Source organism: Streptomyces sp. NPDC046379, from assembly GCF_055587785.1.
Genome location: NZ_JBVJFP010000007.1, coordinates 291,548 through 333,567, shown reverse-complemented (window position 1 = coordinate 333,567; position 42,020 = coordinate 291,548). Strand labels below are relative to the sequence as shown.

Below are 42,020 nucleotides of genomic sequence, written 5' to 3'. Positions count from 1 at the left end.
AGCGAGCGCTACATCGAGGGAACGTTCTTCCTGCGCGCCCGCGTCGAGGGCAACGACGTCGGCTACGGCTCCATCTGCGCCGCCGGCCCGCACGCCTGCACCCTGCACTGGGTGCGCAACGACGGCCCGGTCCGCTCCGGCGACCTGCTGCTGCTCGACGCCGGCGTGGAGACGCACACGTACTACACCGCCGACGTCACCCGCACCCTGCCGATCAACGGCCGCTACACCGAGCTGCAGAAGAAGATCTACGACGCGGTGTACGACGCCCAGGAGGCGGGCATCGCGGCGGTGCGGCCGGGTGCCAAGTACCGCGACTTCCACGACGCCGCACAGCGCGTGCTGGCCGAGCGGCTCGTCGAGTGGGGCCTGGCCGAGGGCCCGGTGGAGCGGGTGCTGGAGCTGGGTCTGCAGCGCCGCTGGACGCTGCACGGCACCGGTCACATGCTCGGCATGGACGTCCACGACTGCGCCGCCGCGCGCACCGAGACCTACGTCGACGGCACGCTGGAGCCCGGCATGGTCCTCACCGTGGAGCCGGGCCTGTACTTCCAGGCCGACGACCTGACGGTCCCCGAGGAGTACCGGGGCATCGGCGTCCGCATCGAGGACGACATCCTGGTCACCGAGGACGGCAACAAGAACCTGTCCTCCGCCCTGCCCCGCCGCTCGGACGAGGTGGAGGCATGGATGGCGGGCCTCAAGGGCTGAGTCGCACCCGGTACGCATCAACGAGGGCCTTCCCGGATGCCGGGAGGGCCCTCGTCGTATGCGCTAGACCGCCGTCAGCGGCGCGTCCTCGCGCCATTTGAGGATCTTGTCGAAGCTCACCACCGCGCCGCCGCGGCCCGGTTTGTTGCCGATGTGTACGTGGTCGGCCAGTTGCTCGATGAGGCACAGGCCGCGGCCGTGCTCCGCCTCGGCGGGGACGGGCTGGGGGCGGGGGCGGGGCCCGGCGGCGGGGAAGCCGGGGCCGGCGTCGGCGACCTCGATGCGGCACTTCTCGCCGTCCAGGTAGGCGGTCACCCGGAAGGCTTCCGAGGTGTGGTCGCGTGCGGCGCCGCCGCCGTGCTCCACGGCGTTCGCGCAGGCCTCGCTGAGGGCGACGGACAGGTCGTAGGAGATCTCGGGATCGACGCCCGCGGTCTCCATGGTGCCGAGCAGCAGGCGCCGGGCGAGCGGCACGCTGGCGGCATCACGCCGCAGATGGAGTGACCACCAGATGCTCATGCTCCAGCCTCCTGGCTGCGGCTCGACATACCGTTACGTATTGCCCTGAGTGGTGACCTGTAAGCGCGAAGTTGACGTGACACCGCCCATATGGCGGGTGTACCGGGGAGCCGATCGGTGTATGTGGGACGCCGCACCGCACAGGTGATCTTACGGTCGTACCTCATCTTGCGGACCTGGCGTACGGCGCCCCGGGGGCTGGTGCGATGATGAGGCCGCCATGTCTGCCCCTTATCCGCGCACCACGCGCGCCGGACGAGGACTCCGGATCCTGCGGGCCGCGGTGTTCGCCGCGGTCTGCGTCGTGCTGGCCGGGGCAGGCCACTCGCTCGCCTCCTGCGACGCCGTCCCGCTGTGGACGCTCGGCGCGGGATTCCTCGCGGCGGTCGCCGTCGCCGTGCCGCTCGCCGGGCGCACCCGCCCGCTGCCGGTGATCATCGCCCTGCTGGCCGGCGGGCAGACCGCGCTGCACACGCTGTTCGGGCTCGGGCAGCACGGCGCCGGCTCGTCCGACGCCGCGCTGGTCGCCCAGGCGGCCCGTCTGTGGTGCGGTCCCGGCACGCTCAGCCCGGCCCAGGCCGAACGGCTCCTCGCCGACGCCCGGATCGTGCCGCACGGGGCCGGCGCACACGGGTCCGATGCCGTGGCGGCGGGCCCCGTGGGGTCGCTGCTGCCGTCGCTGCCGATGCTGCTCGGGCACGTCCTCGCCGCGATGGTCGCGGGCTGGCTGCTGCGCCGGGGCGACCTGGCGCTGCTGCGTCTGGCCGAGCTGTCCGCGCAGGGCGTCTCCGAAGGCGCCCTCGTGCGGTCGCTGCGCGGGGCGCTGGCCCTGGTGCGGGCCCTGCGTGCCGGACTCCCCGGCGCTCCCGAGGCCGGCCCGGTCACCCCGCGCACCGCTCTGCTCCCACCGCTTCCCCCGCGCTCCGCGGGCCTGCACCACACGGTGATCCGCCGGGGTCCCCCGGCCCCCGCCTCCGCACTCGCGCTCGCCGCCTGACGCGGGGCGACCCACCGGTCCGGGATTCCGGACGGGACGAGGGACGCCTCCGCGCGGCACGCGTGTGCGCCGGTCCCGCCGCGTGCGCCCGGCCGTCGTCCCGCCGAGCGGAGCGACCGCCGTCCGCGCCGCGTATCCCTCACCGTCCGTGAAAACCTCTACGAAGCGGAGTGCTTCTGCCATGAAGGCTTCCCGTATCGCCGCCGCCGGTGCCGTCGCCGGCGCCGCCGTCCTCGCCGTGTCCTCCCCCTGCTTCGCGCACGTCAGCGTGCAGCCCGAAGGGGAGGCCGCGAAGGGCGGCTACGCGGTCGTCGGCTTCAAGGTCCCCAACGAGCGGGACAACGCCTCGACCACCAAGCTCGAGGTCACCTTCCCGTCGGACCACCCCCTGTCGTCCGTGCTGCCGCAGCCCGTCGAGGGCTGGGACATCAAGGTCACCAAGTCGCGCCTGGCCGAGCCGCTCGAGGTGCACGGCAAGAAGATCGACGAGGCCGTCACCAAGGTCACCTGGACCGCCAAGGGCGACGGCATCGAGCCGGGCTTCTACCAGAAGTTCCCGGTGTCCGTCGGCACGCTGCCCGAGGACACCGACCAGCTCGTCTTCAAGGCCCTGCAGACGTACTCCAACAAGGAGGTCGTCCGCTGGATCGAGGTGCCGCAGGAAGGCCAGGACGAGCCCGACAACCCGGCTCCGGTGCTGGCCCTGTCCGCGCCCGCCGACGACGGCCACGGGCACGGCGCCGCCGCTGACGACAAGGCGTCCGACGACGCGGAGCAGGCCTCCGCCGAGACCACCGCCGCGTCCGACGACTCCGGCGGCACCGACACCACCGCCCGCGTGCTGGGCGTCGTCGGCATCGTGGTCGGCGCCGCGGGCGTGGCGTACGGCGTGCTCGCCGGGCGCCGGCGCTCCGCCTGAGCCTCCCCTCTCCACGGCGCGCACCGGGCCCGGCCCCGCGGCCTCCCGGTGCGCGCCGCACACCCACCTCCAGGACCATCCCATGCGCAAGAAGACCCTCGCGGCGGCGGCTCTGCTCGCCGTCGTCCCGCTGACCCTCACCGCCTGCGGCGGCGACGACGGCACCGGCGGCTCGCCCGTCTCCGTGGTGTCCGAGGAGTCCGGCGGCCAGAAGGCGGCCACCGTCCTCGACAAGCCTTTCGAGAAGCCCGACCTCGTCCTCACCGACACCCAGGGCAAGCCGTACGACTTCCGCGAGCAGACCGCTGGGCAGCCCACGCTGATCTACTTCGGCTACACGCACTGCCCCGACGTCTGCCCGCTGACGATGAACAACCTCGCGGTGGCCAAGAAGCAGCTCCCGAAGGAGCAGCAGGACCAGCTGCGGATCGTCTTCGTCACCACCGACCCGGAGCGGGACACCCCGGCCGAGCTCGGCAAGTGGCTCAAGGGCATCGACTCCCAGGTCGTCGGTCTGACCGGTGACTTCGCCACCATCCAGGCCGGCGCCCGCACCCTCGGCATCTCCATCGACCCGCCGCGCAAGGACGACAACGGCAAGACCGTCTCCGACCACGGCACCCAGGTCATCGCCTTCTCCCCCAAGACGGACGGCGGTTACGTCCTCTACGGCGAGGACGCCACCGTCGAGGACTACACCCAGGACCTGCCCAGGATCATCAAGGGAGAGAACCCGTGAGGCGCCGCGCGGCCGCCGCCCTGGCTCTGGCCGGCGCGCTCGCCCTGACCGCGTGCGGCGGTTCGGACGACGGCTCGGCACGGCTGTCGGTCGGCGCCGCGTACATGCCGCAGCCGGTGTCGGACCTGGCGGCGGGCTTCCTCACGATCACCAACGACGGCGACGCCGCGGACCGGCTGACCTCGGTCAGCAGTGACGTCGCCGGCCAGGTCACCGTGCACGAGACCGTCGACGGGTCGATGCGGGAGGTCGAGTCCCTCGACATCCCGGCCCACGGCAGCCTCGTGCTGGAGAGCGGCGGCAACCATCTGATGTTCGAGCAGCTGAAGCGCAAGCCGAAGCAGGGTCAGAAGGTCTCCGTCGAGCTGCGTTTCGCCCACTCCGACCCCGTCACGGTCGAGCTCCCGGTGAAACCGGCCACCTACCGCCCGACGACCGGACACTGAGGGAGACACCCCTGTGACCCAGACCATCGCCCCCCGCGTACGGACCCTGGTGCTGCTGATCCTGGCCGTCGCCGGCGCGCTCCTCGCCGGGGCCGCTCCCGTCTCCGCGCACGCCGCGCTGACCGGCAGCGACCCCGCGCAGGGGGCGGTGGTCGACACCGCGCCCTCGCAGGTCTCGCTCACCTTCTCGGAGCCGATCGCGGTGGGCGACGACTCCGTGCGGGTGCTCGACCCCAAGGGCGAGCGGGTGGACAAGGGCGACCCGGCCAACCCCAGCGGCACCACGTACAGCGTGCGGCTGGTGAGCGGGCTGCCCGACGGCACCTACACGGTGGCCTACCAGGTGGTGTCCGCCGACAGCCACCCCGTCGCCGGCGCCTTCACCTTCTCCATCGGCGCCCCCTCGGAGACCACCGTCTCGGTTTCCGCGCAGGGCTCCGACGACGGCCTCGTGGGGTGGCTCTACGGCTTCGGCCGCTACGTCTCCTACGCGGGCTTCGTCGTCCTGGCGGGCGGCGCCGCCTTCGTCCTCGCCTGCTGGGCGCCGGGCGCCCGGGTGCGGGCGGTCCAGCGTCTGGTCGTCTCCGGCTGGCTCGCGCTCACCTCGGCCACCCTGGGCCTGCTGATGCTGCGCGGCTCGTACACCACCTCCGGCAAGGTCGGCGACGTCTTCGACCTGGAACTGCTCGGCGACGTGCTCCAGACCAAGACGGGCGCGGCCCTGGTGTCGCGGCTGCTGCTGCTCGCGGCGGCGGCGCTGTTCATCGCGGTGCTGTTCGGGGCGTACGCCCGCACGGCGGACGCCGTCGAGCCGGACCGCGACGCCGAGGACGACGGCGGGGGCGACGACGGGGGGCCGGACAAGCGGGACCTGACCTTCGGGCTGGCCCTCGGCGGGACGGTCGTCGCGGCCGGGCTGGCCGCGAGCTGGGCCATGTCCGAGCACGCCTCGCAGGGTCTCCAGGCGGGCGTGGCCATGCCGGTCGACGTCGTGCACCTGCTGGCGGTCGCCGCCTGGCTGGGCGGGCTGACCGCCCTCCTTGTCGCGCTCTACCGCGCGCCGGTGGAGACGCCGGTCGGGCGGGACGCCGTCCGGCGGTTCTCGCGCCTCGCCTTCGGCAGCGTGGTGACGCTGGCCGTCACCGGCGTCTACCAGAGCTGGCGGCAGCTCGGCTCCTGGTCCGCCTTCACCGACACCCGGTACGGACAGCTGCTCCTCGTCAAGATCGCGCTGGTGGCCGTGATGGTCGCCGTCGCCTTCCTGTCGCGCCGCTGGACGCAGCGGCTGGCCGACGCGCGGGTCTCCGAGGCGGCCGAGGAGGCGGAGAGGACCGAGGCGACCGAGCGGGCCGAAGAGGCCGTTCGAGCCGAGGAAGCCGTGCGGGCCAAGGAAGCCGTGCGAGCCGAGGCGACCCAGCGAGCCGAAGAGGGCGTGCGAGCCAAGGAGGCCGTGCGGGGCGAGGCGACCGAGCGGGCCAATGAGGCCGTGCGGGGCGAGGCGACCGAGCGGGCCAAGGAGGCAAAGCAGCCGGCCGGCACCGCCCCGGCCGAGGCGTCCGGGACTTCTGAGGTGTCCGAGGCGTCCATGGCGGTTGAGCCACCCAAGGCGTCCGGTGCGTCCGATGCGTTCGATGCGGAGAAGGCCGAGGCCGGACAGGACTCCGTGCGGGCCGCGCAGCTCGCCCGGCAGCGGGCCGCGGCGGAGGCCGCCCGGCAGAAGCGGCTGCGGGACGCCGACCCGAACCGCTTCGGACTGCGCCGCTCGGTGCTCGCCGAGGCGGGCGTCGCCGTCGTACTGCTGGCCGTGACCACCGTGCTGACGCAGACCGAGCCGGGGCGCACCGAGCAGGACGCGCGGGCGGCCACTGCCGCCTCGTCCACGGCCTCGGCGACCGGGCAGGGCAGTGGCGCGGTGAGCCTGACCATGCCGTTCGACACGGGCGGCAGGAGCGGTAAGGGTGTCGTCTCGATCGACCTTGACCCCGCCCAGGCCGGCGACAACGCCCTGCACGTCTACGTCGAGGGACCGGACGGCACGCCCGTCGACGTGCCCGAGGTGAAGATCGCGCTCACACTCGCCGCTCAGAACATCGGGCCGCTGCCCGTCGCACCCGATCACGTCACCACCGGACACTGGTCGGCGAGCCGGGTGCAGATCCCCATGGCGGGCGACTGGAAGGTCGAGGTGACCGTGCGGACCTCCGACATCGACCAGGTGACCGTCTCCAAGAACGCTCAGATCGGCTGAACCACCATGGCTGACACTTCCCTGTCGCAGACCGGCACCCCTGAGGAGCCCCGGGTCGAATCCGCCGCCTCCGGGACGGGCATCTCGCGGCGACGCCTGCTCGGCACGGCCGGCGCCACCGGGCTCGTACTCGGGGCGGCCGGCGGTGCCGTCGGGTACGCGTCGGCGCCCTCCGGCGCCACCCCGCTCACCTCGGTCGGCGCCACAGAGGTGCCGTTTCACGTGAAACACCAGCCGGGCATCACCGACCCGCTCCAGTCGCGCGGCCATCTCCTCACCTTCGACCTTGCGCCCGGCGCCGGGCGCAAGGAGGCGGCCGCACTGTTGCGCCGCTGGTCCGACACCGCCCGTCGGCTGATGGCCGGGGAGTTCGGCGCTGAGGGCGACAGCGACGTGGCCCGTGACGCCGGGCCCTCCTCGCTGACTCTGACCTTCGGTTTCGGGCACAGCTTCTTCGCGCGCACCGGGCTGGAGAAGCAGCGTCCGGCCGCCCTGGACCCGCTGCCCGCCTTCTCCTCCGACCGTCTCGACCGGACCCGCAGCGACGGGGACCTGTGGGTGCAGATCGGCGCCGACGACGCCCTCGTGGCCTTCCATGCCCTGCGCGCGGTGCAGAGGGACGCGGGCGCGGCGGCCCGGGTGCGCTGGCAGATGAACGGCTTCAACCGCTCGCCGGGTGCCACCGCCCGCCCGATGACCACCCGCAATCTCATGGGCCAGGTCGACGGCACCCGCAACCCGAAGCCCGCGGAGCCCGACTTCGACGAGCGGATCTTCGTGCCCGCGCAGGGCGAGCCCGCCTGGATGGCGAACGGCTCCTACGTGGTCGTCCGCCGGATCCGGATGCTGCTGGACGACTGGGAGAAGCTGTCCCTCAGGAAGCAGGAGGGCGTCATCGGGCGGCGCAAGGCGGACGGCGCCCCGCTCTCCGGGGGTGACGAGACGACCGAGATGGACCTGGAGAAGACCGACGCCGAGGGCAATCTGGTCGTCCCCGTCAACGCGCACGCGCGGATCACCCGGCCCGACCAGAACGGCGGGGCCGCGATGCTGCGTCGGCCGTTCTCGTACCACGACGGCATTGATGCGGACGGGACTCCGGACGCCGGCCTGCTGTTCGTCTGCTGGCAGGCGGACCCCCTGCGCGGCTTCGTGCCGGTGCAGCGCAAGCTCGACCGGGGCGACGCGCTGACGCCGTTCATCCGCCACGAGGCGAGCGGGCTGTTCGCGGTCCCGGGCGGGGCGGCGGAGGGCGAGTATGTGGGTCAGGCGCTGCTGGAGGGGTGAGAACCGCCCGGAGTCACCCTCCGGAGCTCTCTCGGGAGGGGCTGTCGGCGTGGGCCCATTAGGGTGAGGTCATGCCAGCGAGCTATGCGTATCTCGGCCCAGAGGGCACCTTCACCGAAGTCGCTCTGCGCACGCTTCCCGAGGCGGCCACGCGTGAGCTGGTCCCGTACGTGTCCGTGCAGTCCGCGCTCGACGCGGTGCGCGCCGGCGAGGCCGAGGCCGCTTTCGTCCCCATCGAGAACTCGGTGGAGGGCGGGATCACCACCACCCTCGACGAGCTGGTCGCGGGCACCCCGCTGATGATCTACCGCGAGGTGCTGCTGTCGATCACCTTCGCGCTGCTGGTCCGCCCGGGTACGAAGCTGTCGGACATCAAGACGGTGACCGCGCACCCGGCCGCGCAGCCGCAGGTGCGCAACTGGCTGCGCACCCACCTGCCCGACGCCCTCTGGGAGTCGGCCGCCTCGAACGCGGACGGCGCGCGGCTGGTCCAGGAGGGCCGGTACGACGCGGCCTTCGCCGGTGAGTTCGCGGCGGCCCGGTACGGGCTTGAGGCGCTGGAGACGGGCATCCACGACGCGGAGAACGCCCAGACCAGGTTCGTGCTGGTGGGCCGGCCCGCGCGTCCCGCGGCGCCGACCGGCGCGGACAAGACCTCGGTGGTGCTGTGGCAGCGCGACGACCACCCGGGCGGGCTGCGCGACCTGCTGGGCGAGTTCGCCACCCGGGGCATCAACCTGATGCTGCTCCAGTCGCGGCCGACCGGCGCCGGCATCGGCAACTACTGCTTCTGCATCGACGCCGAGGGGCACATCTCGGACCGCAGGATGGCGGAGGCGCTGATGGGGCTGAAGCGCATCTGCCTCCAGGTGCGCTATCTCGGTTCGTACCCGAGGGCGGACGTGCAGCCGGGCGAGGTGCGGCCGCCGTTCCCGGGGACCTCGGACGAGGAGTTCGTGGGGGCGGCGGACTGGGTGGCGCGCTGCCAGGACGGCCGGTTCTGACCGGTCCGCCGCCGGTCCTCCCTGCCGATTGTCGTTATCCACAGAAGTTATCCACAGGTCCTCTTCTCGACCTGGGGACAAGTCGACACCGAGGCGGCCTTCGGTCGACAAATCACCCTACGGGCCATGATCACGTTCATTGCGCCGCACCTCACCCTTCGTCCACCTTTTTGAAGGGATCAATCCTTTAGAGGGAGGCCTTTCCACTCGAAAGTGGCAGCGGAACGAGTTCGTGCGGTGAATGCCCGTCGTCGGCCGAGCGTTTCGGAGTGATCAATTCCGGCGTCCACAGATCTTCCCCACAACCTGTGGATAACTTTTCGTGCGGTGTGGACAGCTGTGGACAGCACGGCTCCAAGTCCCGTTCCGCACAGGGGTTTCCGGTCAACCCTGATCCCTGCGACCGACTCTTTCAAGCGGTCACGCACCTTTTATTGACCTTGAGGAACACAAGGGATATTTCTTAAGGAAAGGGACACGGAAGGCGTCACCGCAATAGTGAGTCGTGAGCCGTCACCCCGCACCGGTAGCCTTGACCGCGTGATTGACCTTCGCCTGCTCCGTGAGGACCCCGACCGTGTGCGCGCTTCGCAGCGCGCCCGTGGAGAGGACGTCGCGCTCGTCGACGCCCTCCTCTCCGCCGACGAACGGCGCAGGTCGTCCGGCGTCCGCTTCGACGAGCTGCGCGCCGAGCAGAAGTCGCTCGGCAAGCTCATCGGCCGGGCCACCGGCGACGAGAAGAGCGAGCTGCTCAAGAGGGCCGAGCAGCTCAAGGCCGACGTCAAGGCCGCCGACGCCGAGCGCGACGCCGCCGACACCGAGACCCAGGAGCTCCTGCTCAAGCTGAGCAACCTCGTCCACCCCGACGTGCCCGTCGGCGGCGAGGAGGACTTCGTCACGCTGGAGACCCACGGCACCGTCCGCGACTTCTCCGCCGAGGGCTTCGAGCCCAAGGACCACCTGGAGCTCGGCCAGCTCCTCGGCGCGATCGACGTCGAGCGCGGCGCCAAGGTCTCCGGCAGCCGCTTCTACTTCCTCACCGGTGTCGGCGCGCTGCTCGAGCTGGCCCTGGTGAACGCCGCGATGGCGCAGGCCACGGCGGCCGGCTTCACGCCGATGCTGACCCCGGCGCTGGTGCGCCCCCAGTCGATGGCGGGCACCGGCTTCCTCGGCCAGGCCGCGCAGGACGTCTACCACCTGGACAAGGACGACCTGTACCTGGTCGGCACGTCCGAGGTGGCCCTGGCCGCCTACCACATGGACGAGATCCTGGACGCCGGCAAGCTGCCGCTGCGCTACGCGGGCTTCTCGCCCTGCTTCCGCCGCGAGGCCGGCTCGCACGGCAAGGACACCCGGGGCATCTTCCGCGTCCACCAGTTCGACAAGGTGGAGATGTTCTCCTACGTCGCCCCGGAGGAGTCGCAGGAGGAGCACCGTCGGCTGCTGGAGTGGGAGAAGCAGTGGCTGACCTCGCTGGAGCTGCCGTTCCGCGTCATCGACGTCGCCTCGGGCGACCTGGGCTCCTCGGCCGCCCGTAAGTACGACTGCGAGGCGTGGATCCCGACCCAGGGCAAGTACCGCGAGCTGACCTCGACCTCGGACTGCACGGAGTACCAGTCGCGCCGCCTGCAGATCCGGGTGCGCGAGGACAAGAAGGTGCGCCCGCTGGCCACGCTCAACGGCACGCTGTGCGCCGTACCGCGCACCATCGTGGCGATCCTGGAGAACCACCAGCAGCCCGACGGCTCGGTCCGCGTGCCCGAGGTGCTGCGTCCCTACCTGGGCGGCCGGGAGATCCTGGAACCGGTCGCCAAGTGAGCGGCGCGTCGTCCACCTTCCCGTACCGGCTGGTCGCCACCGACCTGGACGGCACGCTGCTGCGTGACGACCACTCGGTGTCGGCACGCACCCGTGAGGCGCTCGTCGCGGCCACCGCGGCGGGTGCCGCGCACATCGTCGTCACCGGCCGCGCCGTGCCCTGGACCCGTCCGATACTCGAGGACCTCGGCTACCAGGGCCTCGCCGTCTGCGGCCAGGGCGCCCAGGTGTACGACGCCGGCGCGGGACGGCTGCTGACCTCCGTGACGCTGGACCGGCAGCTCGCCGGGGTGGCGCTCGCCAAGATCGAGGCGGAGGTCGGTCCGCTGCACCTGGCGGCGAGCCGGGACGGCCTGGACGGCGAGGTGCTGGTCGGGCCGGGTTATGACGTCGTCGGCAAGCTGCCCGCGACGCCGTTCACGGACGCCTCCGACCTCTGGGCCGCCCCGTTGAACAAGCTGTACATCCAGCATCCCGAGCTGACCTCGGACGAGCTGGCCGCGGCGGCCGAGCGCACCGCGGGCGGTTTCGTCACTGTCGTCATGGCGGGCGAGGGCATCGTCGAACTGCTGCCGCTGGGGCTGTCCAAGGCGACCGGTCTGTCGCTCGCCGCCCGTCGGCTCGGCGTGAAGGCGGCGGAGACGGTCGCCTTCGGCGACATGCCCAACGACATCCCGATGTTCGCTTGGTCCGGCCACGGCGTCGCCATGGCCAACGCCCACCGCGAGCTGCGGGCGGTCGCCGACGAGGTGACGACGTCCAACGAGGACGACGGTATCGCTGTGGTACTGGAACGCCTGCTGGGCTGACGCCCGGCGTCCCACGAATACAGGCCCGGCGTTCGGCGTTCGGCGTTCGGCGTTCGGCGTTCGGCGTTCGGCGTTCGGCGTTCGGCGTTCGGCGTTCGGCGTTCGGCGTTCGGCGTTCGGCGGAGGATGCACGGATCGAACGTGCGCGGGCTCTCACCCGACCACGGCTTGAGCCAAGCCGGTGCCTTACCACTCGGCCAATCCTCCGGGTGGGCGGCCCGCGTGCGGTGCGCGCGCTCGAAGCGGCCGCCCCGGGCGGTCCTCGGGGGGACTCGGCGGAGCAGTAGGGATTACTCCGGAGTCCGCCTCGGGCCGCCCTGACGGAAGCGGAACGTACTGCCGTGCATGGGCATGGTCCCGCTCCTCTCCCGGCTCTCGGCCGCCGGACGTTCCCGGCGGCGCGGACACCTCACTGTGCCTGGCCGGGCCCGGTCGGCGCCACCGAATAAATCACCGCAGGGCATGACGAAGGGCGGTGCCGCCGACACCGGCGGCACCGCCCTCGCGCACCTCGGGGCGTGTGCCCCTCACTCCTCGCCGGCGAGCGTCAGCGTGCGCAGCTTCTGGCCGGCGTACCAGGTGGCCAGCACCGTGACGGCGGCCAGCGCGACCGTCGCCGTGGTCAGGCCCACGTCCGAGGTGACCAGTTCACCGCCGGCCACCTTCTCCGCCACGGCGAGGGACCACTGCTGGACGCTGAGCGTGCGCGCGCCGGGCACCAGGGAGCCGAACAGCGCCTCCCAGATCAGCGCGTACACCAGGCCGAAGACGACCGCGTGCCGCGAGACCGTGCCGAGCAGCAGGAACAGCGCCGCGTAGGCGATGGAGGCGACCAGCGCCGCCACCGTGTAGGCGACGGCGACCTGCTGGCCGTTGCCGTTGAGGATGAAGCCGGCGATCAACGTCGGCACCGCGGAGAACACCATGGTGACGGCGACGGCGACGATCAGCTTGGTGTAGATGATCGTGGGCCGCTTGATCGGCTTGGACAGCAGGTACACCACGGAGCCGTCGTCGATCTCCGGGCCGATCGCGCCGGTGCCCGCGATGACGCCGATGATCGGCACCATCGTGGCGAGCGCGAGCCCGCCGAGGACGTCGGCGGCGGTCTGGTCGTCGGCGCCGGCGAGGGCGCGGACCGCCAGCGAGATGACGATCAGCAGCAGGGGCAGCGCGCCCAGGATGAGGGCCCGGCGACGGCCGAGCAGGGCCCGGTAGGTGAGCCGGGCGACTGTGGGGTCGTACATCAGGGCCTCCTACGCCGCGACCAGGTACGAGAACACGGACTCGAGGGACTCGTCGGACGGCGAGACCGTGAGCAGGCGGATGCCGTGCTCCCTCGCGACCTTCGGCAGCAGCGCGGTGAAGCGGCCGAAGTCGACGGCCTGGACGCGCAGGGCGCCCTCGGTGACGTCGACCTCGATGCCGGAGGTGGACGGGTCGGCGATCAGCGCGGCCGCGAGGGCACGGTCGTCGCTGGAGCGCACCAGGTAGCGGTGCGGGCGGTCCGTCATCAGACGGCGGATCCGGCGGAAGTCGCCGCTGGCCGCGTGCCGTCCGGCCACGACGACCTCGATGTGCCAGGCGAGCTGCTCGACCTCCTCCAGGATGTGCGAGGAGAACAGCACGGTGCGGCCCTCGTCGCCCATGCGCCGCAGCAGGTCCATCAGCTGCATGCGCTGGCGCGGGTCCATGCCGTTGAACGGCTCGTCGAGCAGCAGCAGCGACGGATCGTGGACCAGCGCCGACGCCATCTTCACGCGCTGCCGCATGCCCTTGGAGTAGGTGGCGATCTTCCGGTCCTGTGCGTACTCCATCTCCACCGTGGCGAGCGCCTTCTGGGCCGCCTTGGCGCCCAGGCCGTGCAGCTCGGCGTTGGCGAGGACGAACTCGCGTCCGGTGAGGAAGTCGTACATCGCCTCGCGCTCCGGGACGATGCCGATGTGGCGGTAGATCTTCTCGTTGCGCCACACCTGCTCGCCGTCGAGGGTGACGGTGCCGGTGGAGGGGGCGAGGAAGCCGCCCATCATGTTGATCAGGGTGGACTTGCCGGCGCCGTTGGGGCCGAGCAGGCCGGTGACGCCGGGGCCGATGGTCATCGTGACGTCGTTGACGGCGACCACGTTGCCGAACCAGCGGGAGACGTGGTCGATGCTGAGGGTTGTCACAGCCCCACCTTCTTGTAACGGCGCATCAGGAGAGCGTGGGAGCCGACGATCAGGCCCAGGGTGACCAGGACGAAGAGGATGCCCTCGGTCCGGTCGGGGCCGACCCCGCCGGGGAAGGCGGAGCTCGCGCCCAGGAAGGCGGACTGCACCCCGTCGATGAGGGTGATCGGCGAGAACAGGCCGATCAGGATGCCCGCGTCGCCGCTGCCCTGGACGTCGGCGATGGCCTGGAGGGTGGAGACGGCGCCGTAGGAGATGGTCAGGACGGCGATCACGGCGGCGATGCCGAAGCCGCGGCGCGGCGTGACCGACGCGATGACCAGGCCGATGCCGGCGAAGAGCAGTGAGAGCAGGGCCACGGACACCAGTCCCTGTGCGAATCCCTTGGTCTGGTCGGTGAAGTCGAGCTCGGCCAGCAGCGCCCCGACGTACAGCACCAGCAGGGGGGCGGCGGTGAGGATGAACAGCGCGGAGGCCAGCGCGGCGTACTTGGCGCGGACGTAGTCGCCGGTCTCGATGGGCCGCGAGAAGTACAGCGGCACGGTCTTGAAGCGCAGGTCGCGGGAGACCGACTGGGGCGCCTGCGAGGCGACGTACAGGCTGATGACGGCCTGCATGACGATCGCGTAGCGCGTGTAGTCGAGCGGCAGTTCCTTCGCCTTGGTGGCGACGGCGACGGCCACCATGATGGCGGCCGGCACGCACATCACGACGAACAGCAGCATCGGCAGCACCTTGGACTTGGCCGAGCGGCCGAGGCCGTAGGCGCCGCGCAGGGACTGCGAGTACAGCGACATCCTGGCGTACGAGCGGCCCAGGCGGGGGCCGTCGTAGGAGCGGTAGCCGATGTTGTGGATACGGGTGTCACCCGCCGGGGTGGCCAGTGCCTGCGGGGACTGCTCAGCCGCCATGGCCGACCGCCTCCTTCCGCTGTGCGTCGTCGTCGTTCGTGAAGACCTCGGCGATCTGGTGCCGCCGCTGTTCCATGCGCACCAGGCCGAGCCCGAGGTCGGCGATCACGTCGCGGACCAGGTCGTAGGTGTCCTCGCCCTGCGCGGTGAGCAGCAGGATGTGGCCGGCGCCCGGCAGTCCGCTGCCGTCCTGGACGGTCACCCCGCGCGCGTGGAGCGCCTCGCGCACCGCGCGGGTGCCGTCGGGGTGCTCGTCGGTGTCGGTGACCTCGATCGCGAGGGTCGTGGTGGTCTGCGTGAAGTCGCGGGTGGAGGAGGAGCGCAGCAGCTTGCCGCCGTCCACGACGACGACGTGGTCGCAGGTGCGCTCCAGCTCGCCCAGCAGGTGGGAGGTGACCAGGACCGAGATGCCGAAGTCCGTGTGGATGCGGCGGATGAGGCCGAGCATCTCGTCGCGGCCGACCGGGTCGAGGCCGTTGGTGGGCTCGTCCAGGAAGACCAGCTGCGGGTCGTGCACCAGGGCCTGCGCCAGCTTCACCCGCTGCTTCATGCCGGTGGAGTAGCCGCCGATGGGGCGGTAGCGCTCCTCGTACAGGCCGACGTGGCGCAGGGTGTCCGCGGTGCGCTCCCGGGCGGCGGTGGCCGGCAGGCCGGACATGCGCGCCATGTGGACGACGAACTCGGTGGCCGAGACGTCCGGGGGGAGGCAGTCGTGCTCGGGCATGTAGCCCACCCGTTCCCGGATGGCGGCGCCCTCGGTGGCGACGTCGAGTCCGAGCACTTCGGCGCGGCCCTCCGTGGCGGGAGACAGACCCAGCAGGATCTTGATCAACGTGGACTTGCCGGCCCCGTTGGCTCCGACGAGCCCGGTCACACCGGGCCCGACGTCCACGGAGAGCCGGTCAAGCGCGGTCACCCGGGGGAACCGCTTGCTCAGGCTTTCGGTCGCGATCACAGTCACATCCATGAAGGTAGTGACCCGTACCACTGCGGTCGTCAGCCCCCGGGGCCGTCTTGGGGTCCGTCTGGAGTCGTACGCGCCCGTAGGGGACGCCCTGCCTGAGAGTTATGCACAGCTGGGGGCGCACTGTTGACGGCTTGTCTCACAGCTGCGAGATTCGCCGCTGTGACGGGAATCGAGGGTGCGCGGCAGCGGTGGGTGCGGACGGGCGGGGTCGAGCTGTGCGTGGCCGAGCTGGGCGACCCGGAGCGGCCGGCGGTCGTCCTGGTGCACGGCTACCCGGACAGCAAGGAGGTGTGGTCGCGGATCGCGCCGCGCCTCGCCGAGCGGTTCCACGTGGTGGCCTACGACGTACGGGGGCACGGCGGGTCCACGGCGCCGCGTCCGCTGCGCGGCGGGTTCACGCTGGAGAAGCTGACGGACGACTTCCTGGCCGTGGCGGAGGCGGTCAGTCCGCACCGGCCGGTACATCTGGTGGGGCACGACTGGGGCTCGGTGCAGGGATGGGAGTTCGTCACGGTGCCCCGTGCGCGGGAGCGGATCCTGTCCTTCACCTCGGTCTCGGGCCCCTCGCTGGACCACTTCGGGCACTGGATCAAGAGCCGGGTGTCCCGCCCGACCCCACGCCGGGCGGGGCATCTGCTGGGCCAGGGCGTCCGGTCCTGGTACGTGTACGCGCTGCACACGCCCGTGCTGCCCGAGCTGGCCTGGCGCGGGCCGCTCGGCCGGTACTGGCCGCGGCTGCTGGAGCGCATGGAGCGGGTGCCCGGCGACGGCTACCCGACGGCGTCCCTGCCGTCGGACGCGGCGCACGGCGCCTGGCTCTACCGGGACAACGTGCGGTCCAGGCTGGGCGACCCGCGTCCCGACGCCTACGCGCACGTACCCGTGCAGCTCGTCACGCCGCTGGGGGACAGGTTCCTCTCGCCGCGGCTCCACGACGGCCTGGAGCAATGGGCGCCCCGGCTCACCCGGCGCACGCTGTCGTCGGGCCACTGGGTGCCGCGCAGCAGGCCGGACCAGCTGGCCACCTGGATCGCCGACTTCGTGACGTCCGTGGAGGACGGACGGCCCGAGGGGCGGGCCGGGGGCCGGTACGCCGACCGGTTCGGCGGGCGGCTGGTGCTGGTGACGGGCGCGGGCAGCGGCATCGGGCGGGCCACCGCGCTGGCGTTCGCCGAGGCGGGCGCGCGGGTGGTGGCGGTCGACCGGGACACCGGCGCGGCGCTCCGCACCGCCGGGGAGGCCCGGGCGCGGGGCGCGGCGGACGCCTGGGCGGAGACGGCCGACGTGGCCGACGAGCAGGCCGTGGAGAAGCTCGCCGAGCGGGTCACCGCCGCGCACGGGGTGGTGGACGTGCTGGTGAACAACGCGGGCGTCGGCCTGGGTGGCGCCTTCCTCGACACCACGACGGAGGACTGGAAGCGTGTCCTCGACGTCAACCTGTGGGGCGTGATCCACGGCTGTCTGTACTTCGGACGGCGGATGGCGGAGCGCGGGCAGGGCGGCCACATCGTCAACGTGGCGTCCGCGGCGGCGTTCCAGCCGTCGCGGGCGCTGCCCGCCTACGGGGCGTCGAAGGCGGCGGTGCTGATGCTCAGCGAGTCCCTGCGGGCCGAGCTGGCGGAGCGGGGGATCGGTGTGACGGCGGTGTGCCCGGGATTCGTCAACACGGGCATCACGTCCACCGCGCGCTTCGCGGGCACGGACGCGGCGGAGGAGCGGCGCAGGCGGCGGAAGGCGGCACGGCTGTACGGGCTGCGGAACTACCCGCCGGAGAAGGTCGCCGCCGCGGTGCTGCGTGCGGTGGTGCGCGACCAGGCGGTCGTGCCGGTCACCCCGGAGGCGCGGGCCGCGTACGCGCTGGCGCGGTGGCTGCCGGGGGCGGCGCGGAGGGTCGCGCGGGTGAAGCCGCCGGTCTGAGAGGGCCGGTTGTCCACAGAACCCCTCGTTCCGCTGTGGATAACCTCACTTATCTGTGGATCAAACCTTCGGATGTAAATCGATCGCGTGATGCGCGTCTCTCCCGGCAGTCTGAACAGATGGACGAAAGACGCACCGTGCGGGTGTCGAAGTACCTCGCGAAGCATCTGCGCCACCAGCCCGAGCGGATCGGGCTGACCCCCGACGCGGCCGGCTGGGTGGAGATCGACGCGCTGATCGACGCGGCGGCGGACCACGGCTTCCCGATCACCCGGGACGAACTGGACCATGTCGTCGCCGCCAACGACAAGCGGCGTTTCGCCGTCGAGGGCTCCCGGATCCGCGCCAGCCAGGGCCACACCATCCCCGTGGACCTTCAGTTGCCTACCGCCGTGCCCCCGGCCTGGCTCTACCACGGCACCGTCGCCCGGAACCTGGACGCGATCCGCTGCGAGGGCCTGCGGCCCATGGACCGGCACGCCGTGCATCTCTCCGCCGACCGCGAGACCGCCACCCGCGTCGGCGCCCGCCGGGGACGGCCGGTGGTGCTGTCGGTCGACGCGGGCGCCATGCACCGCGACGGCCATGTCTTCCACGTCAGCGCCAACGGCGTCTGGCTGACCGAGGCCGTTCCCAGCCGGTATCTGCGCTTCGGCGAGAGCCGGTAGGCCATGATCGACGGCATGGAGCATCTGCCCACCACCGAGGCCGCCGTCACCGCCCTCCGTGCCCTGGCCGAGCGGTACGGACGCGAGATAGAGGTCACCCACGACATCGGCGCCGACCAGACCTCGCGCCGCACCGCGGCCGGCGTCGGTGTGACCACCGACCCCGACGGCTCCCTGCCGCACGAGGCTCATGTCGAGTTCGGCGGCCTGCCCAGAGTGCGGGTGCGCCTGTTCCCGGAGGACGACGCGCTGATCGACGTCGAGGGCGTCGAATGCCCGGACATCCCCCGCGACGACGTGCCCGCCTTTCTGCGCTCGCTGTTCGACGGGCTGGCGTATGTGAAGGCGCGGCGGTTCCCGCCGGGCTACTTCCTCGTCGTGCCGCTGCCGGGGGACCGGACGCACAAGGAGTTCATCCCGATGGTCGTGCTCACTCCCTGGCTGAGCGCCCGAGTACGGTGACGGGCGAGCAGCGGGGGCCCGGGAGGCCTCACGTGTTTCACGTGAAACCGGACGCGCCGCTTAGGCTCGGGGCATGAGCCTGCGTCTGAGCACCGTGATCCTCCCGTACCGCCGCTGGCACGAAGGCAGCCGTTCCGCCTGGGTGCGGGCCGAGGAGCTGGGCTTCCACGCGGGCTACACCTACGACCACCTGTCCTGGCGGAGCTTCCGCGACGGCCCCTGGTTCGGCGCCGTCCCGACCCTGGCCGCCGCCGCGGGCGTGACCGAGCGCATGCGGCTCGGCACTCTGGTGACCTCGCCGAACTTCCGGCACCCGGTCACCCTGGCCAAGGAACTCATCTCCCTCGACGACATCTCGGGCGGCCGCGTCACCCTCGGCATCGGCGCGGGCGGCACCGGCTTCGACGCCACCGCCCTCGGCCAGGAGCCGTGGACCCCGCGCGAGCGCGCCGACCGCTTCGCCGAGTTCGTGCCCCTGCTGGACCGGCTGCTCACCGAGGACGCCGTGTCGTACGAGGGCGACTTCTACCAGGCGCACGAGGCGCGCAACATCCCCGGCTGCGTCCAACGGCCCCGGCTGCCCTTCGCCGTGGCGGCGACCGGCCCGCGGGGACTGCGGCTCGCGGCCCGGTACGGACAGGCGTGGGTGACCACCGGCGACCCGAAGCTGTACGAGGACGGCACACCCGAGCAGTCGGTTCAGGCCATTCGCGGTCAGGCCGAGAAGCTCGCCGGCGCCTGCGCCGAGATCGGCCGGGACGTGACCGAGCTGGACAAGATCCTGCTGACCGGGTTCACCCCCGACCGGGGCCGCCCGCTGGAGTCCCTGGACGCCTTCGTCGACTTCGCCGGCCGCCACGTCGAGCTGGGATTCAACGAGATCGTGGTGCACTGGCCCATCCCGGGCTCCGACTTCACGGCTGACCAGAAGGTCTTCGAACGGATCGCGATGGAGGCCCCGGCGCAGCTGCGGTGAACGAGAACGGGTGCCGCCCCTCCGATGCGGGACGAGAAGCCGCTGGTGACATCGGTAATCACTCAGATGTGCGGAGTCCCGCACGACCGTGCGGGCATATGCGGGACAATGAGCGGGTGACCTCAGCGATCCGAGAGCCCGAGACCCCGGCCGCCACCACCCCACCGCGGCTCATCGCCACCGACCTCGACGGCACCCTGCTCCGCGACGACAAGTCGGTGTCCCCACGGACCGTCGCCGCCCTGGCCGCCGCCGAGGAGGCCGGCATCGAGGTCTTCTTCGTCACCGGCCGCCCGGCCCGCTGGATGGACGTGGTCAGCGACCATGTGCACGGCCACGGCCTCGCCATCTGCGGCAACGGCGCCGCCGTCGTCGACCTGCACGGCGGCCCGGGCGCGCACCGCTTCGTCAAGGTGCGCGAGCTGCCCCGGAACAACGCCCTGGAGGCGGTGGGCCTGCTGCGCGACGCCGCCCCGGGCACGGTGTACGCCGTGGAGCAGACCTACGGCTTCTACCAGGAGCCCGCGTACCCGAAGCTGCACATGGAGGTCCCGGACGACCTGGCGCCCGCCGAGGACCTGCTGGCCGACGGCTCCCCCTCCACCGCCGAACCGGTGCTCAAGATCCTGGCGTTCCACCCCGAGATGGAGCCGGACGCGTTCCTCACCCTGGCCCGGCTCGCCGTCGGTGAGCGCGCCACCGTGACCCGCTCCAGCCCGAGTGCCCTGCTGGAGATCAGCGGGCCCGACGTCTCCAAGGCGAGCACCCTCGCGCTGTGCTGCGCCGAGCGGGGCATCTCGCACGAGGAGGTCGTCGCCTTCGGTGACATGCCGAACGACGTCGAGATGCTGACCTGGGCGGGCCGCTCGTACGCGATGGGCAACGCCCACCCGGACGTGCTGGCCGCCGCCTCGGGTCACACGGTCGCGAACAACGACGACGGTGTGGCCGTGGTGATCGAGCAGCTGCTGAACGGGCGGATCTGAGTCCTGCGGTTCACGGGGCGGGTCGGGCCGGCCGGGGCCGCCGCTCAGAGGGTCACCCCGCGTCCGGTGAGCCACGGCACCGGGTCCACCGACGACCCCATCTCCGGGGTCACGCGCACCTCGAAGTGCAGGTGCGGACCGGTGGAGTTGCCGCTGGTGCCGGACTGCCCGATCCACTGCCCGGGGGCCACCCGCTCCCCCTGGTCGACGGCGACGGCGGCCAGGTGCGCGTACTGGGTGTAGTAGCCGCCCGGGTGCTCGACCACGATCTCGATGCCGAACGCGCCGCCGCAGGAGACCTTCACCACGGTGCCGCTGCCCACGGACCGCACCGGCGTCCCGATCGGCACCGCGAAGTCCTGTCCGGTGTGCCGGTTCGCCCAGCGCGCGCCGCCGCTGCCGAAGGAGGCGGACAGCTCGTACGCCTCCACGGGCGCCACCCAGGGGGTGGTGTACTGCGCCGGCGGCTGGTCGAGACGTACGGCACCACGGCAGGCGCCCGCCGCCACCGAGGCGTCCGCCTCGCCCTGGAGCTGCCGGCGCGCCGTCTCGAGCTTGTCCTCGATGTCCCGCTGCAGCGCGGCGAGTTCCTCGTTCCGCTTCTCCAGCTTCTTCCAGGCCGCCGCCGCCTTCGCCTCGTCCCGGGCGAGCCGCGCCTCGGCCCGTTCACTGCGGCCGAGCGCCTGGTCCAGCGCGACCTCGGCGTGGTGCACCACACGCTGACCACGCATCAGCTGCTCCGGGTCGTCGGCGAGAAGCATGTGCGCGGTGAGCGGCAGCCCGCCGCCGTCCCGGTACTGGGAGCTGGCGATCCGGCCCAGGTCCTCACGGAGCACGGCGGCCTCCTGCCGCTCGTGGTCGAGCCGCTCCTCCAGCTGCTGCGCCAGCTCGCGCTGCTTCTCCGCCTCCTCGCGCCCGGCCTCGTACCGCTCGGTGGCCTTCGCCGCCTCCTCGTACAGCCGCGCCACCTCGGCGCTGACGGAGGGGGAGCCGTGGCCGGGGGCGTGGGATCCGTCGCCCTCGGCGGGCCGGGCGGCGAGCACGGCGAGCGCGCAGAACAGCACGGCGACGAGCAGCGGACGACGGCGGGTGAGACGCATGCCTGCGATCCTGTCCCCGCCCCGGGCCGGGCGGCGCGTTCGCGTCGTACACATGGGGGAGGACACGCCCCCGGACGGATGCTTCGGAGGCCGCCGGAAGCCCGGCGACACTGACGAGGCGTCAACGTGAGTTCGCTGCCGCGTCCTTCCGGAATCGAACTGGCGGTCAGGCACTCCCCGGATCGGGTGCCCGATGCTCATGTGGCTGCCGTGGCCCGCGTGACTCGATGATCCTTGTAGGGCGCAAGCAACGGGCTGCAGACCGGTGTCTTGCGCATGTCCCCCACGCGTTCCGGCGCGTGGAGCGTGCGTAGTCCCACGTACGCGATGCACCTTCACAGGAGGATCTGCCATGAACGTTCTGACCGAGCTGCTCGCCGGTGTCGTCCACCTCGTGGGCTGGCTCGTCTGACGTGCCGGAGGGGGCCGTCCCGACGCTGTGCCGGGGCGGCCCCCTCGTGTGTGCGCGGGCGTCGGCTAGGTGTTCTGTCTCGGGAGGTTGTGGACGGGTGAGCCAGGTCTCGGCTGAGGGATCTTGAACAGGTGAGGGCCTTCCGGTTCGGTGTGGATTGCGACGTCTACACCTGAGCGAAAGGCCCTCGTGCCCCACCGTAATGCACCCCTGACCGAGACCGGACGGCTGCGCCTGGCCCGCTGCGTGGTCGAGGACAACTGGCCCCTGCGCCGAGCTGCGGAACGCTTCCAGGTCTCGCCCACCACCGCCCGGCGCTGGGCCGACCGCTACCGGCAGTTCGGCGAAGCCGGCATGAGCGACCGCTCCTCCCGCCCGCGTACCAGCCCGCGCCGCACCCCGACCCGCACCGAGCGCCGGATCATCAAGGTCCGCGTCCTGCGCCGCTGGGGACCGGCCCGCATCGCACACCTGCTGCACCTGGTGCCCTCGACCGTGCACCGCGTGCTGACCCGCTTCGGCCTGGCCCGCCTCACCCACCTGGACCGGGCCACCGGCCGGGTCATACGCCGCTACGAACGTGACCGCCCCGGCGAACTGGTCCACGTGGACATCAAAAAGCTCGGCAACATCCCCGACGGCGGCGGACACAAGGTGCTGGGCCGCCAGGCCGGGCGCAGGACCCGCGCGGGCACCGGCTACAGCTACCTGCACACCGCCGTCGACGACCACTCCCGCCTCGCCTACAGCGAGATCCACACAGATGAGAAGAAGGAGACCGCCACCGGCTTCTGGACCCGTGCCCAGGCGTTCTTCACCCAGGCCGGCATCACCGTCGAGCGAGTCCTGACCGACAACGGCTCCTGCTACCGCTCACGCGACTGGCGCGACCTGCTCACCGCGGCCGGGATCGCCCACAAGCGCACCCGCCCCTACCGGCCGCAGACCAACGGCAAGGTCGAACGCTTCAACCGCACCCTCCTCGACGAATGGGCCTACGCCCGCCCCTACCGCTCGGAGACCGAACGACGCGAAGCGTTCCCCGGCTGGCTGCACACCTACAATCACCACCGCGGACACACCGCGCTGAAGGGCCAACCACCCGCCAGCCGCGTCCCCAACCTCACGAGGCAATACAACTAGGACACCGCGACCAGTGCCCCCGCCTCCTCCTCCCGCAGCGCCATGTCCCGCAACGGCCCGTCGACGGCACGCAGTTCCTCGTACGGTCCGCGCTGCGCCACCCGTCCCGCTTCCAGCACGATCACTTCGTCCACCGCCTCCAGCCCGGCCAGCCGGTGGGTGACGAGGACGGTGGTGCGGCCCTCGGTGGCGGCCAGCAGATCGGCCGTGAGCGCGTCCGCGGTCGTCAGGTCGAGGTGCTCGGCGGGCTCGTCCAGCACCAGCACGGGGAAGTCCGCCAGCAGGGCCCGCGCCAGGGCGAGCCGCTGCCGCTGCCCCCCGGACAGCCGCGCGCCGTGCTCGCCCACCAGCGTGTCCAGCCCGTCCGGCAGCCCGTCCACCCAGTCCAGCAACCGGGCCCGGCGGAGCGCGTCGCGCAGGTCGGCCTCGGTGGCGTCCTTCCGCGCCAGCAGCAGGTTCTCCCGGACGGAGCTGTTGAACAGGTGCGCGTCCTGCGCGCACAGCCCCACCATGCGCCGTACGTCGTCCCCGTCCAGGGCGCGGGCGTCCACACCCGCGAGCGTGTAGCTGCCGGCGCCGGGGTCCAGGAACCGCAGCAGCACCTGGGCGAGCGTCGTCTTCCCGGAGCCGGAGGGACCGACCACCGCGACGCGGCGGCCCCGCTCCAGCGTCAGGTCCAGCCCGGCGAGCGCGTCCCGGTCCTGCCCGGGGTGGCGGGCGGTGAGTCCCCTGAAGGTGAGCGGGAACGGTGAGACGGGCGCCTGTCGGGGCGTCTCCGGCTCACGTACGGGCGGCCGCGCGTCCAGCACCTCGTACACGCGCTCCGCGCTGTGGCGCACCCGCTGCCGGTACCGCACGGCGAGGGGCATGCCGAGGACCGCCTCGAACGCGGCCAGCGGGGTGAGGACCACCACGGCCAGGGCCACGCCGTCGAGCCGCCCGGAGGTCACGCCCTGCACGCCGACGAGCGCGGCGGCGGCCACGGTCAGCCCGGAGATCAGCGCGGTGAGCCCGTCGCCGAGACCGGTGACGGCGGCGGACCGCGACGCGATGCGGGTCAGCACCCCGTCGGCCCGCCGCGTCCCCTCGGACCGGGCGGGCAGCGCCCCGGCGACGGTCAGCTCGGCGGTGCCGCTGAGCAGGTCGGTCACCCGGGTGGCGAGGTCGCCGCGGGCCGGGGCCAGCCGGCGCTCGGTGCGCCGCGCCACAGCGACGGTGAGCAGCGGCACGACCGCGCCTGCCGCAAGAAGCCCGGCCGCGAGCACGGCACCGGCCTCGGGCAGCAGCCACGCGGTGAAGCCGACGGACAGGGCGGACACGGCGAGGGCGGCGCCGGCCGGGAGCAGCCAGCGCAGCCAGTAGTCCTGGAGCGCGTCCACGTCGGAGACCAGCCGGGTGAGCAGGTCGCCCCGGCGGGTGCCGCGCAGTCCGGCGGGCGCGAGGCGTTCCAGCCGCCGGTAGACCGCGACCCGGGTGTCAGCCAGCATGCGCAGCACGGCGTCGTGGGACACCAGCCGCTCGGCGTAGCGGAACACGGCCCGGCCGATGCCGAAGGCGCGCGTCGCGGTGACGGCCATCATCAGGTACAGCACCGGCGGTTGTTCCGAGGCGCGGGAGATGAGCCAGCCGGACGTGGCCATGAGGCCGACGGCGCTGCCCAGGGCGAGGGCGCCGAGGAGCATCGCGAGCGTGATCCTCCCCCGCCGGGCGCCCGACAGGGCACGGACCCGGGCGAGCACACCGCCGGGAGCCGGCCCGGCGGGCGCGTCGGTGACCGGCTCGGTCGTCCCGGAGCCCGCTTCGGGCGCCGCGCCGGACGTCGCGTGTGCCTCCGTCCGGCCCGAGGCCACGGCCGCCTCGTCGCGGCCCTCGGGCATCGGCAGCCGGACCACACGGTCGGCGACGGCGAGCAGCGCCGGCCGGTGCACCACGAGCAGCACCGTCCGGCCCTCCGTCAGGCGTCGTACCGCCGCCACGACCTCGGCCTCCGTGGCCCCGTCGAGGGCGGCCGTCGGCTCGTCGAGCAGGAGCACGGGCCGGTCCGCGAGGAACGCGCGGGCCAGCGCGAGCCGCTGCCGCTGCCCGGCCGAGAGCCCCGCACCGTCCTCACCGAGTACGGTGCCGGCGCCGTGGGGGAGGGCGTCCACGAAGTCCAGCGCGCCCGCGTCCCGCAACGCGCGCCGCACCGCCGCGTCGTCCGCGTCGGGGCGGGCGAGCCGGACGTTCTCCGCGATCGTCCCGGCGTACAGATGGGGCCGCTGCGGCACCCAGGCGACGCGGCAATGCCACTCGGCGAGGCCGAGTCCGGTGAGGTCGGCCCCGCCGACGCTCACCCGGCCCGCGTCGGGACGGACGAAACCCAGCGCCGCGCTGAGCAGAGTGGTTTTCCCGGACCCGCTGGGCCCGACCAGGGCGACCGTCTCACCGGGGGCGACGGTGAACGACACGTCCGTCACGGCGTCCGAGATCCGGCCGGGGTACCGGACGGTCACGTTCTGGAAGGCGAGGGCGCCCTGCGGCACCGTGCCCTTCCCCTCCGTGGGCACGGGCGTCTCGAGCACCGTGAAGATCTCCTCGGCCGCGCCGAGCCCTTCCGCGGCCGCGTGGTACTGCGTCCCCACCTGGCGCAGCGGCAGATACGCCTCCGGCGCCAGGATCAGGATGAGCAGACCCGTGTACAGGTCCAGCTCACCGTGGACCAGGCGCATGCCGATGGTCACGGCGACCAGCGCCACGGAGAGGGTGGCGAGCAGTTCCAGCGCGAACGAGGAGATGAAGGCGATCCGCAGCGTCCGCATGGTCGCGCGCCGGTACTCGGCGGTGATGGTGCGGATCGACTCGGCCTGCGCCTTGGCCCGCCCGAAGACCTTCAGCGTCGGCAGCCCGGCCACGACATCCAGGAAGTGCCCGGACAGCCTCGACAGCAGCAGCCACTGACGGTCCATCCGGTTCTGGGTGGCCCAGCCGATCAGCACCATGAAGACGGGGATGAGGGGCAGGGTGCCGACGATGATCGCCGCCGACACCCACTCCTCCGTGACGATGCGCGCCAGCACGGCGGCCGGGACGACCACCGCGAGACCCAGCTGGGGGAGATATCGCGAGAAGTAGCCGTCGAGGGCATCGACACCCCGGGTAGCCAGGGTGACCAGCGACCCGGTGTGCTGGCCGTCCAGCCAGCCCGGCCCGAGGGCCGTCGCCCGGTCCAGCAACCGCCCCCGCAGCTCCGACTTCACGGCGGCGCTCGCCCGGTGCGCGGCCAGCTCGGTCAGCCAGCCGACCAGGCCCCGGCCGGCCGCCGTCGCGACGAGCAGCAGCAGGGGCGTGCGCAGGTCACCGGCGGGCCGGCCGTCCTGGAAGGAGCCGACCACGATCTCGGCGATGAGCATGGCCTGGGCGACGACCAGCCCCGCGCCGACGGCCCCGAGGCCGACGACCGCTGCCAGGAAACCCCGGGTGGCACGCGCGTACCGGAGGAGGCGGGGGTCGATTGGTTTCACGTGAAACACACCCTCAGTGCACGAGGTCGGCGATGTGCTGGGTGCCGATCCGCTTGCGGAAGACCCAGTAGGTCCAGCCCTGGTAGAGCAGCACCAGCGGGGTGGCGACGACCGCCAGCCAGGTCATGATCTTCAGCGTGTACGGGCTGGACGAGGCATTGGTGACGGTCAGGCTCCACTCGGGGTCCAGGGTGGAGGGCATGACGTTCGGGAACAGCGTCAGGAAGAGCATGGCCACCGCGGCCACGATGGTGACGCCGGACAGGGTGAACGCCCATCCCTCGCGTCCCGCCTGATTGGCTCCCAGGGCGGCGACCAGGGAGGCGACCGCCACACCGAGCGCGACCAGGCTGGCCCCGTCACCGTTCTCGACCTGCGTCCACAGCAGGAAGACCAGCGCCAGCACGGCGGTGACCACACCCACCTGCAGAGCCAGCTTCCGCGCCCGCTCCCGGATGTCCCCGACCGTCTTGAGCGCCGTGAAGACCGTGCCGTGGAAGGTGAACAGGGTGAGCGTGACCAGACCGCCCAGCAGGGCGTACGGGTTGAGCAGGTCCCAGACGGTGCCCACGTACTCGAAGTCGGCGTCGAGCCTGACCCCCCGCACGATGTTGCCGAAGGCGACACCCCACAGGAACGCCGGGAGCAGCGAGGTCCAGAAGATCGCCGTCTCCCAGTTGCGCTGCCAGTTCTCCTCGGGCCGCTTGGCCCGGTACTCGAAGGCGACCCCGCGGACGATCAGGCAGATCAGGATGGCGAGCAGCGGCAGGTAGAAGCCGGAGAAGAGGGTGGCGTACCACTCGGGGAAAGCGGCGAAGGTGGCGCCACCGGCCGTGAGCAGCCAGACCTCGTTGCCGTCCCACACCGGGCCGATGGTGTTGATGAGCACCCGCTTCTCGGCCCGGTTCCGGGCCAGCAGCCGGGTGAGGACACCGACCCCGAAGTCGAAGCCCTCGAGGAAGAAGTAGCCGGTCCACAGGACGGCGATGAGGACGAACCAGACGTCGTGCAGTTCCATGACAGTGCAGCTCCCTCGGCCTAGTACGAGAAGGCCATCGGCTTGTCGGCGTCACGGACGTCGCCGCCGAGCTTCGTGGGCGGGTTGAGGTCGGAGTCGCTCAGCTCGGGCGGCCCCGCCTTGACGTACTTGACGAGCAGCCGGACCTCGATGACGGCCAGCACGGCGTAGAGCAGGGTGAAGACGGTCATCGAGGTGATGACCTCGGCCTGGGACACGCCGGGGGAGACCGCGTCCTCGGTGCGCATCACGCCGTAGACGACCCAGGGCTGACGGCCCATCTCGGTGAAGATCCAGCCCCAGGCGTTGGCGATCAGCGGGAAGGCCATCGTCCACACCGCGGCCAGCCAGTAGAGCCGGGTCAGCCGGGATCCCAGCGGCTTCTTCAGCAGCACCAGGTGCGGCACCTCGTCCTCACCGGTGCGGTACGCGGCCGGCAGGAAGAACTTCTTCCGGGTGAGCCACAGCCCCAGCAGGCCCACCGAGAAGGAGGCCATGCCGAAGCCGATCATCCAGCGGAAGCCCCAGTAGGCGACGGGCACGATGGGCTTGTAGTCGCCGGGCCCGAACTTCTCCTGCAGCGCCTCGTTCGTGTCGTTGATCCCGGGCACGTAGGACTCGAAGTCGCTGTGGGCGAGGAAGGACAGCAGGCCGGGTATCTCCAGGGCGACCTCGTTGTGGCCCTTGTCGACGTCGCCATAGGCGAAGACGGAGAAGGGAGCGGGCTCCTCGCCGTCCCAGAGGGCCTCGGCGGCGGCCATCTTCATCGGCTGCTGCTCGTACATGACCTTGCCCAGGGTGTCGCCGCTGATCGCGGTGAACAGTCCGCCGACCGCCAGGGTCACCAGGCCGAGCCGCAGCGAGGTGCGCATCACCGGGATGTGCTTCTTGCGCATCAGGTGGAAGGCCGCGATGCCGACCATGAAGGCGCCGCCGGTGAGGAAGGCCGCCGAGAAGCTGTGGAAGACCTGGTTGAGCGTGGTGTTCTGGGTGAGCACCAGCCAGAAGTCGGTGAGCTCGGCACGGCCCTTCTCGCCGTTGATCCGGTAGCCGACCGGGTGCTGCATCCAGGAGTTGGCGGCGAGGATGAAGTACGCCGACAGCAGCGTGCCGATCGACACCATCCAGATGCAGGCCAGGTGGATCTTCTTCGGCAGCCGGTCCCAGCCGAAGATCCACAGGCCGATGAAGGTGGACTCGAAGAAGAAGGCGATCAGCGCCTCGAAGGCGAGCGGGGCGCCGAAGACGTCACCGACGAAGCGCGAGTAGTCGGACCAGTTCATCCCGAACTGGAACTCCTGCACGATGCCGGTGACGACGCCCATCGCGATGTTGATCAGGAAGAGCTTGCCCCAGAACTTCGTCGCCCTGAGGTACTTCTCCTTCTCCGTCCGCACCCAGGCGGTCTGCAGCCCGGCGACGAGGGCGGCGAGCGAGATCGTCAGGGGAACGAAGAGGAAGTGGTAGACGGTGGTGATGCCGAACTGCCATCGCGCCAGGGTCTCCGGCGCCAGAGCCAGATCCACGTCGTCGCTCCTTACTTCGCCGTGGTGCAGCAGCCGCGCGGGGCCCGCTCCATCCCCGGCCATCTCGGGAGAAACGGGATGCGCTTGTGAACGCGTTCACATTCACAAGCAATTATGACCTACTGCTTTTCCGACCTGGAAGGGGGGTCCTGTGTGACGTCAGCCCCTTCTCCGGGCACGCCCCGACGAGGCCCCGCGGCCGGTCCCGGACGCACGGGAGCGGCCGGCGGATCAACCGCCGGCCGCTCCTCGTCCGTGCTGGTCGGGCCTGCTGTCGCCGCAGGTCAGCCCCGGGCGCGGAACTCCTCGGTGACCTTCAGGAAGATGTCGTTCGCCTCCGTCTCACCGATGGTGACCCGAACGCCCTCGCCGGGGAACGGCCGGACGACCACGCCCGCCTGCTCGCACGTCTGCGCGAACGGCACGGTGCGCTCCCCCAGCCGCAGCCACACGAAGTTGGCCTGGGTCTCGGGCACCGTCCAGCCCTGGGCGCGCAGCCCGTCCACCACCCGGTTGCGCTCGCAGACCAGGGAGCCGACCCGGCCGATCAGCTCGTCCTCGGCCCGCAGCGAGGCGACCGCCGCCTCCTGGGCGATCTGGCTCACGCCGAACGGCACCGCCGTCTTGCGCAGCGCCGCGGCCACCGGCTCGTGGGCGATGGCGAAACCGACCCGCAGCCCGGCGAGACCGTAGGCCTTGGAGAAGGTGCGCAGGACGCAGACGTTGGGCCGCTCGCGGTAGATCTCCACGCCGTCCGGCACCTCGGGGTCGCGGATGAACTCGCGGTAGGCCTCGTCCAGCACCACCAGGACGTCGCGGGGCACCCGGTCGAGGAACCGCTCCAGCTCGGCGCGGCGCACCACCGTGCCGGTCGGGTTGTTGGGGTTGCAGACGAAGATCAGCCGGGTCCGCCCGGTGATCGCGTCGGCCATCGCGTCCAGGTCGTGCACGTCGCCCTCGGTCAGCGGGACCTGGACGGACGTGGCGCCGCTGATCTGCGTGATGATCGGGTACGCCTCGAAGGAGCGCCAGGCGTAGATCACCTCGTCGCCGGGGCCCGAGGTGGCCTGCAGCAGCTGCTGGGCCACGCCGACCGAGCCGGTGCCCGTCGCCACGTGGGACGCCGGCACCCCGAACCGCTCGGCCAGCTCGGCCGTGAGGGCGGTGCAGGCCATGTCCGGGTAGCGGTTGAAGGAGGAGGCGGCGGCCGTCACCGTCTCCATCACGCCCGGCAGCGGCGGGTAGGGGTTCTCGTTGGAGGACAGCTTGTACGCCACCGGCCCGTCGGCCGCCGCGGGCTTGCCCGGCTTGTAGGTGGGGATCCCCTCCAGCTCGGCGCGCAGCTTGGGGCTCGTCTCGCTCACCGCAGTCCTCCTCGCGAAGACCGGCGGCCCATGACCGCCGCCGACATCCAATACTGCTCACCTTATGAGGATTCGGCCCCGCTGCGTACAGGGGCGACGAACGGGCTTTCCTCCTCCTGCGTCACATGGACAACACGGGAAACATCGCTCGTACGGGTGCGAAGGGCGTGCGGGTCAGGGGCGCGCCGCACATATATCTATGCGCCGGTGGTTCGCGCCGTGGCGCGCGTCACCCGTGCAGGTGAGTTGAGACCTCTTCGCAACATCGCACCCTCGCCAGGCGTGCATGCACGGACACGTCAGGGACTGGCATTGAACCGTTCAACACCCATGGTTTCCATGGTGATCGACGCGAAATGATCATGCAGAAACGTGCCTGTCAACGCGTGCATATGCGTCCGCCCTACCCCACCGTATGAGCCCTACTATCGGCTCGCCATGACAGCAGCAGGGAAGCACCAGGTGAGCCGCGCGGAAACCTCACGCCGAGGCAGCCGGCCGGGTCGAGCGGGCATCAGGGACGTGGCCGCCGCCGCCGGAGTCTCCATCACGACCGTCTCCGACGCCCTCAACGGCAAGGGCCGGCTCCCGGACGCCACCCGGCGCCACGTCCGCGAGGTGGCCGACAGACTGGGGTACCGCCCCTCGGCCGCCGCCCGTACGCTCCGCACCGGGAAGTCCGGACTCATCGGCCTGACCGTGACGACGTACGGGGATGAACCTTTCACCTTCACCGAGTTCGCGTACTTCGCCGAGATGGCGCGGGCCGCCACGTCGGCCGCGCTCGCCCGCGGCTACGCCCTCGTCATCCTGCCCGCGACCTCGCGTCACGACGTGTGGTCCAACGTGGCCCTGGACGGCACGGTGGTGATCGACCCCTCCGACCACGACCCGGTGGTCAGCGAGCTGGTCCGCCAGGGCTTACCCGTGGTCTCCGACGGCCGCCCGGCCGGCTCCCTGCCGGTCACGGCCTGGGTCGACAACGACCACGAGGCCGCCGTGCTCGGCATCCTCGACCACCTCGCCGACGCCGGCGCCCGCCGCATCGGCCTGCTGACCGGCACCACCACCGACACGTACACCCACCTGTCGACCACCGCCTACCTGCGCTGGTGCGAGCGGATGGGGCAGGACCCGGTGTACGAGGCGTACCCGGCGCACGACCCGTGCGCGGGCGCCGTCGCCGCCGACCGGCTGCTCGCCCGCCCGGACCGCCCCGACGCGGTCTACGGCCTCTTCGACCCCAACGGCACGGACCTGCTCGCCGCAGCTCGCCGCTACGGGCTGCGCGTGCCGGAGGACCTGCTCATCGTCTGCTGCAGCGAGTCCACGGTGTACGCCAACACCGAGCCGCCCGTCACCACACTCTCCCTGAAACCCCGCCGCATCGGCACGGCGGTGGTGCAGCTGCTGATCGACGCCATCGAGGGCGTCGACTCGGACCAGCCGGTCGAGCAGGTGATACCGACCGAGCTGATCGTGCGCAGGTCGTCGCAGCGCCGGCCGCCCCGCACGACGGTCAGCCCGCCGAGGTCGCCGCACGGCACATGAACACCCGGGGGCGCGAAGTTGGGAGGGCCAGGGAGGAGGCCCCGCTTCCGGAGGGGTGAGGCGAGGCGGAACCCGGCCCGCTCAGGGCTCCCGGGGAAGACGGACCGGCCGTCCTGCGGAACGGTCCGGTCGCCGGAGGCGGGCGCGGGGATGCGCGCCCCGGGGGGTGACACGCGGAGTGCGCGCCGCAGGAATGACGAGGGGACGAACCGGAAGCAGGACGACGGCCTCGGGCAGCGGGACCGGCCCGGAAGCGGAATCCGGACCACCGGCCGGGCACCGGGCGAACCCCGGTCGGACGTTCATGGAACGTCCGGGGGACGACCGGGCGCCGGTGTCGAACACCATTCGACAGGCCGGAGACCCCCGCAAACGGGGCGAAAACCTCGGTGAACCGGAGTCCTGTTCTGATTCACCACCCCTGGGTCATCACACGGCGCGATCCGCATTCCTATGATGGGCCCACGACACCGCGGGCCGCTGCGACCAGGCAGTCCGACGCGGTGCAGATGCGGCGCGATGGTGGAGGGGTCGATGACTCAGGGGGCCGGTCAGGGACCCGAGGTGGAGCGGACGGCGACGTTGCGCGACTTCCGGGTGCCCGCGTACGTCCACGAGACCGGTCCGTACCTCCACAGCAGCACCCACCCCGGTGACGTCGTCCCGCCGGCCGAGGAGGCGTACCCGGAGGGGTACACGCCGACCCAGCGGGACCTCCCCGTCATCAACCGGGGTGACACGGTCCAGGTGACCGTCGACCCCGTGCCCGCGCCCGCCCCGCAGCCCGCCACCGGCAAGGGCCCGCTGTACGTGGTCGGCGACGTCCACGGCTATCTGGACGAGCTGGTGGCCGCCCTCCAGGAGCAGGGACTCATCGACTCCGCGGGCAACTGGTGCGCCGGCACCGCGCGCCTGTGGTTCCTCGGCGACTTCACCGACCGCGGTCCGGACGGCATCGGCGTCATCGACCTGGTGATGCGGCTGTCCGCCGAGGCCGCCGCGGCCGGCGGGTACTGCAAGGCCCTCATGGGCAACCACGAGCTGCTGCTGCTCGGCGCGAAGCGGTTCGGCGACACGCCCGTCAACTCCGGTGCGGGCACCGCCACCTTCCAGGCCGCCTGGCTGCTGAACGGCGGCCAGAAGACCGACATGGACCGCCTCCAGGACCACCACCTGCAGTGGATGGCACGCCTCGACGCCGTCGAGGAGGTCGACGGCCATCTGCTGCTGCACTCCGACACCACCGCCTACCTCGACTACGGCCGTTCGATCGAAGAGGTCAACGACACGGTCCGCGAGACCCTCACCCGCAACGACGCCGACGAGGTCTGGGACCTGTTCCGCAAGTTCACCAAGCGGTTCTCCTTCCGGGACGAGGGCGGTGCCGACGCGGTGCGTTCCCTGCTCCATACGTACGGCGGCACCCGGGTCGTTCACGGCCACAGCCCGATCCCGTATCTGCTGGGCGAAGTCGGCTCCGAGGACGGCGAGGACGACGGCGGCCCCACGGTGGCCGAACCGCACGTGTACGCCGACGGACTCGCCATCGCGATGGACGGCGGCGTGACGATGGCAGGAAAACTGCTGGTACGGCAGTTGCCGTTGACCGACTGAGGGGTGCGCCGGCCCTGTTGAGGCGCCCCTCGGCCGCATCCCGGGGACGGCAATTTCCGCAGACCCCCTGTCACCGCGCGCCGTCACCGCTCTACCATCGGCTTATCCGTAGCAGGCTCCCCTCCGTTTCTGCCCGACGGCTCGTCAGCATGCCGAGCCCCAAGCCCTACGGAGCATCGGGGGATGCACATGAACAGCGTTCCGCAGCACCTGCTGAGCGAGGACCGCCAGGACTACGAGCGGATTCTCGATGAGGCGCTGCGCTCCGCACCACACAACCCGGAGCTGGCCGCGGTGGGACAGCGGCTCAACTCGGAGCAACTGCGCACGATGGCGCTCAGCGCCACCGCGCTCATCAGCGCGGCCGCGGCCACCGAGTACCAGCACTACGTGAAGGTCCGCGAGGAGGCCCGCAGGCCGCCCACCGTCGACCCGTCCGTGCGCGACGCGGGCACCGGTGAGCCGGGCGCCGGCGGCGCGGCGGGGTTCGCCGCGTCGATGGGCGAGATGGCCGAGGCCGCCGGAGCTGGGGTGGCGGCGGTCGTCGCCGTCCTGGCGCCGGTCCTGGCCGGGACCGCCGCCGCGATATTCCTGCTCGTCGGCTTCGTGCTGCGGACGCTCGATGCCGAGAACGAGTTCGCCGGGACGATGCTGACCACCGGCTGGGTGTTCGGCGCGGTCACGGCGGTCGCCATCCTCGTCGCCGGAGCGGGCCTCCTGCTCACCGCGCTGCGCAACAAGCCCTCGGCGCTCGGCGGGACGTACCGCGAACTCGACGAGGAGGTTGCCCAGGCCAGGGACGCCTGGCGCGACGCGCTGCTGGAACGGGGCATCGTGCCGTTCCTGCGGGAGGCGCTCGCCGACCCGACGGGGGCCACGGCGCTGCAGCACACGGCGCCGAACGCCCCGACCAGCCGCATCCCGCACCTGGGGTACGACCGGCCGGGCTTCTCCAGCCCCGACGACGGGAGGCACCGGGGCACCCGCCCCAGCTACTCCAGCCCGGACTACTCGAGCCCGGACTTCGGAGGTCCGGAACACCAGCCGGAGTAGCCGCCACGGCAGCGCGACGGGGCGCACGCCGGACGGCCGGCGTACGTCCCGGGGGCCGGGGCGTCAGAGGATACCCGCCCCGCGCGCCGCCTTGATCCACTGCGGGAACTCCGACAGCAGCCGGTCGTACAGCTCCGCGTCAGGGACCATGCTGATGTCGTCGACGGAGAAGAAGCCGACGTTGTCCACGCGCCGCCCGGGCAGCGTGTCGAACCGCTCCAGCACGCCGTAGTTGGCGTGCCCGAGTCCCACGAACTGCCAGAACACGGGCTCCTCGACGGCCTCACGCAGCTGTGTCTCGATCTCGGCGTTGCGGTAGACGCCGCCGTCGGAGAAGAACAGCACGAGCGTGGGGGCGGACGTCGGGTTCTCCCGTACGTACGCGCGCACCTCCGCGATGACCTTCTGCTCCTCGTTCTGGATGCCCACGTCGCGCATGTCGGCCTGGCTCGGGTCGAGGCCCCTCCTGCGCTTGCGCCGGAACAGGGAGATCTCCCCCACGCGGACGTGCAGCCGCAGCCACTCGGGAAGCTCCCCGAGCCGCAGGTCCGGCAGCCGGGCGGGGTGGGTGGCGAACGTCCAGGCCTGCATCTCCCCGTCGTCGTCCAGCTGTGCGGCGACCGCCGCCATCCGCTCGACGACGTCGGCGACGACGCCCTTGGAGTACAGGAAGGACATCGACCCGGAGGCGTCCAGCACGAGGATCACGCGCGCGGTGACGTCGGCGGCCCCGTGCTTGCGCAGACTGACCGCGACCTGCTCCTTGCGCAGCGACAGCCGCTTGCGCATGTCGACGGGCAGCTGCTCCTCGCCCGTGCTGAGGCGGGTGGCGCCGGACGGGGGCGGCGCCGGGGCGGCCGGTGGAGGGAGCGGCGGCACAGCGACGAGGGGCGCCTGGGCGGGGTCGTCGACGGTGATGCCGAAGTCCGTGGCGAGGCCGGCGAGGCCGGAGGCGTACCCCTGGCCGACCGCGCGGAACTTCCAGGCGCCCTGCCTCCGGTACAGCTCGCCGCCGATGAACGCGGTCTCGGACCCGGCCGCCATGTCGAAGCGGGCGATCGGGGCGCCCGAGGCGGCGTCCAGCAGCCGCAGCACCAGTCCGGGCGCCTGCCCGAACGTCCCGCCGTCGGCCGACGCCCCGAGCACGATCCGCTCGACGGCCGGCTCCACCGAGCGCAGGTCCACCTCGACGGTGTCGGTGGCGGTCCCGTCGGCATGCTGCTTGCCCAGGTACCGCACGGCCCCGGAGGCGTGCCGCGGCTGGTTGTAGAACACGAAGTCCCCGTCGTCACGCACCCGCCCCACCGACGTCAGCAGCAGGGCCGACGCGTCGATGTCGGGCACCCCGGGCCCCGCCGTCCATACGAGCTCGGCCCGCACCACGGGCGCCTCGACGGAACAGTTGGACCCCTTGCTCATCGCCCACACAGCCATGGCCCCAGTCTGCCCACACCCGCCGATTTCCACGAGGTGACCCACGGGTGCCGCCCCGGCACGTCGTGCAACCGGGACCGGCAGTCCCCCCACCCCGGCCGTCGGGGCACCTCACGGCGTCCTACGATGCGTCAGTCCTCCGGGCGCCTCCCGGTCACCCCTGCAGCAAGGAAGCTCGATGCGCCTGTCCAGCCGGCTCGGGAAGGCCGCCGTCGGCGTGGTGGCGCTGTCTCTCCTCGCCGGGTGTGCAGGGAAGAGCGACGCGGGCGGGGCGGCGGAACGGACTCCGGGGAGGCCGACCTCCTGGATCGACCTGCCGGTGAGGGCCGACGCGCGGAACGTCGTCCACACGGACGCCGACGACCGGCCGCACGCGGTGCGGATCACGGTCAAGAGCCTGGTCCGGGGCACCGAGGGGGACATGCGCGGGGACCGTGTGGACGAGGGGCTGAAGGGGACGGTTCCCCACTACCTCACCTTCGAGGTCACCAACACCAGCCCGAGGACCATCCCCGACGCCTTCATGGTGGACAGCGATCTCCTCGTCATCGGCACCGACTGGGAACACGGGCAAGAGGTCCACGTCAGTGGCGGGAGGCCGGGGGGAGTCGATCTGCCGTGCGCGAATCTCCCGCCGGAGACACTGGCGCCCGGCGCCTCCTACGAGACCTGCGTGACCTACGCATTGCCCGAGGGCGTCGGCGTCCTGTCGGTGATGCACTACGCCGGCGGCTACCTCGACGAGACCGGCGCCGTCGCGGTCTGGCCCGTCGACGGCGGCCTGGAGACAGTGTCCGCCGGGCTTGCGGAGCCGGGGGACGTCATCCCCGTCCGGCACGACGCCGAAGCGGACGGCATCCTCTGCCGGCCACGCTGGTGCCCGTACGCCGGGGCAGCACGGCCGACCTCAAGGGCCCGGATCTCCCGCTCACCGCGGAGGAGCGGCACGGCGTGCCGTACTACGTCTCGGTCACCTACACCAACACCGGTACGTCGGACCTCTACAACGACCAGTCCGGTCGCATTCGCCTCCTCACGCAGCACGGTCGGCAGATCCCGGAGAAGAGCCACAGTTTCGTGGACTCGGAGGTCCCCGGCTGCCCTTCCGACTGGATGTTCGCGACTGTCCCGACGGGCGAAAGCGTCACGCAGTGCAGCATTCACGTGGTGACGGGCCAGGCTGAGAAGCCGTTCGCGGTGGGTTTCGACCAGGCGGAACGGGCGGGTCTGGTGGTCTGGAGAGCCGACGTGCTCTGAGCCGCCGGCAGGGCGGCGGTGCCGACATCCGTATGGCCGCCGGCACCGCCTCACCTCCGTCAGTCCGCGATGGGCAGGTACACGCGGTTGCCCGCCTCCGCGAACTCCTTCGACTTCTGGAGCATCCCCTCCGCGACCTCCTCGGCCGTCGCCCCCGCAGCCGCCGTGCCGCCGAACTGCTCTGTGATGCTTTGACTGATCTTCATCGAGCAGAACTTCGGCCCGCACATGGAGCAGAAGTGCGCCGTCTTCGCCGGCTCCGCCGGGAGGGTCTCGTCATGGAACTCACGGGCCGTGTCCGGGTCGAGGGCCAGGTTGAACTGGTCCTCCCACCGGAACTCGAAGCGCGCGTCGGACAGCGCGTCGTCCCACTCCTGGGCGCCCGGATGCCCCTTGGCGAGGTCGGCCGCATGGGCCGCGATCTTGTAGGTGATCACGCCGGTCTTCACGTCGTCCCGGTTGGGCAGCCCCAGGTGCTCCTTCGGCGTGACGTAGCAGAGCATGGCCGTGCCCCACCAGGCGATCATCGCGGCGCCGATGCCCGAGGTGATGTGGTCGTACGCGGGCGCGACGTCCGTCGTGAGCGGGCCGAGGGTGTAGAACGGCGCCTCGTCGCAGATCTCCTTCTGGAGATCCATGTTCTCCTTGATCTTGTGCATCGGGACGTGGCCCGGGCCCTCGATCATGGTCTGCACGTCGTGCCGCTTGGCGATCCGGTTCAGTTCGCCCAGCGTGCGCAGCTCCGCGAACTGCGCCTCGTCGTTGGCGTCCGCGATGGACCCCGGCCGCAGACCGTCGCCGAGCGAGTACGTCACGTCGTAGGCGGCGAGGATCTCGCACAGCTCCTCGAAGTGCTCGTACAGGAACGACTCCTTGTGGTGCGCCAGGCACCACGCCGCCATGATCGACCCGCCGCGCGAGACGATGCCCGTCTTGCGGTTGGCGGTGAGCGGCACGTACGCGAGCCGGACGCCCGCGTGGACCGTCATGTAGTCCACGCCCTGCTCGGCCTGCTCGATGACCGTGTCCTTGTAGATCTCCCAGGTCAGCTCCTCGGCCTTGCCGTCGACCTTCTCCAGCGCCTGGTAGAGCGGGACGGTGCCGATGGGGACGGGGGAGTTGCGCAGGACCCACTCGCGGGTGGTGTGGATGTTGCGGCCGGTGGAGAGGTCCATGACCGTGTCGGCGCCCCAGCGGGTCGCCCAGGTCATCTTCTCCACCTCCTCCTCGATGGAGGACGTGACCGCCGAGTTGCCGATGTTGGCGTTGACCTTCACCAGGAACCGCTTGCCGATGATCATCGGCTCGCTCTCCGGGTGGTTGACGTTGGCCGGCAGCACCGCGCGGCCCGCCGCGATCTCCTCGCGGACGACCTCGGGGGAGACGTTCTCCCGGATCGCCACGAATTCCATCTCGGGCGTGATCTCGCCCCGGCGCGCGTACGCGAGCTGCGTGACGGCCTTCCCCTCACGGCCCCGGCGCGGCAGTCGCGGCCGGCCGGGGAAGACCGCGTCGAGGTTGCGCAGTCCCCCGCGCGGCGAGGTGTGCTTGATCCCGTCGTCCTCGGGACGGACGGGACGGCCCGCGTACTCCTCGGTGTCGCCGCGGGCGACGATCCAGTTCTCGCGCAGCGGGGCCAGTCCCCGGCGGACGTCGGTGTCGACGAGTGGATCGGTGTACGGGCCCGATGTGTCGTACAGAGTGACCGACTGCCCGTTGGTGAGGTGCACCTGACGGACCGGCACCCGCAGGCCGGGGCGGCTGCCCTCGACGTACGCCTTGTGCCAGCCGATGGACTTCCCGGCCTCCGCGGCCTCCGACGTCTCCGTCGGGTTCTGCGTGGAGGCAGGCGTGCGTGCGTCCTTGTTGGTCATGAGACCTACTCCCTACGCCGGCATTACCCGGTAACAGGTTCGGCGGTCGACGCAGCGGCTTCCGTCTGCCGACGCCCCGTGTGAAACATCACCCGCTGTCGGTGATGTTTCACGTGGAACATCGCTGGGACGGAGGTCAGCGCCCTCTCAGCCCGGTGCTCCGAGCTCCCGCGTGTACAAAAGGTGCCTCCACGCTAGCGTCATTTCTGGCGTGCTGAACAGAGGGCCCCGTTCCTTCTTGCGATGATCGGTCGGTGACCTCGAACTCTCCGCCTCCGTTCCCGCCGTCCGAGCCACCGCACGGTGCCGACGCCCAGCCCGGGCACGGCCCCGGGCAGTGGCATGGGCACGGTCCCGGGCCGGGACGCACGGGATCGCACGAACACACCGGTTCCCACCGGGGCTCGGCCACGCCAGGGACGCCGGGTGACACCCCGCCCACGACGACGGGGCACGACCATGGGCGCGGCCACGGTCATGCCCCTGTCCCCAGCCACGGGCACAGCCACAGTCACGGTCCGGCCGCCCCCGTCTCCCGCCATCTCCGCAAGGTCATCGCCGCGGTCCTCATCCCCTTCACCGCGGCGGTCCTCGTCGGCCTGGCCGTGCTGTGGCCGGGCGGCGCCCCCGCCCACGAACGCACCGGTGTCGGCTTCGACCGCCAGACGCAGCAGGGCACGGTCACCGAGGTGGTCGCGGTGGACTGCGCCTCCGCGAACCCTTCGGCCGGCGTCCCGACCGGTGACACCTCCACCGCCGAGGGTTCCTCGGCCCAGCAGCAGGCGAACGGCACCTGCAAGAAGGCGACGATCCGGGTCGACACCGGCAAGGACAAGGGCCGGACGTTCACCGAGATCGTGCAGCCGGACCAGTCGCGGCAGCTGAGCGAGGACCAGGGGGTCGTCGTCGCCTACGAGCCCTCGGCGCCGGAGGACCTCCAGTACTCGGTCGCCGATGTGAACCGCCGCTTCCCACTGGCGCTGCTGGCCGGTGTCTTCGCGCTCGCCGTGGTGGCCGTGGGCCGGTTGCGGGGCGTGATGGCGCTGGTCGCGCTGGCGGTCAGCTTCCTGGTGCTCAACTTCTTCATCCTGCCGGCGATCCTGCAGGGCTCGAACCCGCTGGTCGTGGCGGTCGTGGGAGCGAGCCTGATCATGCTGCTCGCGCTGTACCTCTGTCACGGGCTGTCGGCCCGCACCTCGGTGGCGGTGCTCGGCACCCTGGTCTCGCTGCTGCTGATCGGCATCCTGGGATCGGTGTTCATCGACTGGTCGGCCCTTACCGGCAACACCGACGACAACACCGGCCTGATCCACGGTCTCTATCCCGACATCGACATGAGCGGTCTGTTGCTCGCGGGTGTCATCATCGGCTCGCTCGGCGTCCTGGACGACGTGACGGTCACCCAGACGTCCGCCGTGTGGGAACTGCACGAGGCCAACCCGGCGATGGGCCGCCGCGCGCTGTACCGCGCGGGCATCCGCATCGGCCGCGACCACATCGCGTCCGTGGTCAACACCCTCGTCCTCGCCTACGCGGGCGCCGCGCTGCCGCTGCTGCTGCTGTTCTCCGTGGCGCAGAGCGGTGTGGGAACGGTCGCCAACAGCGAACTGGTCGCGGAGGAGATCGTGCGCACGCTGATCGGCTCGATCGGCCTGGTGGCCTCGGTACCGGTGACCACGGCCCTGGCCGCGCTGGTCGTGTCGGCGGACCGCCCGGCGGACCGTGCCCCGGTGCCCGGGCAGACGGCGGCGCACGACCAGGCCGTCGGCAATGCGCCGGGTTCCCGGCCGACCATGGCGCGCGGCGGACGCGGTCGCCGCCGCAAACGCTGATCCAGCCACAGGTGCGGGCGCCGGGGCTCACTGAAGTGCTACGCCACCGGCCCACCCGGTCGGCTCAACGCGTCAGCCGGCGCTCTGCTCCGCGAGGATGCGGTCGAGCGCGTCGTCGAGGTGGGCGTCGAAGTCGGCGAGCGCCCCTTCCTGCCCCAGCGGCACCAGCTTGTCGGTGCGGTCGAGGAAGGCCACGAGCGGGGCGGTCGACGAGCGGAACAGCGCCTGGTCGCTCCCGACCTGGAGCCGGATCAGCACCTCGCCCAGGGTGTCGGGGTCGACCGGCGCGACCCGCACATCGCCCTCGCCGCAGGGCCTGCCCACGCCGTCGACCAGCAGCTCTCTGCCGAACGCCCACGTCACCGGGGCGTCCCCGGGAAGATGGAAGGTCAGCCGCACCGCGTAGGGATCGCAGGTGTCATAACGCAGCTCCACCGGAATGCGGAAGGAAAGCTCTTCCGACACGAGAAAGCTCATCATGACCTCTGCCTGTACGGATTCGCGCATCGCCTACCCCGTCATTCGCCGCGGACTGGCCGGGCATGGACCCTGGCACCAAAGGGAATCTTGCTGAACGTACACAGCAGATCACAAGGAGTGAGTTTTCAGATACTGATAGACAGCGCCAGCGAGCCCAGCAGGCAGCGCATTTCGGCCTGCAGCCGCTGGATCGTCGGGAGGAGACGGTCGGCCTGGTGCACGGGCAATGAGACGGCCACGGAGGCCGCCGCGGCGCCGACCCTGAGAGGGATCGCGGCGCACACCGTCCCCAGCGCGTACTCCTGACGCT

The 42,020-nt window shown here is 71.7% G+C and carries 35 protein-coding genes and 1 tRNA gene (1 of these 36 cut by a window edge); 21 read left to right on the top strand and 15 right to left on the bottom strand.

Annotated features, from left to right (window positions below):
* Window positions 1-711: M24B family metallopeptidase (locus ACZ6KF_RS15710; protein WP_469238723.1), on the top strand; the 711-nt coding region annotated here is incomplete at its 5' end.
* A 63-nt stretch (window positions 712-774) separates the two neighbouring features.
* Here the strand turns inward: ACZ6KF_RS15710 and ACZ6KF_RS15705 are convergent.
* Window positions 775-1,230: an ATP-binding protein gene (locus ACZ6KF_RS15705; protein WP_033273314.1), complete on the bottom strand. Its 456-nt coding sequence runs from the start codon at window positions 1,228-1,230 to the stop codon at window positions 775-777.
* A gap of 220 nt (window positions 1,231-1,450) precedes the next feature.
* On the opposite strand from ACZ6KF_RS15705, the gene ACZ6KF_RS15700 reads away from it, so the two are divergent.
* The 9 genes from ACZ6KF_RS15700 (at window position 1,451) to ACZ6KF_RS15660 (ending at window position 11,497) form a co-directional block, all read left to right on the top strand.
* Window positions 1,451-2,227 (top strand): hypothetical protein, encoded by a 777-nt coding sequence (locus tag ACZ6KF_RS15700; protein WP_469238721.1) that lies wholly within the window; start codon window positions 1,451-1,453, stop codon window positions 2,225-2,227.
* 181 nt (window positions 2,228-2,408) lie between these two features.
* Window positions 2,409-3,146, top strand: a complete 738-nt coding sequence (locus ACZ6KF_RS15695; RefSeq protein ID WP_048460233.1) for a YcnI family copper-binding membrane protein — start codon at window positions 2,409-2,411, stop codon at window positions 3,144-3,146.
* 82 nt (window positions 3,147-3,228) lie between these two features.
* The gene (locus ACZ6KF_RS15690; RefSeq protein ID WP_048460234.1) at window positions 3,229-3,885 is read left to right on the top strand and encodes an SCO family protein; all 657 of its coding nucleotides are present in this window, start codon (window positions 3,229-3,231) and stop codon (window positions 3,883-3,885) included.
* On the top strand, window positions 3,882-4,331 hold the full coding sequence (locus ACZ6KF_RS15685; RefSeq protein WP_048460235.1) for a copper chaperone PCu(A)C: 450 nt from the start codon (window positions 3,882-3,884) through the stop codon (window positions 4,329-4,331). Before ACZ6KF_RS15690 ends, ACZ6KF_RS15685 begins: the two co-directional genes overlap by 4 nt.
* Before the next feature lie 13 nt (window positions 4,332-4,344).
* Window positions 4,345-6,579, top strand: a complete 2,235-nt coding sequence (locus tag ACZ6KF_RS15680) for a copper resistance CopC/CopD family protein (protein ID WP_469238718.1) — start codon at window positions 4,345-4,347, stop codon at window positions 6,577-6,579.
* A gap of 6 nt (window positions 6,580-6,585) precedes the next feature.
* A complete protein-coding gene (gene efeB, locus ACZ6KF_RS15675; protein WP_469238716.1) occupies window positions 6,586-7,866 on the top strand; it encodes an iron uptake transporter deferrochelatase/peroxidase subunit in 1,281 nt (426 codons plus the stop codon).
* A 71-nt stretch (window positions 7,867-7,937) separates the two neighbouring features.
* Window positions 7,938-8,870 (top strand): prephenate dehydratase, encoded by a 933-nt coding sequence (gene pheA, locus ACZ6KF_RS15670; RefSeq protein ID WP_086704156.1) that lies wholly within the window; start codon window positions 7,938-7,940, stop codon window positions 8,868-8,870.
* A 540-nt stretch (window positions 8,871-9,410) separates the two neighbouring features.
* A complete protein-coding gene (serS, locus tag ACZ6KF_RS15665) occupies window positions 9,411-10,688 on the top strand; it encodes a serine--tRNA ligase (protein ID WP_048460239.1) in 1,278 nt (425 codons plus the stop codon).
* A complete protein-coding gene (locus tag ACZ6KF_RS15660; protein ID WP_114874127.1) occupies window positions 10,685-11,497 on the top strand; it encodes an HAD family hydrolase in 813 nt (270 codons plus the stop codon). The genes serS and ACZ6KF_RS15660 overlap by 4 nt, the downstream gene beginning before the upstream one ends.
* A 120-nt stretch (window positions 11,498-11,617) precedes the next feature.
* Here ACZ6KF_RS15660 and ACZ6KF_RS15655 read toward each other — a convergent pair.
* The 5 genes from ACZ6KF_RS15655 to ACZ6KF_RS15635 form a co-directional block, all read right to left on the bottom strand.
* Window positions 11,618-11,704, bottom strand: a tRNA-Ala gene (locus ACZ6KF_RS15655).
* 320 nt (window positions 11,705-12,024) lie between these two features.
* Window positions 12,025-12,744, bottom strand: a complete 720-nt coding sequence (locus ACZ6KF_RS15650; protein ID WP_033273304.1) for an ABC transporter permease subunit — start codon at window positions 12,742-12,744, stop codon at window positions 12,025-12,027.
* A gap of 9 nt (window positions 12,745-12,753) precedes the next feature.
* The gene (locus tag ACZ6KF_RS15645) at window positions 12,754-13,665 is read right to left on the bottom strand and encodes an ABC transporter ATP-binding protein (protein ID WP_019525979.1); all 912 of its coding nucleotides are present in this window, start codon (window positions 13,663-13,665) and stop codon (window positions 12,754-12,756) included.
* The gene (locus ACZ6KF_RS15640; protein ID WP_048460241.1) at window positions 13,662-14,576 is read right to left on the bottom strand and encodes an ABC transporter permease; all 915 of its coding nucleotides are present in this window, start codon (window positions 14,574-14,576) and stop codon (window positions 13,662-13,664) included. The genes ACZ6KF_RS15645 and ACZ6KF_RS15640 overlap by 4 nt, the downstream gene beginning before the upstream one ends.
* Complete coding sequence (locus ACZ6KF_RS15635) at window positions 14,566-15,531, bottom strand: ABC transporter ATP-binding protein (RefSeq protein WP_048460242.1); 966 nt, start codon at window positions 15,529-15,531, stop codon at window positions 14,566-14,568. The genes ACZ6KF_RS15640 and ACZ6KF_RS15635 overlap by 11 nt, the downstream gene beginning before the upstream one ends.
* A 171-nt stretch (window positions 15,532-15,702) precedes the next feature.
* Between ACZ6KF_RS15635 and ACZ6KF_RS15630 the strand changes: the two genes are divergently transcribed.
* The 5 genes from ACZ6KF_RS15630 to ACZ6KF_RS15610 all read left to right on the top strand — a co-directional run bounded on the left by ACZ6KF_RS15630 (window position 15,703) and on the right by ACZ6KF_RS15610 (window position 20,552).
* The gene (locus tag ACZ6KF_RS15630; protein WP_469238712.1) at window positions 15,703-17,460 is read left to right on the top strand and encodes an SDR family oxidoreductase; all 1,758 of its coding nucleotides are present in this window, start codon (window positions 15,703-15,705) and stop codon (window positions 17,458-17,460) included.
* A gap of 119 nt (window positions 17,461-17,579) precedes the next feature.
* Complete coding sequence (locus ACZ6KF_RS15625) at window positions 17,580-18,128, top strand: RNA 2'-phosphotransferase (protein ID WP_268220262.1); 549 nt, start codon at window positions 17,580-17,582, stop codon at window positions 18,126-18,128.
* Between the two features lie 3 nt (window positions 18,129-18,131).
* On the top strand, window positions 18,132-18,590 hold the full coding sequence (locus ACZ6KF_RS15620) for a hypothetical protein (protein ID WP_114874124.1): 459 nt from the start codon (window positions 18,132-18,134) through the stop codon (window positions 18,588-18,590).
* Window positions 18,591-18,663: 73 nt separating this feature from the next.
* A complete protein-coding gene (locus tag ACZ6KF_RS15615; RefSeq protein ID WP_216716957.1) occupies window positions 18,664-19,566 on the top strand; it encodes an LLM class flavin-dependent oxidoreductase in 903 nt (300 codons plus the stop codon).
* A 98-nt stretch (window positions 19,567-19,664) separates the two neighbouring features.
* Entirely contained in the window at window positions 19,665-20,552 is an 888-nt protein-coding gene (locus ACZ6KF_RS15610; protein WP_078895298.1) for a Cof-type HAD-IIB family hydrolase, read from the top strand.
* Window positions 20,553-20,596: 44 nt separating this feature from the next.
* Here the strand turns inward: ACZ6KF_RS15610 and ACZ6KF_RS15605 are convergent, their stop codons facing one another.
* On the bottom strand, window positions 20,597-21,652 hold the full coding sequence (locus ACZ6KF_RS15605; protein ID WP_210906657.1) for a M23 family metallopeptidase: 1,056 nt from the start codon (window positions 21,650-21,652) through the stop codon (window positions 20,597-20,599).
* Window positions 21,653-22,253: 601 nt separating this feature from the next.
* Here ACZ6KF_RS15605 and ACZ6KF_RS15600 point away from each other — a divergent pair.
* Entirely contained in the window at window positions 22,254-23,207 is a 954-nt protein-coding gene (locus ACZ6KF_RS15600; protein ID WP_469238708.1) for an IS481 family transposase, read from the top strand.
* Here ACZ6KF_RS15600 and cydD read toward each other — a convergent pair.
* The 4 genes from cydD to hisC form a co-directional block, all read right to left on the bottom strand.
* Window positions 23,204-26,707: a thiol reductant ABC exporter subunit CydD gene (gene cydD / locus ACZ6KF_RS15595; protein ID WP_469238706.1), complete on the bottom strand. Its 3,504-nt coding sequence runs from the start codon at window positions 26,705-26,707 to the stop codon at window positions 23,204-23,206. The two genes, ACZ6KF_RS15600 and cydD, sit on opposite strands and share 4 nt — an antisense overlap.
* 13 nt (window positions 26,708-26,720) lie before the next feature.
* The gene (gene cydB, locus ACZ6KF_RS15590) at window positions 26,721-27,725 is read right to left on the bottom strand and encodes a cytochrome d ubiquinol oxidase subunit II (protein WP_346157296.1); all 1,005 of its coding nucleotides are present in this window, start codon (window positions 27,723-27,725) and stop codon (window positions 26,721-26,723) included.
* 20 nt (window positions 27,726-27,745) lie between these two features.
* A complete protein-coding gene (locus ACZ6KF_RS15585) occupies window positions 27,746-29,251 on the bottom strand; it encodes a cytochrome ubiquinol oxidase subunit I (protein WP_102638464.1) in 1,506 nt (501 codons plus the stop codon).
* 284 nt (window positions 29,252-29,535) lie between these two features.
* Window positions 29,536-30,615 (bottom strand): histidinol-phosphate transaminase, encoded by a 1,080-nt coding sequence (hisC, locus tag ACZ6KF_RS15580; RefSeq protein WP_163040711.1) that lies wholly within the window; start codon window positions 30,613-30,615, stop codon window positions 29,536-29,538.
* A 438-nt stretch (window positions 30,616-31,053) separates the two neighbouring features.
* Here hisC and ACZ6KF_RS15575 point away from each other — a divergent pair, with 438 nt between their 5' ends.
* The 3 genes from ACZ6KF_RS15575 (at window position 31,054) to ACZ6KF_RS15565 (ending at window position 34,833) form a co-directional block, all read left to right on the top strand.
* Window positions 31,054-32,166: a LacI family DNA-binding transcriptional regulator gene (locus ACZ6KF_RS15575; RefSeq protein WP_469238703.1), complete on the top strand. Its 1,113-nt coding sequence runs from the start codon at window positions 31,054-31,056 to the stop codon at window positions 32,164-32,166.
* A 519-nt stretch (window positions 32,167-32,685) separates the two neighbouring features.
* Window positions 32,686-33,780, top strand: a complete 1,095-nt coding sequence (locus ACZ6KF_RS15570) for a metallophosphoesterase (RefSeq protein WP_469238701.1) — start codon at window positions 32,686-32,688, stop codon at window positions 33,778-33,780.
* Window positions 33,781-33,963: 183 nt separating this feature from the next.
* Complete coding sequence (locus ACZ6KF_RS15565) at window positions 33,964-34,833, top strand: hypothetical protein (protein ID WP_114874118.1); 870 nt, start codon at window positions 33,964-33,966, stop codon at window positions 34,831-34,833.
* Window positions 34,834-34,896: 63 nt separating this feature from the next.
* Here the strand turns inward: ACZ6KF_RS15565 and ACZ6KF_RS15560 are convergent, their stop codons facing one another.
* Complete coding sequence (locus tag ACZ6KF_RS15560) at window positions 34,897-36,267, bottom strand: VWA domain-containing protein (protein WP_048460256.1); 1,371 nt, start codon at window positions 36,265-36,267, stop codon at window positions 34,897-34,899.
* 951 nt (window positions 36,268-37,218) lie between these two features.
* On the opposite strand from ACZ6KF_RS15560, the gene ACZ6KF_RS15555 reads away from it, so the two are divergent.
* Window positions 37,219-37,524: a hypothetical protein gene (locus ACZ6KF_RS15555; RefSeq protein ID WP_193782715.1), complete on the top strand. Its 306-nt coding sequence runs from the start codon at window positions 37,219-37,221 to the stop codon at window positions 37,522-37,524.
* Between the two features lie 59 nt (window positions 37,525-37,583).
* Here ACZ6KF_RS15555 and thiC read toward each other — a convergent pair whose 3' ends face one another.
* Window positions 37,584-39,398 (bottom strand): phosphomethylpyrimidine synthase ThiC, encoded by a 1,815-nt coding sequence (gene thiC / locus ACZ6KF_RS15550; protein ID WP_469238697.1) that lies wholly within the window; start codon window positions 39,396-39,398, stop codon window positions 37,584-37,586.
* Window positions 39,399-39,652: 254 nt separating this feature from the next.
* On the opposite strand from thiC, the gene ACZ6KF_RS15545 reads away from it, so the two are divergent.
* The gene (locus ACZ6KF_RS15545) at window positions 39,653-41,230 is read left to right on the top strand and encodes a YibE/F family protein (protein ID WP_199205942.1); all 1,578 of its coding nucleotides are present in this window, start codon (window positions 39,653-39,655) and stop codon (window positions 41,228-41,230) included.
* A gap of 72 nt (window positions 41,231-41,302) precedes the next feature.
* Here the strand turns inward: ACZ6KF_RS15545 and ACZ6KF_RS15540 are convergent, their stop codons facing one another.
* Window positions 41,303-41,737, bottom strand: a complete 435-nt coding sequence (locus ACZ6KF_RS15540) for an SsgA family sporulation/cell division regulator (RefSeq protein WP_019525340.1) — start codon at window positions 41,735-41,737, stop codon at window positions 41,303-41,305.
* Window positions 41,738-41,835: 98 nt separating this feature from the next.
* Window positions 41,836-42,020 carry the end of an IclR family transcriptional regulator gene (locus ACZ6KF_RS15535; protein WP_247692120.1) on the bottom strand. It continues 646 nt past the right edge of the window, so 185 of the gene's 831 nt are visible here — the last part of the coding sequence; its start codon lies off the right edge, out of view; the stop codon is at window positions 41,836-41,838.

Bases quoted from the DNA above. Each gene is read 5' to 3' on its own strand.
- ACZ6KF_RS15695 (WP_048460233.1), top strand. From the start codon at position 2,409: ATGAAGGCTTCCCGTATCGCCGCCGCCGGTGCCGTCGCCGGCGCCGCC.
- ACZ6KF_RS15620 (WP_114874124.1), top strand. From the start codon at position 18,132: ATGATCGACGGCATGGAGCATCTGCCCACCACCGAGGCCGCCGTCACC.
- ACZ6KF_RS15540 (WP_019525340.1), bottom strand. From the start codon at position 41,737: ATGCGCGAATCCGTACAGGCAGAGGTCATGATGAGCTTTCTCGTGTCG.
- ACZ6KF_RS15565 (WP_114874118.1), top strand. From the start codon at position 33,964: ATGCACATGAACAGCGTTCCGCAGCACCTGCTGAGCGAGGACCGCCAG.
- ACZ6KF_RS15570 (WP_469238701.1), top strand. From the start codon at position 32,686: ATGGTGGAGGGGTCGATGACTCAGGGGGCCGGTCAGGGACCCGAGGTG.
- ACZ6KF_RS15605 (WP_210906657.1), bottom strand. From the start codon at position 21,652: ATGCGTCTCACCCGCCGTCGTCCGCTGCTCGTCGCCGTGCTGTTCTGC.
- ACZ6KF_RS15610 (WP_078895298.1), top strand. From the start codon at position 19,665: ATGCGGGACAATGAGCGGGTGACCTCAGCGATCCGAGAGCCCGAGACC.
- cydB (WP_346157296.1), bottom strand. From the start codon at position 27,725: ATGGAACTGCACGACGTCTGGTTCGTCCTCATCGCCGTCCTGTGGACC.
- ACZ6KF_RS15650 (WP_033273304.1), bottom strand. From the start codon at position 12,744: ATGTACGACCCCACAGTCGCCCGGCTCACCTACCGGGCCCTGCTCGGC.
- ACZ6KF_RS15560 (WP_048460256.1), bottom strand. From the start codon at position 36,267: ATGGCTGTGTGGGCGATGAGCAAGGGGTCCAACTGTTCCGTCGAGGCG.
- pheA (WP_086704156.1), top strand. From the start codon at position 7,938: ATGCCAGCGAGCTATGCGTATCTCGGCCCAGAGGGCACCTTCACCGAA.
- efeB (WP_469238716.1), top strand. From the start codon at position 6,586: ATGGCTGACACTTCCCTGTCGCAGACCGGCACCCCTGAGGAGCCCCGG.
- ACZ6KF_RS15690 (WP_048460234.1), top strand. From the start codon at position 3,229: ATGCGCAAGAAGACCCTCGCGGCGGCGGCTCTGCTCGCCGTCGTCCCG.
- ACZ6KF_RS15615 (WP_216716957.1), top strand. From the start codon at position 18,664: ATGAGCCTGCGTCTGAGCACCGTGATCCTCCCGTACCGCCGCTGGCAC.
- ACZ6KF_RS15640 (WP_048460241.1), bottom strand. From the start codon at position 14,576: ATGGCGGCTGAGCAGTCCCCGCAGGCACTGGCCACCCCGGCGGGTGAC.
- ACZ6KF_RS15625 (WP_268220262.1), top strand. From the start codon at position 17,580: ATGGACGAAAGACGCACCGTGCGGGTGTCGAAGTACCTCGCGAAGCAT.
- ACZ6KF_RS15705 (WP_033273314.1), bottom strand. From the start codon at position 1,230: ATGAGCATCTGGTGGTCACTCCATCTGCGGCGTGATGCCGCCAGCGTG.
- thiC (WP_469238697.1), bottom strand. From the start codon at position 39,398: ATGACCAACAAGGACGCACGCACGCCTGCCTCCACGCAGAACCCGACG.
- ACZ6KF_RS15700 (WP_469238721.1), top strand. From the start codon at position 1,451: ATGTCTGCCCCTTATCCGCGCACCACGCGCGCCGGACGAGGACTCCGG.
- ACZ6KF_RS15575 (WP_469238703.1), top strand. From the start codon at position 31,054: ATGACAGCAGCAGGGAAGCACCAGGTGAGCCGCGCGGAAACCTCACGC.